Annotated in this window: 45 protein-coding genes and 2 pseudogenes (1 of these 47 only partly in view); 12 read left to right on the top strand and 35 right to left on the bottom strand. The window is 43.2% G+C overall.

The genetic code is table 11. The features are described 5' to 3' along the window. Positions 1 to 226: 226 nt before the first annotated feature. The gene (locus tag AC2TF5_RS13270; RefSeq protein ID WP_491302599.1) at positions 227 to 874 is read left to right on the top strand and encodes a TetR/AcrR family transcriptional regulator; all 648 of its coding nucleotides are present in this window, start codon (positions 227 to 229) and stop codon (positions 872 to 874) included. Positions 875 to 877: 3 nt separating this feature from the next. Beyond that, entirely contained in the window at positions 878 to 1,630 is a 753-nt protein-coding gene (locus AC2TF5_RS13265; RefSeq protein ID WP_491302598.1) for an alpha/beta fold hydrolase, read from the top strand. Positions 1,631 to 1,832: 202 nt separating this feature from the next. On the opposite strand, the gene AC2TF5_RS13260 is transcribed toward AC2TF5_RS13265, so the two are convergent. From AC2TF5_RS13260 to AC2TF5_RS13225, 8 genes are all read right to left on the bottom strand, one after another. After that, the gene (locus AC2TF5_RS13260) at positions 1,833 to 2,798 is read right to left on the bottom strand and encodes an ABC transporter ATP-binding protein (RefSeq protein ID WP_491302597.1); all 966 of its coding nucleotides are present in this window, start codon (positions 2,796 to 2,798) and stop codon (positions 1,833 to 1,835) included. Further along, positions 2,795 to 3,775, bottom strand: a complete 981-nt coding sequence (locus AC2TF5_RS13255) for an ABC transporter ATP-binding protein (RefSeq protein WP_491302596.1) — start codon at positions 3,773 to 3,775, stop codon at positions 2,795 to 2,797. The genes AC2TF5_RS13260 and AC2TF5_RS13255 overlap by 4 nt, the downstream gene beginning before the upstream one ends. A 7-nt stretch (positions 3,776 to 3,782) precedes the next feature. Further along, positions 3,783 to 4,715 carry an oligopeptide ABC transporter permease gene (gene opp4C, locus AC2TF5_RS13250; RefSeq protein ID WP_481856642.1) on the bottom strand — a complete coding sequence of 311 codons (933 nt, stop codon included), beginning with the start codon at positions 4,713 to 4,715 and terminating at the stop codon, positions 3,783 to 3,785. 17 nt (positions 4,716 to 4,732) lie between these two features. Next, positions 4,733 to 5,686 (bottom strand): ABC transporter permease, encoded by a 954-nt coding sequence (locus AC2TF5_RS13245; protein WP_208919777.1) that lies wholly within the window; start codon positions 5,684 to 5,686, stop codon positions 4,733 to 4,735. A gap of 95 nt (positions 5,687 to 5,781) precedes the next feature. Further along, positions 5,782 to 7,530 (bottom strand): ABC transporter substrate-binding protein, encoded by a 1,749-nt coding sequence (locus AC2TF5_RS13240; protein ID WP_491302595.1) that lies wholly within the window; start codon positions 7,528 to 7,530, stop codon positions 5,782 to 5,784. A 456-nt stretch (positions 7,531 to 7,986) separates the two neighbouring features. Beyond that, entirely contained in the window at positions 7,987 to 9,132 is a 1,146-nt protein-coding gene (gene nagA / locus AC2TF5_RS13235; protein ID WP_491302594.1) for an N-acetylglucosamine-6-phosphate deacetylase, read from the bottom strand. Next, entirely contained in the window at positions 9,129 to 9,917 is a 789-nt protein-coding gene (locus tag AC2TF5_RS13230; protein ID WP_491302593.1) for a DeoR/GlpR family DNA-binding transcription regulator, read from the bottom strand. The genes nagA and AC2TF5_RS13230 overlap by 4 nt, the downstream gene beginning before the upstream one ends. Positions 9,918 to 10,364: 447 nt before the next feature. Beyond that, positions 10,365 to 11,384: an AraC family transcriptional regulator gene (locus AC2TF5_RS13225; RefSeq protein ID WP_491302592.1), complete on the bottom strand. Its 1,020-nt coding sequence runs from the start codon at positions 11,382 to 11,384 to the stop codon at positions 10,365 to 10,367. Between the two features lie 137 nt (positions 11,385 to 11,521). On the opposite strand from AC2TF5_RS13225, the gene AC2TF5_RS13220 reads away from it, so the two are divergent. Both AC2TF5_RS13220 and AC2TF5_RS13215 read left to right on the top strand, forming a co-directional pair. Beyond that, positions 11,522 to 12,103, top strand: coding sequence for an NAD(P)H-dependent oxidoreductase (locus AC2TF5_RS13220; protein ID WP_491302591.1), 582 nt, complete (start codon positions 11,522 to 11,524; stop codon positions 12,101 to 12,103). A 100-nt stretch (positions 12,104 to 12,203) separates the two neighbouring features. Continuing rightward, positions 12,204 to 12,926 carry an SDR family NAD(P)-dependent oxidoreductase gene (locus tag AC2TF5_RS13215; RefSeq protein WP_491302590.1) on the top strand — a complete coding sequence of 241 codons (723 nt, stop codon included), beginning with the start codon at positions 12,204 to 12,206 and terminating at the stop codon, positions 12,924 to 12,926. A gap of 272 nt (positions 12,927 to 13,198) precedes the next feature. On the opposite strand, the gene AC2TF5_RS13210 is transcribed toward AC2TF5_RS13215, so the two are convergent. The 17 genes from AC2TF5_RS13210 to AC2TF5_RS13130 form a co-directional block, all read right to left on the bottom strand. After that, a complete protein-coding gene (locus AC2TF5_RS13210; protein WP_491302589.1) occupies positions 13,199 to 14,422 on the bottom strand; it encodes an MFS transporter in 1,224 nt (407 codons plus the stop codon). Between the two features lie 79 nt (positions 14,423 to 14,501). Next, a complete protein-coding gene (gene trxA / locus AC2TF5_RS13205) occupies positions 14,502 to 14,831 on the bottom strand; it encodes a thioredoxin (RefSeq protein WP_491302588.1) in 330 nt (109 codons plus the stop codon). Between the two features lie 140 nt (positions 14,832 to 14,971). Continuing rightward, positions 14,972 to 15,898, bottom strand: a complete 927-nt coding sequence (locus AC2TF5_RS13200; RefSeq protein WP_491302587.1) for an NAD(P)/FAD-dependent oxidoreductase — start codon at positions 15,896 to 15,898, stop codon at positions 14,972 to 14,974. Between the two features lie 127 nt (positions 15,899 to 16,025). Continuing rightward, on the bottom strand, positions 16,026 to 16,412 hold the full coding sequence (locus AC2TF5_RS13195) for an Rrf2 family transcriptional regulator (RefSeq protein ID WP_491302586.1): 387 nt from the start codon (positions 16,410 to 16,412) through the stop codon (positions 16,026 to 16,028). Positions 16,413 to 16,868: 456 nt separating this feature from the next. Beyond that, on the bottom strand, positions 16,869 to 18,725 hold the full coding sequence (locus AC2TF5_RS13190; RefSeq protein WP_491302585.1) for a M56 family metallopeptidase: 1,857 nt from the start codon (positions 18,723 to 18,725) through the stop codon (positions 16,869 to 16,871). Continuing rightward, positions 18,725 to 19,135 carry a BlaI/MecI/CopY family transcriptional regulator gene (locus tag AC2TF5_RS13185; RefSeq protein ID WP_044877005.1) on the bottom strand — a complete coding sequence of 137 codons (411 nt, stop codon included), beginning with the start codon at positions 19,133 to 19,135 and terminating at the stop codon, positions 18,725 to 18,727. The genes AC2TF5_RS13190 and AC2TF5_RS13185 overlap by 1 nt, the downstream gene beginning before the upstream one ends. A gap of 465 nt (positions 19,136 to 19,600) precedes the next feature. Then, positions 19,601 to 23,575: an InlB B-repeat-containing protein gene (locus tag AC2TF5_RS13180; protein ID WP_491302584.1), complete on the bottom strand. Its 3,975-nt coding sequence runs from the start codon at positions 23,573 to 23,575 to the stop codon at positions 19,601 to 19,603. Positions 23,576 to 23,720: 145 nt separating this feature from the next. Further along, a complete protein-coding gene (locus AC2TF5_RS13175; protein WP_491302583.1) occupies positions 23,721 to 24,683 on the bottom strand; it encodes a hypothetical protein in 963 nt (320 codons plus the stop codon). A 211-nt stretch (positions 24,684 to 24,894) separates the two neighbouring features. Continuing rightward, positions 24,895 to 26,223, bottom strand: a complete 1,329-nt coding sequence (locus AC2TF5_RS13170) for an alpha-L-fucosidase (RefSeq protein WP_491302582.1) — start codon at positions 26,221 to 26,223, stop codon at positions 24,895 to 24,897. A 16-nt stretch (positions 26,224 to 26,239) separates the two neighbouring features. Then, entirely contained in the window at positions 26,240 to 27,373 is a 1,134-nt protein-coding gene (locus tag AC2TF5_RS13165) for a glycoside hydrolase family 88 protein (RefSeq protein WP_491302581.1), read from the bottom strand. A 25-nt stretch (positions 27,374 to 27,398) separates the two neighbouring features. Beyond that, positions 27,399 to 29,552 carry an alginate lyase family protein gene (locus AC2TF5_RS13160; protein ID WP_491302580.1) on the bottom strand — a complete coding sequence of 718 codons (2,154 nt, stop codon included), beginning with the start codon at positions 29,550 to 29,552 and terminating at the stop codon, positions 27,399 to 27,401. Between the two features lie 18 nt (positions 29,553 to 29,570). After that, complete coding sequence (locus tag AC2TF5_RS13155; RefSeq protein WP_491302579.1) at positions 29,571 to 31,151, bottom strand: response regulator; 1,581 nt, start codon at positions 31,149 to 31,151, stop codon at positions 29,571 to 29,573. A gap of 28 nt (positions 31,152 to 31,179) precedes the next feature. Next, entirely contained in the window at positions 31,180 to 32,010 is an 831-nt protein-coding gene (locus tag AC2TF5_RS13150; RefSeq protein WP_491302578.1) for a carbohydrate ABC transporter permease, read from the bottom strand. Positions 32,011 to 32,022: 12 nt separating this feature from the next. Beyond that, entirely contained in the window at positions 32,023 to 32,946 is a 924-nt protein-coding gene (locus AC2TF5_RS13145) for a carbohydrate ABC transporter permease (RefSeq protein ID WP_491302577.1), read from the bottom strand. Positions 32,947 to 33,059: 113 nt separating this feature from the next. Beyond that, positions 33,060 to 34,826, bottom strand: a complete 1,767-nt coding sequence (locus tag AC2TF5_RS13140; RefSeq protein WP_491302576.1) for a sensor histidine kinase — start codon at positions 34,824 to 34,826, stop codon at positions 33,060 to 33,062. A gap of 108 nt (positions 34,827 to 34,934) precedes the next feature. Then, positions 34,935 to 36,323: an ABC transporter substrate-binding protein gene (locus AC2TF5_RS13135; protein WP_491302575.1), complete on the bottom strand. Its 1,389-nt coding sequence runs from the start codon at positions 36,321 to 36,323 to the stop codon at positions 34,935 to 34,937. Between the two features lie 356 nt (positions 36,324 to 36,679). After that, positions 36,680 to 37,195: a TetR/AcrR family transcriptional regulator gene (locus AC2TF5_RS13130; protein WP_491302574.1), complete on the bottom strand. Its 516-nt coding sequence runs from the start codon at positions 37,193 to 37,195 to the stop codon at positions 36,680 to 36,682. 114 nt (positions 37,196 to 37,309) lie between these two features. Here AC2TF5_RS13130 and AC2TF5_RS13125 point away from each other — a divergent pair, with 114 nt between their 5' ends. Further along, complete coding sequence (locus AC2TF5_RS13125) at positions 37,310 to 38,263, top strand: alpha/beta fold hydrolase (RefSeq protein WP_491302573.1); 954 nt, start codon at positions 37,310 to 37,312, stop codon at positions 38,261 to 38,263. A 105-nt stretch (positions 38,264 to 38,368) separates the two neighbouring features. Here AC2TF5_RS13125 and AC2TF5_RS13120 read toward each other — a convergent pair whose 3' ends face one another. Then, positions 38,369 to 39,451 (bottom strand): HAMP domain-containing sensor histidine kinase, encoded by a 1,083-nt coding sequence (locus AC2TF5_RS13120; RefSeq protein WP_491302572.1) that lies wholly within the window; start codon positions 39,449 to 39,451, stop codon positions 38,369 to 38,371. Then, a complete protein-coding gene (locus tag AC2TF5_RS13115) occupies positions 39,435 to 40,121 on the bottom strand; it encodes a response regulator transcription factor (protein WP_491302571.1) in 687 nt (228 codons plus the stop codon). The genes AC2TF5_RS13120 and AC2TF5_RS13115 overlap by 17 nt, the downstream gene beginning before the upstream one ends. A 150-nt stretch (positions 40,122 to 40,271) precedes the next feature. On the opposite strand from AC2TF5_RS13115, the gene AC2TF5_RS13110 reads away from it, so the two are divergent. Next, the gene (locus tag AC2TF5_RS13110) at positions 40,272 to 42,644 is read left to right on the top strand and encodes an ABC transporter ATP-binding protein/permease (RefSeq protein ID WP_491302570.1); all 2,373 of its coding nucleotides are present in this window, start codon (positions 40,272 to 40,274) and stop codon (positions 42,642 to 42,644) included. A gap of 107 nt (positions 42,645 to 42,751) precedes the next feature. Here AC2TF5_RS13110 and AC2TF5_RS13105 read toward each other — a convergent pair whose 3' ends face one another. Further along, entirely contained in the window at positions 42,752 to 43,270 is a 519-nt protein-coding gene (locus tag AC2TF5_RS13105) for a GrpB family protein (protein ID WP_491302569.1), read from the bottom strand. Between the two features lie 168 nt (positions 43,271 to 43,438). Between AC2TF5_RS13105 and AC2TF5_RS13100 the strand changes: the two genes are divergently transcribed. From AC2TF5_RS13100 to AC2TF5_RS13085, 4 genes are all read left to right on the top strand, one after another. Continuing rightward, on the top strand, positions 43,439 to 44,251 hold the full coding sequence (locus AC2TF5_RS13100) for a helix-turn-helix domain-containing protein (protein ID WP_491302568.1): 813 nt from the start codon (positions 43,439 to 43,441) through the stop codon (positions 44,249 to 44,251). Continuing rightward, positions 44,226 to 44,852, top strand: coding sequence for a GNAT family N-acetyltransferase (locus AC2TF5_RS13095; RefSeq protein WP_491302567.1), 627 nt, complete (start codon positions 44,226 to 44,228; stop codon positions 44,850 to 44,852). Before AC2TF5_RS13100 ends, AC2TF5_RS13095 begins: the two co-directional genes overlap by 26 nt. A gap of 67 nt (positions 44,853 to 44,919) precedes the next feature. Next, the gene (locus tag AC2TF5_RS13090) at positions 44,920 to 45,540 is read left to right on the top strand and encodes a DedA family protein (protein WP_491302566.1); all 621 of its coding nucleotides are present in this window, start codon (positions 44,920 to 44,922) and stop codon (positions 45,538 to 45,540) included. Further along, the gene (locus tag AC2TF5_RS13085; protein ID WP_491302565.1) at positions 45,537 to 46,616 is read left to right on the top strand and encodes a DUF418 domain-containing protein; all 1,080 of its coding nucleotides are present in this window, start codon (positions 45,537 to 45,539) and stop codon (positions 46,614 to 46,616) included. The genes AC2TF5_RS13090 and AC2TF5_RS13085 overlap by 4 nt, the downstream gene beginning before the upstream one ends. A gap of 100 nt (positions 46,617 to 46,716) precedes the next feature. Here the strand turns inward: AC2TF5_RS13085 and AC2TF5_RS13080 are convergent, their stop codons facing one another. From AC2TF5_RS13080 to AC2TF5_RS13070, 3 genes are all read right to left on the bottom strand, one after another. Then, entirely contained in the window at positions 46,717 to 47,310 is a 594-nt protein-coding gene (locus AC2TF5_RS13080) for a sugar O-acetyltransferase (RefSeq protein ID WP_491302564.1), read from the bottom strand. Positions 47,311 to 47,363: 53 nt separating this feature from the next. After that, positions 47,364 to 47,774, bottom strand: a complete 411-nt coding sequence (locus AC2TF5_RS13075) for a BlaI/MecI/CopY family transcriptional regulator (protein WP_491302563.1) — start codon at positions 47,772 to 47,774, stop codon at positions 47,364 to 47,366. 506 nt (positions 47,775 to 48,280) lie between these two features. Beyond that, positions 48,281 to 53,149, bottom strand: a complete 4,869-nt coding sequence (locus tag AC2TF5_RS13070; RefSeq protein WP_491302562.1) for a S8 family serine peptidase — start codon at positions 53,147 to 53,149, stop codon at positions 48,281 to 48,283. A gap of 411 nt (positions 53,150 to 53,560) precedes the next feature. Between AC2TF5_RS13070 and AC2TF5_RS13065 the strand changes: the two are divergent. Beyond that, positions 53,561 to 53,734, top strand: a pseudogene (locus tag AC2TF5_RS13065) (transposase); the annotation flags it as partial. A gap of 79 nt (positions 53,735 to 53,813) precedes the next feature. Here the strand turns inward: AC2TF5_RS13065 and AC2TF5_RS13060 are convergent. Next, complete coding sequence (locus AC2TF5_RS13060; protein ID WP_491302561.1) at positions 53,814 to 54,263, bottom strand: VOC family protein; 450 nt, start codon at positions 54,261 to 54,263, stop codon at positions 53,814 to 53,816. A gap of 122 nt (positions 54,264 to 54,385) precedes the next feature. Here AC2TF5_RS13060 and AC2TF5_RS13055 point away from each other — a divergent pair, with 122 nt between their 5' ends. Next, complete coding sequence (locus AC2TF5_RS13055) at positions 54,386 to 55,324, top strand: helix-turn-helix transcriptional regulator (protein WP_491302560.1); 939 nt, start codon at positions 54,386 to 54,388, stop codon at positions 55,322 to 55,324. A gap of 84 nt (positions 55,325 to 55,408) precedes the next feature. On the opposite strand, the pseudogene AC2TF5_RS13050 reads toward AC2TF5_RS13055, so the two are convergent. The 3 genes and pseudogenes from AC2TF5_RS13050 to AC2TF5_RS13040 form a co-directional block, all read right to left on the bottom strand. Then, positions 55,409 to 56,202, bottom strand: a pseudogene (locus AC2TF5_RS13050) (SDR family NAD(P)-dependent oxidoreductase). A 118-nt stretch (positions 56,203 to 56,320) separates the two neighbouring features. Continuing rightward, positions 56,321 to 57,166 carry an aldo/keto reductase gene (locus tag AC2TF5_RS13045; protein WP_491302559.1) on the bottom strand — a complete coding sequence of 282 codons (846 nt, stop codon included), beginning with the start codon at positions 57,164 to 57,166 and terminating at the stop codon, positions 56,321 to 56,323. Between the two features lie 102 nt (positions 57,167 to 57,268). Further along, a protein-coding gene (locus AC2TF5_RS13040) for an MFS transporter (RefSeq protein ID WP_491302558.1) crosses the window boundary here: on the bottom strand, positions 57,269 to 57,671 show its 3' portion. 812 nt of this gene lie beyond the right edge of the window; only the last 403 of its 1,215 coding nucleotides appear in the window; its start codon lies beyond the right edge, outside the window; the stop codon is at positions 57,269 to 57,271.

Genomic DNA, 57,671 nt, shown 5'->3' with positions numbered 1-57,671 from the left:
GAGGAAGCTGACGGATTCTTATCGGCTTTCTATAACAGTGAAAGTACATATTGAATCCTCCTTTCCGAAGCATAATAATATTATTCCATCAATTGTACATAAATTCCTCCCACTATAATTCACCGCATCACATTTGTCGTTATGAACTCGGATTAAAACATTTGACCACAGTGGTCAATTCATACTATATTAAATATGACCACTATGGTCAAAGAGGAGGGTTTTTATGAACAATGCTTTTTTTAATATGGATATGGATAAACAGCATAGGATAATTAATTCAGCGTTTCAGGAATTCTCAAACTACGGTTACAAGGATGCTTCTACGAATCGAATAGTAGCAAGGGCAGGAATATCAAAAGGCTCTCTTTTCTATTATTTTGAGAACAAACAAGACCTTTTAAATTTCTTATTCAAATACGCTATCGATTATTTAATAGAAAATTATGTTGCTAGGATAGATACTAATATTCCTGATTTTTTTGAAAGATATAAATTGCAAAGATCCATTAAGTATCAAATATTTTCCGAAAACCCTTTTATTTTTTCTTTTATTTCTTCTTATTATTATGTAAACAACCAAGAAATGAATCTTCCTTCTGAATTAATAGAAGAATTAAAAAAACTTGAAGATCAGATTAATAATAGATTATTTCAAAACATCGACACTTCGATTTTTAGAGAGGATATTGAAATTAATGAGTTGTTAAGGTACTTCAAATGGTTAATGTATGGATATGAAAAAGAACTAATTATTGAAGTAGGAGATAATAATATTTCGTCCATCGATTGGAGTTTTTATTTTGAAAGAGATTATTCTTCTTTAGAGAACCTAAGAAAAATGTTCTATAAAAAAGATTATGAGGAGGTGTAAAGGATGATATTTAGGGAAACAAGTAACCAAGACCTGGAAACTATTATTTTATTACATGGTGGAGGTTTATCCTATTGGTCATTACAGCAACAGATTAACCACTTGTCTCAAAAATTTCATGTTGTCACACCGATCATTGATGGCCATGGCGAGGATGGAAATACAACCTTTATTAGTATAGAAGACTCAGCAGATAAACTAATCGAATTTATTGATGATAATCATAATGGTAAAGTGTATGCAATTTATGGTCTCTCACTTGGTGCTCAAATCGCAATTGAAATTATTTCAAAAAGAAAAAATATAGTGAAATTCGTGATTATTGAAAGTGGTTTAGTAATTCCAATGAAAAATATTACTGCCATATCTTTGTTTATGCAAAAAGCTTTTTATAAATTAGTTAGTCAAAAATGGTTTGCAAAACTTCAGGCGAAAACATTAAATATTACAGAAAATATGTTTGAAAATTATTATAAAGATAGTCAAAATATTTCAAAACAATCATTAATTAATATTACATATAGTAATGGGAATTATTGTCCTAAGGAACATTTAAGGGACACAAATGCTAAAGCACTAATTATAGTAGGATCAAAAGAGATTAAAATCATGAAAAAGTCTGCACAAATCCTAAAAAAGACAATTCCTAATAGTAAACTATATATCGCAGAAGGAATGAATCATGGTGAAATTAGTTTAATTCACTATCAAAAACATCTTGAACTAATTGAATCCTTTTTTCGACAAATAGCGTAGAACTGACACTGCTCACAGAAACTCTCGCAATAACCGATAAAAGGGAGCTCCACAGCGTACAGCGTGTGAGCTCCCTTTTAATTACTGGCTGGTTACCTACTATATTGTTGCCTTATTGTACAATATTCTGCACAACTCTACACGTCCCCCCTTGCTGTTCCTTTTCATCACTAGAAATCGATTTTATATAGGTTTTAGCCCTTTAAACCAGGTGGCAGGCAACATAATGATCGTTGCCCATATTACGGAATTCGGGCACCTGCTCCTTACACTGTGCTACGGCATATGGACAGCGAGTATGGAATTTACATCCCGATGGCGGATTCGCCGGACTTGGAATATCGCCTTTGAGCACGATTCTCTCCCGCCTCAGCCTCGGTACCGGAATAGGTATTGCCGAGAGCAGCGCTTTAGTGTAGGGATGAAGCGGCTGGCTAAACAATTCGTCCCGTGAAGCCATTTCCATCATAGAACCGAGATACATCACTCCGATACGATTACACAAATGCTCGACAACGCTTAAATCATGGGAAATAAACAAATAGGTCAATTCCCGGGTATGCTGAAGCCTCTGGAACAAATTAATAATCTGGGACTGAATTGAGACATCTAGCGCGGAAACCGGCTCGTCGGCGATAATAAAATCAGGGTTGAGCACCAAAGCCCGGGCGATACCGATCCGCTGCCGTTGTCCTCCGGAGAACTCGTGAGGGAACCGGTTATAATGATAGGAAGAAAGACCGCACGCCTCCATCACATCAAGTACCCGGTCGCGAATCTCCTCCTGCGGCGCAAAACGGTGCTCCAGTAAAGATTCTCCTATCGCGTCTCCAATACGAATGCGAGGATTAAGCGAACTGTAAGGGTCCTGAAAAATAAGCTGCATCTTGGGCCTTAGCTTACGGACTTCCGGTTTGGGCAGCTCATGAAAGGGAATTCCCTTAAAGAGCACTTCCCCGCTGGTTTTCTCATGCAGCCGCAAAATCGTGCGCCCAACAGTGCTTTTTCCGCTGCCGGATTCGCCAACAAGTCCGAACGTTTCTCCCGATTGTATCGTCAAGCTGATATCGTCTACCGCTTTGACATATCCGACGGTACGATTTAGCAATCCCGCGGTGATCGGAAAATATTTTTTTAAATGGCGTACCTCAAGCAATGCTTCACTCATGCTTCCGCCTCCTCTTCATACAACCAACAGGCTGCTCGATGACCGGATTCTACTTCCTTTAGCTGTGGCTGCCGGGTTCGGCAGATAGGGATGCATTTTTCGCAGCGATCGTGGAAATAGCAGGATTCGGACAGTTCAAGCGGACTCGGGACTTGCCCCGGAATCGAGTATAACTGTTCCGTCCGCTGACCGATAACCGGCTTGGATTTAAGAAGTCCCCGTGTATAAGGATGTTTCGGCCGCTCAAAAAGCTCCTCGACGTCCCCTTCCTCGACGATTTTTCCGGCGTACATGACGATGACATAGTCCGCCATTTCCGCCACCACACCAAGGTCGTGGGTGATCAGTATGATCGACATGTCGGATTGCTCCTTTCTTTGCCGGAGCGTTTCCAGTACCTGGGCCTGGATTGTTACGTCCAGAGCGGTCGTCGGTTCGTCAGCAATAAGCAGCTTGGGCCCGCACGAGATCGCAATGGTAATCATGATTCGTTGTAGCATTCCTCCTGACAATTGATGTGGATAAGAAGCTGCGATTTGTTCAGCTCGGGGAATGCCTACCAACTCGATTAGTTCCAGTGCCCGGACATAGGCTTGTTTTTTGTTCAGTTTTTGGTGGAGCATAAGCGGCTCCATGATTTGCCTGCCGATGGTGATGACCGGATTAAGGGAGGACATCGGTTCCTGAAAGATAATCGAGATGTCGTTGCCGCGGATGCGCCGCATCTCTTCTTTGCTGATCTTCAAAAGATCTTTATCCCCGAACCGGATTTGACCGCTTACGACTTTCCCGTGAGGTCCTTCGACCAACCCCATGATCGACATCGCCGTTATGCTCTTACCGCATCCGGATTCGCCCACGATGCACACCGTCTCCCCTTCATGGATACGAAAGGTAATATCGTCTACCGCTTTTACCGTGCCTGTCCCCGATTCAAAATAGGTACTTAAGTTGTTGACCTCGATTAATGGATTCATCTTCCGTTCACCTGCTTGTATTCTGTTTTGGATCGAGAACGTCGCGCAACCCGTCGCCGAAAATATTGATGGCAATGACCGTCAAAAAGATGGCCAGTCCTGGAGGGATCCACAGCCAGGGACGCTTCTCGAAATCGATCACATTGTTGGCTGCATCAATCATATTTCCCCAAGTCGGAGTTGGAGGCATGACCCCCAGCCCAAAGAAGCTGAGCGCGGATTCCGACAAGATTGCCCCTCCAATGCTTAACGTGGCAATAACAATCAGAAGCGGGAATACATTGGGCAGCAAATGACGAAACAACTTCCGTCTATCGCTAAGGCCAAGCACGTCTGCAGCGTGTATATACTCCCTCTCCCTTAACGTTAGTATCTGGCTTCGGACAAGACGTGCAACGCCTGGCCAGCCGATTACACTAAGCATTAACATGACGAGATAGAGCCGGTAATCAGTCGGAACTTTCCAATCCGACATGAGCGCTCCCATAATAAAGAGGATGGGGAGTCCAGGGATCGTAAACAGCAAATCGGCGATTCGCATGATCATCTGATCCATGACCCCGCGGTAATAGCCCGAGATGACGCCGAGAACCGTTCCGATGGTCATCGACAGCGCCATGGATGCAAGACCTACCGTCAGCGAGATTCTGCCGGCTTGCAAAAGTCGGGTGAGTACGTCCCTGCCGAGCAAATCGGTTCCCAACCAATGCTTGGCGCTCGGGGGCTGGTGCATCATGGCAGGATTGATTTTGCCATCCGCATAAGGAGAGAACAATGGTCCGATAAAACAAATCAAAAACATAAACACCATAAAAGCGAAGCCGGCTACGGCCAGCTTGTTTTTGCCCAACTGGCGAGCCGATTGCCGCCATATCGAATCCGAAGCATCCGAAAGGCGGCTGGCTTTCCCCGCCTGGCCTGCCGTCGTAGGAATGGACACGTGAGTTCCTCCTTTCTTTAAAGCCTGACCCGAGGGTCGGAAGTATGATAGAGTATATCGGATATCAGCGTACCGACGACCGTCAATATGGCTAAAAACATCGTAAAGCCCATTAAGAGCGGGTAGTCCCGAACGGTAAATGATTGCATGTACAACTGCCCGATTCCCGGCCAGTTGAAAATTTTCTCAATAATAATGGAGCCCCCGAAAAGACCTGGCAATTCGAAGCCGATCAATGTAATCGCAGGAAGCATCGCGTTTTTTAAAGCGTGGCGGTAAAGGACCGTTCTTTCCTTCAATCCTTTGGCACGTGCGGTCCGCACGTAATCCTGCCGGATGACTTCCAGCATGTTGCTGCGGAAATAACGAGTCAGCGAACCTACGCCAAGCAGTATCATGACAGCAACCGGAAGCAGCATATGATGCAGCACCTCGACGATATAATCCCAGCCTTCGGCTCGGCTGCCTGTCGTAATCATTCCTCCGGGCGGGAGAATTTTCAAATCAACGGCAAACACTTTGATCAGGAACAAACCGATGAAGAACGAAGGAATGGACATCGCGGCGAATATTCCGACCATGATAAACGTATCCAACAGCGAATACTGCTTGTAGGCTGTAAGGACACCGACGATAACGGCAAAAAACCAGGTGAAGAATGTCGAGACTACCGCAAGCAAAAAGGAGTTCCATATATAATCCTGAAACAGATCGAGGACCGGACGCTGCTGAGCCAAGGAATAACCAAAATCTCCTTTGAAAATATTGGCCATCCAATTCACGTATCGTTCGAATATCGGCTTGTTCAGCCCGTGAATTTCTCTCAGCTCTGCCTTGCGCTCCTCGCTTAAGCTCAAATTGTTGTCAACGTAATCGCCGGGCGTTAACGAATACAGAAAAAAAATCAACAGAGACGCGCCAATCAAAATCAAGAGCATATACAAACATCTTCGGAGCAAATAGGTTCTCATGTTCTCTCCTTAATCAGGCATCTCCGGCCTAAAGAGTTCAGGCTGGAGATACCTTAGTTAATAGAGCGGGCCAAAGGCTCTCCGTCCTAAACAGCCTATTGAAGTTCCCAATCCGGCAAGCTATAAGCGATTCCGGCCAACGGGTTTAATTCGAAACCGTCAATACGGCCATTGATGGCGATAACCGATTTAGTGTAGTTGGTAAACATGATCGGCAGTTCATCGTTTAAAATTTTGAACATTTCATGGTAAATCTCTTTGCGCTCCTCAACGTTGCTTGTAGCCAATCCTTGTGCATAAAGCTCGTCGATTCGAGGATTGTCGTAGCCTTTCGTCTCCCCTTTAATAAATCGGCTTACCCCTTGCGAAGGGTCGCTGATAATGGTAGTAGAGAATGAGGCCATGTCGTAATCGCCACTGTCGACCTTGGTTACGAGTGTGTTGAAATCCGGGAATTGCTCAGGGATAAAATCGACGCCGATTTCTTTATAGTTCTCCTTAGCAACCGCTATAAAAATATCGGTGTTCGGGCTCTTCGATCCAAGGTAGTTGATTTGCAGTTTTTTTCCTCCCTTCTGACGAATGCCGTCAGCTCCGATTGTCCAGCCGGCCTCGTCTAACAGTTGATTTGCCTTTTCCGGATCGTACGGATACGGATTGATGTCTTCTTCCGTATAGGACCACAGAATTGGAGAGGAAGGAATGTTGGCGATCGTAGCTGCGCCTTGTCTGGAATCAACATAAATCAATTGGCGGTCGAGACCGTAAGTCAAGGCTTGGCGGACGCGCTTATCTTTTAGATGATCTTTCTCCAAATTGAATTGATTGTATCCGTAATTGCTCGCGGTACTTGGCACCAGGTTCAAGAACCCAAGATTTTTTAGTTTTTCGATATTATCCGTGGTGGCTGAGAAGCTGCCGTAGTCCACTTCCCCCGTTTCGATAAATTGCCATGTGTCCCCCTCGGTCGTCTTGTAAATGAAGTATTCCGTCTTTGGTTTTCCGAAAACATAGTGTTCGTTGGCAACAAAACGTATTTCTTGGCCTGGAATGAACTTTTCAAGCTTGTAGGGCCCGTTCGTGATCGGGTTGGCGTGCAGGTTTTTAATATAATCCAGATTGCCGAACTTATAATCCTTACCGTAGTAGGCTTTGGATAATATCTGGCCGCCCAGCACAGTCAGTGCGGTCGCATTCGTCTCTTCCAGCGTCACGGAAATCGTTCGCTCATCGATAACTCGAATACCTTCGATGGAATCCGCTTTTCCTTCCTTGTATGCTTGCCCGCCTTTGATATTGGTTTCCACGACACTGTTAATACCGTCGTATGCCGGATCATGAAGTAAGGTCCATGTAAATTTAACATCCTCTGTCGTCATAGGCGATCCATCACTATATTTCAGACCTTCGCGAAGATGAAATGTATAGGTCAGCTTATCTTCGGAAACTTCCCATTTCTCGGCGAGCCCAGGGACCGGCAATCCGTTCGTATCGACTCGGACAAGCGAGGTGTACAGTACGGAGTTTACGTTACCGTCATAGCCGACCTGTGTGAAATAGGGGGTAAACGCGCCGCTCGGGTTCGTCAGGGTGACAATGATCGCATCGTTACGCTGCTTTGCTCTATCCGGGATTTTGGACAAATCCGTCGCAGCTAAAGGCTCTTGAAGTAAATGAACTTCCGTCCCCTGCTCCGTTAACGATTCATTGGTGGCGTTGGACTGGGGAGAAGGAGACGAAGCCTCCGGCTGATTGTTGGTAGAACTTGACGAACAACCCGCCAGAATAATCGAAAACGTCAAGAACCACAACCATAACAAGCCTGTATACCATTGCTTTTTCATAATAACCACCTTTAATTTTTTTTTTATAAAACCTAACTTCAAAGTGACACATAATTCAAATGGGTTAAGTAGGAATTATTGCTGAACTGGTACACCGTTTTACCCTTCGTTATATATTCTGAATATCTCCCCCTATTGTGTGCGAAAACAAAAAAACGCAGGAAATAGCTGAAGCAGCTATCCTACGTCTCCAATGGTATGGTCGACTCTGTTTTCATTTTTCGAACTAATAATTTGATTAATCCTATAAGAATAGTAGTACTTATTGAAGCATACCATCAGACTATACAGAGTGTCAATATTTTCGACAGAACTTCAATAAGTCTTTTCTTACGACTTAATGCTTAGAAAGCTTGCTTTATTGTACATAGTATTGATGAGAATCGGTTGCTGTGTTTTCAAGGAAATAATCGATGTTCTGACCAGGCTCCGCGTTAATAGGAATATGCAAATGAATTAGACCAGTTGTCCCTCAATCATCGTCCATTGTACTTCATACTTCTCATTGAGGAGGACGAAATCCGCGTCGCAGCCGATTTCAATTTTCCCTTTGTTCGACATGCCTAGAATACGAGCAGGCGATGTCGAAGCCATCTGTACAGCATCTGTCAAGGATATTCCATTCTCTACGGTTAGTCGCAACGCTTCATTCATCGTCACCGTGCTTGATGCCAAAGTACCGTCCGCTAGCCTTGCAATTCCCTCGGATACGGTGACATTGTGGCCGCCAAACAGATATTCTCCATCGCCCATTCCCATCGCTTGAAGCGCGTCTGTAATTAGCACCATCCCTTCCGGCCCTTTAATACGATGCATCAGGCGGATGATTGCAGGATGAAGATGGACTTGGTCGACAATCGCTTGCAGACTTACATGCGGTTCCTCAAATGCGGCAACGATCAGACCGGGGTCTCGATGATGAATCGGTCTCATTCCGTTAAAGCAATGTGTCACATGACTCGCGCCTGCTCCAAATGCTTCCTTCGCTTCCTCATACGTGGCGTCAGAGTGCGCAACGGCAATGACAACCCCTTGATCCTTCAAGTAGGAGATCAGTTCTAATCCTCCAGGTAATTCCGGAGCAATCGTCACCATTTTAATGAGCGAACCGGCTTCCTGAAAAATAAGTTTCATTTCATTGAGATCAGGATGACGAAGATACTTCTCATTCTGCATCCCTTTACGCTTCGGATTCAAATAAGGTCCTTCCAAGTGAATACCGGCGATCTTCGCCCCTTGCTCACGACCAATCACCGACTTCACGCTGCGAATCATGTTCAGCAGATCATCCATCGTTGAACTTACGGATGTAGCTAAGAACGACGTGCATCCGGTTGCAGCACATGTATGGGATACCTCTTGAATACTAGCCTCCGTGCCATCCATCATATCGTAGCCATTGGCTCCGTGAATATGAACATCTATCATCCCAGGGATGAGCCACATCCCATTGCCATCTATCCGTTCGTACTCCTCGTCGAACTGCGGGGATTCTTGCGTCTCAATTCGCTCGATCTTCCCGTCTGTGACCCAGACTGTAGTGTAAGGTAGTATTTGATGTGGAAGCAATACGTTGACATGTTGAATGATTTTGTTATTCATCTCTGCTCAGCTCCGTCCTGAGGATTATTTGTTGTACATTCAATTAGCGTGATATTTTTCTGATCTAATATTTCTTTCATTTCGCTGGAAATAAACTGATCTGTCACGATGATATCCACGTAATCAAAATCCAACTTAAATCTTGACTTTGCCACGAATTTCGTATGATCCACAACAAGGATCACTTGATCCGATTGCTTGGCCATTTCCTTCTTCACTCGAACATCTTCTTCATAGGGATAATAGAGTCCGTCTGGCTGTATAGATGTTGCCCCAATATACGCCTTATCTGCTCGTATTTCACTAATCTTATCAATGACGGAAGGACCATATAAAAGGCGGTTCTGGGTATGCAGATAGCCCCCAAGTACATAAATGCTCAAATCATCTCGTTTGGAGAGAATACCTACATTATCAATCGAATGTGTAACGGCTGTAATCTGTTTCGCCTGAATATGTTCCGCGACAAATTGGACCGTTGTCGATACGTCCAAGAATACCGTCTCATGATCGTGAATCAGCTTGGCTCCAAGCTTACCAATATCGTTTTTGCTGGTGGACTCCTCAATTAGACGATCTTGATAGGAAGAGAGCTCCTTCCGAAGTTCTGGAAGAGCTACCCCTCCATGCGTCCGAACAACGACACCTTCTTGTACCAATTTGACAATATCTCTTCGCGCCGTATCTCTGGATACTTGAAAGATCGAGCAAATTTCCCCAACGCTCATCGATTGATGTTGTTTTAAGTAATCAAGAATTTTCAATAATCTATGTTCTTGAAACACTCTTAATGCCCTCCTTAGTTACGCATTCGAATTCATGATTTAAGTATATATAAGCAATTCTTGAAAATCAATAAGTATTTATAAGTAAATAATAAGGTCACCACACCGTAGTAAATCCATTTCGCTTCAAAATTAACGTTAGAAAGTGCGAATTGTTACAAAAACAAGATTACTTATAAACCAAGAATCTCCGTTTCAGAATAGCAAAAAAACTCATCTACAATTCATAATTGCAAATGAGTTCTCTTTCACTGATTGACATCTAGCTCTGTATTAAAGTATTGCTTGTTTTAATAAATTTCATTAAAGATCTGTTCATAATCACTCATATGCTTATCTTCCTAACACTAGGTAAATTTATGAGATTTCAGGCGAGCAGCGCTTGCTTAACATTCTTCACGGGTAGAATGAGTTAATATTATAGCCTTATATCTTTATTTCAAAAGATTAGGGAACTATCCTGTTATGCGCTTTTGTTCGATACTGTCCCGGAGATAAACCCGTCCACTTCTTAAAAGCGCTTTGAAATGCGCTAGGCTCGGAAAAATACAGCAAATAGGCAATATCGCCGATGGAATACTCTCTTTTTTGCAAATAAATCATAGCCAATTCCTTGCGTACCTTTACAGATAGCTCATTATAGGAAGTTTGCTCGGCCTTCAACTTATGTTGAAGTGTTCTTGTGCTTATTTTGAAATATTCCGCAGTTTGCTGTAAGGTCGGAAAAAAGGAAGGAACACATTCTTTCATCCACTGAACTACCCGGTCTGAAAACGTACTTGCCTGGGTCAGCTCATCCTTAGTTTCCCGTGCCATATTCTCGAATACTCCCAGCAATCTTGCATCAGCGTACAGAATCGGATATTTCAGCACTTCCTTACTCATACGCAGAACATTATCTTTCTCGCCAAAGCAGGGAACTTTCCCGAAAACCGCCATATAGGGCTGTGTATCCGCCGGTGCGCCATGTGTAAATCGAATTTCATGCAACGGGATGTGTTGATTGCTAAGCTTGTTGATCTTATGATACAGCGAACTTGCCATCTCCTCTACGACATGACGCGATGCTTGACCGGGATTCTGCAAAAAAAACCGGATAAGGACATCGTCCCCCTCCACTTCCCAATCCAGGTTGAATACGTTGCACAGAATCACATTGTATCTCTGATAAGCGGTAAGCGCATCAACAATGGCTTTAGAATGATGCATCACATAACCGAGAATACCCATATCGGCAAGGTCTATGATCTGTCCTTGGTGCAAGCCAAAATGATTGTCCTGCGTGTAATTCGCGGCGGTAATCATCAATCGCTCCAATTCCTCTTCGCTAATACGAGCCTCCGTATTCTGTAATAAACTACGGTCAAACGAAGCATACTCGAAATATTTCTCTATTTCATATCCTTTATGAACAATAGTCTTCATAATCGGATATACCATTGTGATGGGAACTCCCGGGTTCTTCAATATCCATTTCCCCTTTGCGTGAATAAGCAGGATACTTGCGCTTTTGATTATTCATTTATCTTTCTATTCGTTCTATGCTAATTACAGTTTTATACTAACTATTATATCGCAAACAATTGCAACAGGAGGAACTAGAGATGAAATCGAATATTCTCGTTATTAACGGACATCCCGACCCAGAGAGCTTCTGTTCGGCCTTGTCCAAAGCGTATATGAAGGGGGCTTCGGCCAACAAAGCCCAGGTTCGCTCTATTGATTTGAGCAAGATCCAATTTGATCCGAACCTAAAGTTTGGCTACCGTAAAAGAACAGAATTAGAGGAAGATCTGAGAGATGCTCAAGAGCTAATCCGCTGGGCGGATCACCTTGTATTTATTTATCCTACATGGTGGGGTGTAATGCCGGCCATCCTGAAAGGATTTATCGATCGGGTCTTTCTCCCCGGCTTTGCTTACAAATACCGGGAAAATTCTTCTGCAGTGGACAAGCTTTTATCCGGAAAGTCCTCGCGTTTGATCGTCACTGCCGATACTCCGTTCTGGTACAATAAGTTGGCATATAAGAATGCAGAATACAATGTGATGAAACGCAATATATTGAAATTTTGTGGAGTATCTCCTGTACGTGTTACTGAGATTGGTCCAATCCGAGGATCTTCGGATAAAGCGCGAGCTGAGTGGCTAGCCAAAGTGAATCAGCTTGGCGCGCAATTAGCTTGACCCTCTTCTGATTGGTCCCTACTCAATAAATCACTTTAGTTGTACTTATTTTTATAATAATTATAATTAAGAAGTATAGCTATTTAGAAGGAGTGATTGAATGAGTAAGAACTTTATTATATTTGGAGCAAGCCAAGGGCTAGGCGATGCATTTGTAAAAGGCTTACCCACTAAGGGAGATACAGTATGGATGGTATCACGCACACGACCAAGTAGTTTAGATATAAATGATGGCGTAAATCGTAAATGGCTCGCCATTGATTTATCTAGTCAACAACAAATTCCTTCTTTACAAGAAACTTTAAGAGACATTGCTATTGATGTTTTAATTTATAATGTCGGAGTATGGGAAAAGCGTGGTTTCGAAGATGACTATACGTTTGATAAGGATGAAGTTGGAGATATTTCGAACATAATTAATATTAATTTAACTTCCACTATTACATATATTCAGGCGCTTTTACTTAATTTAAGACAGGCGAATAACGGGAAAATTATTTTAATTGGTTCAACAGCAGGTTTAGATCATACGAATAATGCACAAGTTTCGTTTGTCACATCTAAATTTGGATTGCGTGGTATTACAAATGCTTTGCGTGAGCACGTGAGGAAAGATAAGATCTCTGTAACGTGTATTAATCCAGGAGAGCTTGCTGCTGAAGTCCCTTATGAAGAAGGTGTAGAAAAGGCAATTACGTTGTATGAAGGCACTCGTATTCCTGTTCAAGACATTGTAGCCATTGTCCAATGCGTTATTAATTTATCGCCTGTTTCATGTGTAAAGGAAATTAATATTCCTGCCATAACAGACTTAAATGCATGATTGTATAGCAAATGAATAGAGTTTTTCGGTATATAAAATATGATTCATTCGGTACTAAAAACAGCTCGCATTTTGATCAATCTTTTTTCAAAATGCGAGCTGTTTTCTATGCCTAGAATCAATGATTGTAGATATCTTTCAATCAATCTTTATTTCTTTTGTTCCTCCTTCCTACAAACGGTAATAATGGATGAGGATTCAAGATTATTGTGCTCGCTTAGCATAGTATCACCTACCATTAACAAATATAATGAAGTAACTATGACTCCTATTCATAATGGTGCTATAGATTTCTCCTGATCTGTAACAAGATTATCAACAACTGGTGATACACGTTTAACAAAGAATGTAGCCAGGAGTCCCAGCAGTAAACAGCCCGCCAAGATTGAGAACGTGAGGATATAATTACCCGTTTGGAGCATCTGAATGACTAGGATGGGTCCAATGGTAGCACCTAAATTCACTACAACCGTATAAATAGAAATCGCCGCACCTCTTGAGGCTCCCCCTAGTTCACCGACCAGTGAAACCAATGAAGGGATGGCGGTTGCAATGCCGGATACAAATACGACGCTCATCACAATTATAAACACCATGTTTGTTCCAAGTCCTATCAAAATCAATCCGCTCGCAGCTAGGATTATTGCGCTTCTAAGTACGGATATCATGCCAAATCTCCTAACCAGACTACTCGCAAAAAGAGACATTAACATCCCTATGATCCCTACTGAACGCACATATAATATCTGTTGTTTCGAGAAGCCGAAAAGAGAACTGCTTAAAAAGTCTCCCAATGCAGTGTACATGCCTACAAAAGAAAGCAGCATGACCAATGCGATTACATAGGCAAACCATAGCGATTTTTGTCCCAGCGTCTTTCTCATTTGTTTGAATGCTGCCGCAACACGAATTCCATTCGCCGGGAGGTTTGGTATAAAGAATATCATCAGTAGTATTAGTATAAGATAAATCGCTGCCAAAATGATGAACACATATTGCCAACCTAAATGAAAACTTACAAAGCTGCTGAACACCTGCCCGATAATCCCAGCCATAAGAAAGCTTGCACTCATACAGCTAACTGCAAAGACTCTTTTATTTTGCGGGAACAATTCCATCACATAGGGAAGGACTACGGGAGAGAAAGTAGCCGCAGTCAAGCCTTGTATTCCTCTGAAAAGAATAACTGAGGATAAACTGCTTTGAAACCCTAGAAAGATAGTAACAATCGTTAACGCAGCTAATCCCCAAAGCATGATTTTTTTTCGGCCAAAACGGTCTGATAATGGTCCAAATAATAAGCATCCAACAGCGAAACTTAACGTAAACAAACTACTAGTCCATACTGCTTGCCCTTCTGATACAGAAAACTCCTTTGAAAGTACCGAGATTAAGGGTATTGTAACATAGAAGCTGGACATAATTGCCAATCCCGCAAAAAACAATATCAATATAATGAAAGAATTAGGTTGTGCTGTTTTGTCTGACTTCTTCATTCATTTTATCTCCTCTTAAAATTTCACTACTCAACTTAACGAAAGCCGCCGATTGGGCCGGCGGCTTTCGTTGGGAGTTTTACGTTGTTAAATTATTTTTATCTGATATGAACTGTTTTAATGAATCAATATGAACAGCTCCAACAAATTTATCGATCGGCTCACCATTTTTAAATAGAATCGTTGTTGGAAGGCTCATAATTCCATAATGAGCGGCAGTACTTGGTTGTTCGTCTACATTGATTTTTAGTACCCTCACTTCTTTGCTATACTCCTGATCGAACCTCTCGAGTATAGGTGCAAAAGCGCGGCAAGGTCCGCACCAAGGCGCCCAAAAATTAACTAATGTAAAACCTTCTTTTTTCAAATCACTTTCAAATGTTGTATCCGTAGAGTGACAAATAGTCATGTGTATCTTCCTCCATTTTATAATTTTTCACACATTTTCTACCAAGGATGAATCGACTGGATCTCATCACCTCCTTAAACAACACGTTTGAAATCATGAGGCTTTCTCATGAAGATATTAAAGACTTTTTATATCCGTAATTAACCCGTAGGTGAACTCCCACGATTTGTAAAATCCTCCTCCGCCAAATCCATATTTACGCTCATAGCCGTTTGGCTGCCGTCCGCTGCAGCAAAAACCACTTGGGAAGGAGCCACATACGAAGTATCTCCGGCGATATATAAACCAGGTATTGCGGACCTCCCCTTTCCGTCTGTTTTAATCCCGCCCGAGGCCGTCATTCCACAGCCTAATCGTTCTGCGAACGGAACGCTTTGCACAAATTTAGGAGCCACGAAACCGCTAGCCCTCGGAATTTGAGTTCCGTCTGCAAAGCGAACATGTTCAAGCTGCCCATTCTGACCAATGAAAGCTGCAATAGGTTGCTCCATTACCACAATATCCTTTGATTGAAGCTGCTTTTTGTGCTCATCTGACAGAGACGCCTTGCCGTTCGTACAGACAACCAGATCCTTGCTCCAATTGAGAAGCAGTTTGGCCGTATGAAATAGGTTTGGATATTCGGATACAACAACAAGCGGTTGATCTTGAAGCTCCCAGCCGTCGCAATAGGGACAATTGAACAAGCTTTTCCCGTAAAGCGGATAAAAGCCTTCAATATCTGGATATATCTCCTTTACGCCTGTTGCCAAGATCAGTTTGCGCGCCTTAAGGTGAAGGCCAGCAGAATCAACTAACTCAAATCCGAATTGGGTAGTGTCAACAGAAACAACTTCGTTTTGAAGATGATCGACTAACGGATAACTTTTAACTTCCTCAAGAGCAATTCTGCGGAACTCGGCCGGCGTTACGCCGTCTCTCGTAATAAAGCCGTGAGACGCATGTGTAACAGCATTTCTGGGTCGATTGTTGTCAATGATAGCCACGCTTCTCCTAGCTCTTCCAAGGATGAGGGCAGCATTCAATCCAGCCGGTCCTCCACCAATAATGGCGCACTCGTAAATCATGATGCTCAACTCCCTTATATAGACTTTAAAGACTTATTATATCTATGATTAGATAAAAAATATTTTTATATGTATCAAACTGCTCTCCTCCTTTCAATATAAAATGGCTCAACCTTAAACCTGCGTTTTACTTTTGGACCAGATCCGTCAACTTCGTGTTTTTAAGATGGCTTTCCATTTTCTCTTCCGCTTCCTTCATTACAGCTTGAATCGAGCATTCGTCGCCGTGGAGAAAATCACATTCAAATAAGGATGCCGTTCCCTCAATAGCGTGGATAATATTCAAAAATCTAATATCGTCTTTCTTGCGAGATAAGCGATATCCTCCGTTGACTCCGGAAACAGACTCGATCATCCCTGCTTTCACGAGCCTTGTTAAAATTTTGGATAAATAGGTTGGTGAAACACCTTGTAATTCTGCTAACTGTTGAACACCAATCGGCTTAACCGGAGAAGCGTCAACGAGCGCGAGCATGGTGTGCAAAGCATAATTCGTTGCTTTTGTAAATCTCAAGGTATCACCCCATTCAAAGACTTGATGTATCTATAATATCCTCGAAATCATCAATGTGTCAAGTTGTAACTTTTCATAATTTTCGCAATATATGCGGTTCGATGCTCACACTCATTACCATCGCGTGTAGTGAGCCGCCGGAGGATTATAGCCGCTGGTCCGTTCCGTTGCTGCCAACCGCTTGAAGAAGCGCAAATTGACTGCGTCATGGCGGACATGGACCGATAACGGGGAACGGTGGGATAACCGCCGTTTTTCGCTTCCCCCTCGATTGGCGTTAGACTTCTTGGGCTGTTGACGTGCCTGACACACAAGCGCTCACGACAATGACGGTGATTTTTCGCACCGACAAAGTACGTGAGCGCTGACCATTTCGTTCCGCATTTTGGTTATCTATAACGCCTAATTCCACCCCCCGTTTGCCGCTTTAAGCCCAGACGTCAAGGACAGCACGTTTTAGTTGGCCAATGTAGGTCTTATTACCGTTTCTTCTACCAAGGTGCCCTTTTTGGTCGTGTGGTGATTGACGAAGCGGTAATTTTTAGATTGGTTATCCCACTTCACTTTTCTAAGTGTAGCCCCTTTGAAATTAGCGTCTTGATTCAAGACCGTTTTTGGCACTTGCGGTTCAATTTCGTTCGCGTCGTCAAATTCCATGACTATCTGGCTTACACGTAAATCAGTTTTGTTTTGCGAAAAGTCGTTACTTAGTTGAACGGTAAAGTTCTTTCCAGTCAATGCATACGTTACAAGATCGCTTAATTTAGCATTCTTGTCATCATAGTGTCGATACATGATCACTTCTTTGTCAAATGCGTAGGTTATGTTTGGATACAGCTTATTCAGCTCTTGAAGGGCCTTATCCTGATCCTTTTTACTGATTTTATCGAGTGGGAGCTTCTCGCTAACAGTTATATACTTAACGTCTTTAGTATCAAATAAAATTACAAATTTTCCGTCTACCGATTCAACTTCCGCAAACTCCGTGTCGACGGCATCATAACTGAACTCGCCAACATCCTGTAACTTGACCTCTTTCCCTGCTACTTGCTTTAACACTTTTTGCAGCTTTGCGGCTTCCGTTTGGTCGAGCTGAATCTTCTTCTCTGGTTGCTGCTGATCTTGCGTAGCCTCAGCAGCTTTTGAATCCTGCTCTGCTTGCACGGAAGCCTTTTGCGGTATGCTCGCGGCGTTGCTTTCCTTAGCGTTTACCAACGTCACGCTGCCAAGCGCGAGAATCATTCCCAACCCCAAAATGGACAGACCATAGGATTTTTTGTTGAATTGTTTAATCATTATAAGTCTCCTTTTCATTTCTTTATGTGTCGCGGACAAGCCGGCAATCCCCGGTTGATGATGGCTGCCTGAAAAATGCTCCAGCACATGAATAATTGTTTGTCCGTATGCCCTATTTTGCTGCGGGCTCATCCGGTCCAAGACGCATGCATCGCAGGCCATCTCCTGGTCCTGTCTTGCTTTATGTACGGCAAGCCATATCAATGGATTAAACCAGTGGAGAATAAGGATGATGTGTATCATCCAATTCACGGCCACATCCCGTCGCTGAATATGTGCGAACTCATGCGCCAGAATATATTGAAGCTGCTCCTTCCTCAACGTGACGAGCAGTCTTGGCGAAATGACGACCGCAGGTTCACGAAAACCGACTACGGCAGGTCCGGGAATCCGTTCCGATGCTACAAACCGTACTTTACTATTTATGCCCAATAGCTGCTTCGTCTCTTGAAACACTGCCGATAAAAGTGGCGTTTCGATGGATCGGCCTGCACGCAGGGCTTGTTTCAATCGAAGGTGGTCGTATACCGTTTTCGCAGCAAGAAACAATACCCCCAAAAGCCATACCAGCATCAGCCCATTGGTAAATCCCAGTTGCTTGATCTGATTCCACCAGAAGCCGCGCTCCTGCACGGTTCCCGATTCATGGGATGAAGCAGGCACTTCCGAAATTCCGCTTGTTTCCGGTTTTAAATAGCGCTCACCATGAACCGCCGTCTCGCTCGCTCTCCCCACTTCCTTCCAAACCGAAGGATCTTGGGTCTTCTGATGAATTCCGGGGGCTATGGCCTCCAGAGACAAAACATTGTACAGACTAAGCGAAGATTCCGGCGCCCAAGGAAGCAGCAGACGAATCGCCACAGGCAGCCAAATCAAATATTTCCATCTAGCTTCTAGCTTGTTTTTTAATAGAAACTGCAGGATCAGGACAAGTAGGACCAGTATGCCGGCCATAAATGATCCGCGGATCACCCAGCCAAAAAACGATAACAAGCTTGCATGTAATGTTGGACCCATCAGCTATCTCTCTTTTCCGGTCCGCCGTCTATGCAGTTTTCGTCAAATAAAGCCTTCAAATCCTCGATTTCCTGCGCATTCAGCTTTTTATCCTCTAAAAAATTGGCTAGCATTGGCTTTAATGCACCGCCATACAGCTTTTTCACAAAAGATGTGGTTTCAGACCGTAGATATTCCTGCTCGCTGATGATGGGGTAAAATAGCTGGGTACGTTTTGAACCCTTTTCCAGCTTTGCCCCCGCTGCTTCTTTCTGCACCAATCGATTCAGGAGTGTCCGCGTCGTGTTCGGGCTCCAACCCATTTTCTCTGCCATCTGCTTTACGACTTCGCTGGAAGGGCAATCCGGATTTACCCATAACACGCGCATAATTTCCAGCTCTGCATCCGTAACCGCTGGTATTTGGTTCATGCATGTAACCTCCAAGGTCAATTTATCAGACTACGTATGTAGTTACAAATCCATCCTACATTTGTAGTTTGGTAATGTCAACATATTGTTACATGCAAAAATCCTTAATGTTGCATGGATACTTTTGATATTACGTTCATTTTGTATAGCTCCTCCCATATGACTATTATTTACACTACGTTTGTAGTCTTTGTCTAATATACTACAGTTGTAGTTATATGATGTCAATACCTTTGTTACAAAATCGCTTCATCGTTTTGGCTAAGAGCAAACAACAACAAGAAGCGCATGGAATCGGACAAGGGGTAGCTCACTCTAGTTGCCAACGCAAAAACACCTCCAAGGTTATCTCCATATCTTACGACATGGTTCGATTCTCTTGAAGGTGTTTTGATTTGTCTCACGTTATGGGGTCAGTCCCCACCGACGGCAACCCTATTTCGAGAGCTTCTTTATCGCTGCCACCTACTCGGCTGAAGACTCATCCGTAGACGAAATCCACTTTGCATAAAGAACCGTATTGTCGGTGACCACGCGGGTTTCAAAGTTCCACGCTGTCGTATAGCTTTCGTCTGTATACCAGCCGCCGAATTTATATCCGTTCCTCGTCGGGTCCGTTGATGGTTTGGATACAAGACCGCCAACAGGTATAGCTTGATGCTGAATATAGCTTCCTCCCTGCCCTGTTTTAAACTCAACAGCCTTCAGGCCTTCATTCCCAATTTGATGCACACCGATGTCGAGCACATCATCAGGCCGAATGGCATTTCCAAAGAAGTCGCGTGTCAAAGGGAATATTTTGCTTAAGTCTCGCCGTCCTTCAAGCGTTTGATCTGCTCGAAATCCAGCACCTACCGCAATATTTGGGTCTACTGACTTGAGCTTGAAGCCTGCTAGCTTAGACACATCAAATTCTGAGCGGGCAATCGCTTTGCCGATCCCAGTATTTCTCGAGTTGAACAGAACTGTATTCTTATCCCCGTTCTTAACAATAGTTCCGTTGGTTGGAATGGCGTCTTTAGGAATGACGTCAATATCCATAGACTGTTCTATATTTGCCAGTATAGTTGTCGGGTCCGCATAAATGTTATGCGATCCATAAACGCCTGAAGCAAATTTGCTTCGATCGATCAGAGTTTGCGGATAAATGATATTGTAATCGAAGCTGCCATGCGTCATGACGCTCTTTGAACCTATGTCGAAGACACTAATCATATCCTTGCCATACAAAATATTGTTATAAAAGTGACTCCAGATCGGACCTGTGCTGCTTGTACCGAATATTCGCGTCGTGTTTGCACCAAGCTTGAATATATTGTTGTGAATAATCGGGTAATCTGTACTGTTCGAGCTGCCGCCAACCGCATAATAAAACAAATGCGAGTATGCCGCAGATCCTTCTTGGGGACTGCCATCATCAATACTAATGTTGTAACGCACAATGCTGTTCTTCGACCCTGGCATGAACAACATGAAGCCGCCATAATTGTTTCGGCTATAGTTATATTGATAAACTGCCCCGTCATTGAAACTGTCAATGTCAAATGCTTCGCCATCGGCGCAATTGTACGGGTTATCCACCACTTCGTTAAATTCCATCACGGAATCCTTGACGCCCATGAACCACAGAGCGGCATAATTGGCCACACTGATATATTTTCCAACCCCATCGGTGATGTTTGGACCTTCCCCGTTCGGCTTCGCGTCAGTTAAATACGTTTTTCCAAAACCCGTAATATAGTTGTATCGAGCTTCGCCCTCAAGAGCGTTGGAAAGAACCATCGCATCGCCAGAGCCATTAGCCATGTAATTGTTGAAGTAACGCACCTTCATAATGGCGGGATATCCGCTCTTGGTCCAACCGTCCGGGTGGAAACCTGTATTGCGAATTCCTTCGTTGTCGCAACGGATTGCGGTATTGCCCTCGGCCAGAATATCGTCGATATAGCCGTAAAATATAATGCCGCCGGCCACCTTAGCACCGCCATAGGACTGATGAAGGGCATTGACATCGTGTACATAAGAATTGGTCACGTATACATGACTTTTTTTGCTGGCCATAAAGTTTTCGGGAGTACGCTCCTCAAGCGTCTCAGCATAATTATTCATAATCATAATGCCGTTGCGCCCTATTTCCCATTGGGAACCAAGGTTTGTCACTTCAAGCCCGTCGATTTCCCAATTTTCCTCGTTCACGAGCTCAACAGCGCCGGAGGCTAAACGTCTTTCCACCGGATTGGTGTCAAAAATATAGTAGGGATCCTTGCTTATGGTACCGCCGCCATTAATGACAGGTCTCTTGTACTTTTGACCTCCGTCGTTATATTTGCCAAGCTTAATCACCTTGTCCTCCGTACCGGAGCCTCGCAGCTTCAGTTGACCGTTCCAAATCGATTCGGCATCCAGGAAGATTTGATCCCCAGGATAGAATCTAGTCTGATTTATTTTACCCAAAGATTTCCAGGCAGTCTCTGGCGTCAAGCCGTCATTGGCGTCATTCCCGGTTTGATTTGAAACATAATACGCTCTCGGTTCATGATTCACAATGTCGACCATGACGTCCAGGGTCTTCCCGCCTTTAAATTCAAGCTGGACTGCCGCTTGGCCTACAGGGAGCGAGCTTAAGAAGCCGTTCTTCAGCAGCATCATACTCGTGGTGTCTATCAGACAATAATCGACATCTTCGATAAGTCTCTGGCCATTGTACAGCACCCCTGTCAAATCGGTCAGGTCCGGCGTCACGCGCAGGGTGATATTTTCCTTGTTCTCAAGGTCAAATTCAACAGCAGCAGGCATTACTTTATATTCTTTACCAGCCAACTTGATCTGAGTGGAGATCGTAGCGGTTTTCAGAGTCGCCGACTGCGAAACGACAGAGACATCGTCAAAAAAGTAACGATTTTCGATATTTCCAGCGTTAGCGTTCCAGTTGGTCATCAGCACAAGGGCGCCGATGTTCTTGACGGCAGTAGTTTTAAACGCTGTTTGTCCGTCAATTTTAGCAGTCATACCGTCACTGTTGACGATCCACTCGAACTTATGCCATCCCGCGGAACGTTCAATTTTATTGCTGGTCGAACCGTCTGTAGGATTCCATGCGCTGCCCGCACGCCAAATATAATAACCTTGTCTGTTTGTATCGCTTAAATCCTGTACAACGCCTAGCGCATAATAATTACTGGTACTATTGTTATTAGCGGCATTTTGGACGCTGAACGCCAGTTTAATCAGTTGATCCATATCGCCATGATCATAGAACCAAGCCGTTACCGTTCCATGAACCGGATTGACCACTCTTGAATTCACCAGCGCTCTGGCAGGCCCTGTAGTACCGGACACAGCGGTAGCAGCATTACGCCCATAGTGCGGCCTCACAGCAGAATGACTATAGGAACCCGGAGCCCCTGCAGTAAATTTCTTGTCGCCCTCAAAATTATCCATGAAGAGGATGTCGCTGCCCTCATAATAAGAGACCGTCGCGTATACAGTGACCTGGTCGTCTTCTTCACCCGGATAATAGGAGGGCTTGACTTGAATATTCCCGTCTCGGTCCACATCAACCTTAGCCTTATCTTCATCGTTTAGACTAAAGGCGACATCATCAATAACGTAATCAAATCCGCCATCAACGAACAGCCTGTCGCTGGCTCCCTTGCTCAACACTGTTGAATCAAAGCTCAGCGCCAGATCATTACCGGAGAGTTGTTGCGCAATAGATAGACCGAAGCTTTTGGGATCGCTTAATGCGGAATCCGAGGTGTGCCGATTATCAGCCGTTACGCCCTTAACCTTGAATGTGTAATCACCCGGGCCATGTTGGCTGATCAGGCTGTCCCAATCATATTGGTTAGTCAAAGAGGCTTCCAAACCCAATGAAGTTGTGTTCTTAAATAATTCAACCACATAGCTGACAGCATCAGGCATCTCCTCCCAAATCGCCTTGCTGCCAGACCATGCAAGACCTGTCACCGCATTCAGTTCGCTGCCTATCGTTAGCTTCAATTCACGTCCAGCATTCCCAAAGCTCAATTCAAGCAAATAGCTTCCCGGCGACAAGCTATCCAAATAGTGATTTGAAATCAGAACAGTATTTTCGGACGTATTAACGGTGTAATTTTCGCTGCTGATAGACTCGCCGTTCAACTTTACCTCCGTAAAATCCTCTAGATTCGGCGACTCTTTCACAATCAGACCCTGTGCTGATCCATGACTATAGACAGCGCTTTCAGGATAACTGGAATAGTTCTCCTCGTTCTCATTAAGAACGATCCGTCCGCCTTCCCCCTCCCCACCTTCTGGCTTGTCCAAGCTAGCATCCAGAGTAAGCAGCCCCGCCTCCGAATTACCGGCTTGAACATTAGTTAGGGCCAAATTTGCTCCTATAAGTGAGAAGATTAGAACAAGTGATACAATCTTTTTGAACCGTCTAAAAAGATACATACTTTCCCTCCTCAAATTAGAATGCTTCCCCGAAACTTCATGAATTTAAGACCTAAGATTCGTAATATGCTTTTTCACCCCCCCTTTCAATCTTCTAAAGATTGCTGAATAGATGCTTCATTTTAGGCTGGTTGATAGATGAGGCTTAAAATCGGATAGAGTTAAATTTCTGCCGGTCGATGTGAATATTTGCGTTTTCAACGCGTTCTTTCACCATCAATTGAAGCTGATTCTCCGCATTTATTTGCAGCAATAATTGTTTAACCTCCGAATAAGGCTTATCACCCATTTCCTTTCTAGACATCAACAATACATCGACGAGCTCGCCTTTGTATTCAACTTTACTCAACTGCTCCCCCGCCTCCAGCTTGTTCAATTCATACCAAATATTAAGCGCTTCCATATCTCCCTTTGGAATATCATTCTCCGTCTGAGTCAACATTTCAGTGGAGCCTTCCTGCCGCAACATCATATATTTAAGTTCAATACCCAGCGTAAACATATCTTTGTTCTGTTCGTAAACAGGATATAACTCTTCATCCGTCACCCTCGTTGTATCCAAATACCACTTGACGAGCTCAGACCAGACATTGTTTCTGACATAGTTATAGTATTGATACTCATCAAAGGAAGACAAACCGTAAAACACCTCGCCATCCTTCAGCATGCGTTCACGCTCGGCATTCGTAATTTCCCGTTCATTCATGATGGAAGAAAAACGGATATCCTTGTCAATCAGCCCGTGTTCTACGGCAACGATAGCTTCCATTTTGGCTGTCTGCAGCTTTTCGAGCGCGCTGTTGCGGGCATATTCCAAGGGAGTTTGCCCGTCATATTTGCGATCCCAAGATTCAGAGTCGGCATCAGCTCCATATTTCTGAAAAAAAGTGTTGGCGGTTAATGCACGTTCATCATATAAAAATAGTAGAAACTCCTGTTCGGATACCCCAAATCCGTCAATGACAATCAAGTCACCCTCCTGAGGTGATCCGCTAACCGGCTTTATTAGTGAGGAAACTACGAAAATAAGGCTTACGGCAACGACTGCAACGAAAGAAACCAATGCAACTCTCTTAGTTTTGCTATGGATAAGCAAGCGTTCAGACAAAAAAATGCACCCCCCAGAAGGCTTAATGCAGGCGTTTTGTTTTAATACTATAATAGGGAATCGTTTCTTCTGGAGCGTGAACAAAATCTACTATTATGTGCAATTTTTGTACGAGAATATTTCACGGCACAGGTCAGCTGCGTACTCAAACAGACGAACGGCCCACCCGCCGTCTGGCAGATGAGCCGTAACAATTCCGAATATTCTCCTATCAGTCTAATTCCTCTGCCATCAGGGTCAGTTCGATTACCGTATCTATTTCATCAGGAAGCGGAAATGTATAGTGTTCAGGACGGGATAAGGAAAGAAACGCATCATCCGGATACAGCGCCGTGTTCCATGGACGCCCGATCAACACCTCAGAGCCGTCTGCCAGCAGGCGAGCTTTCTTGATCCGTCCGGCTAATCCTGGCAAATTGATCGCACCTACATTTTCTTCAAACAAATGGGCGTACAGCTTATCGCCTCTCCTTGTATAACGTCCCCACTCCGGCTTCTCTATCCCGGCTTCGCCGCATCCGTAGACACTGTCCGAGTTGCGCCGCATCCATGAACCGATTTCTTCCAGTATAGCTATCGACTTATCTGGAATTTCCCCTCTAGCATTTGGTCCCACATTCAATAGCAGATTGCCATTTTTACTGACACACTCAACCAGCTTGCGAATGATCATTCTTGCCGTTTTATATACCTGGTCGCTTGAGGAATAACTCCAATGATTATTTAACGTGATACATGCTTCCCATGGTATGGATTCACCTGCTTCATTCACAACCCCTTTGGGCGGAATGATCTGCTCCGGAGAAGCGAAATCCCCGGAGTAGAAGCTGGGATCATTGGAGTATATGCTTCCGCCTATCGAACCGCTGGCTTCCAATCGATTGTCCACGATAATCTCCGGCTGCAGTGAGCGAATCATCTCCATTAATTCATTAGCACGCCAAGCTTCCCCTTGCAAGTGTTCATAGGAGAAATCGAACCACATGATATCCAGCATGCCATAATCGGTGAGTAGCTCCCGAACTTGCCCGTGCATATAATCCAGGTAGCGGTCAAAGGTGGCCGGATCCCGCTCGAACTCGGAATTGTCGCGCATAGGATGATGGAGATCCCCATAAGCCGGATAATCAGGATGATACCAGTCAAGCAAAGAGTAGTATAATCCTACCTTCAATCCTTCGGCGCGAAAAGCATCCAGAAATTCTCGGACGAGATCCCGTTTTGCCTGCGTATTCGTCGACTTGTAATCGGTGAGCTGGCTGTCAAACAAACAAAAGCCGTCATGATGCTTCGCCGTCATCACCGCGTATTTCATGCCTGCCTGTTTGGCTATCCTCGCCCAAGCTCGCGGGTCATAAAGGACTGGGTTAAATTCATCAAAATAAACCTGATAATCTTCCAATGACATTTTTTCCTGGCTTCTTACCCATTCGTCTCTTGCCGGAATTGCATACAGTCCCCAATGAATGAACATCCCAAACCGGTCGTGTAAGAACCACTGGGTACGTTCCGTTCTTTCCTCAACAATACTCCTATTCATACGAGCACCCCTTCATTTATCTTTCATACCAGTATCCAGAAACTCCCCGTTCAAGACGCATCAAAGCCTCAAGGTAATAATAATCTCCCCATATTACGAAGTCGTCTGGCGAATGCCCATGACGTACGCTGTACGAGCCGTGCCGGAGAAACCCTTCCGCATCCGGATCGCCGATCGTCGAATACCGCTCCACCAGAGACTCCATAGATTGCTCCATCCACTGCTGGAAATAGTCCCGTTCCGGGTCGTTCGTTTCCAGATGACTCAGCAGCTCGTGCAGTCCCGCACAGACGATAGCGGAAGCGGAACTGTCACGCGGCGTATCGGTGTCGACTGGCGCATTCAGATCCCAATAGGCGACATGATCCTCAGGCAGATGCTCCAGGAAATAGCGAGCCAGCCGTTTGGATGTTTCCAAAAACAGCTTAATTCCGGTATAACGGTACGATAAAGCGAAGCCGTACACGCCCCATGCTTGTCCGCGAGTCCATGTCGATCCGTTGTGAAAGCCTTGATGAGTTGAACCGCCGACGGGTACCCCCGTCAACTGATCGAAGGAGAACGTATGATACGAGGAATCGTCGCCTCGGACCAGATACCTTCTGCTCTTCTCCGCATGAATCATGGCCTTCTCGCGATAGCAGTCGTCTCCTGTTACATCCGATGCCCAATAGAGCAGTGGAAGATTCAGCAGACAATCTATAATAATGCGGCCTCCTTCTACCTCATCGCCCTCCTTCCCCCAAGCCTGGACCAACTGCGACGGTTCGCGCCAACGCTCCATCAATTTATCCGCAGCGCTGAGGGTCAGCCTCTTTGCCTCTTCATCCTTCTCGAGAATCCATTGAGCCTTGGTAGACAGCGAAAATAGGAAGCCGATGTCATGATGATCTAAAGAAATATGCTGCTGCAAACGATGGCGGAAGCTTTCGATTTGTTTGATCGCAGCATTGCGAAAAACCTCGTCCTGCGTGTATTCATAGCAGAGCCAATTGATTCCCGTCCAAAATCCGTTCGTCCACTCATTGTTTGGATTCAAATTTTGAGTATAACCGCCGCCATTGATCCCGACATGGGAAAACTGATCTCCGAATCGAGCAATATTGGCTCTAGTTTTCTCAACTGCATCCTCAATCGCTTTATTCCACATCCGTTCTATCCCCTCTACTTATAATTTATTTGATAACTATAATTTCCGCTTGCACTTCTCCTTGGCGCCTACGAATCCATACAACTTCACCGTAGCATTGAACACCATCCACGATGTAGGCCTCGATATGCATGGAAGGCTTCTTGTGACAAATAACGATGATATGACGTTCTCCCGTCTGCAGGAATTCGATGGAAACCGCTTCGGCCACATGATCGGCAACGAGGTCTCCGTTGTAGGTTAATACCTTAACCCGGCGTGTTTCGATCGGCTCAAACAAATCCCCTGCCTTTTGGGGAACAAGCAGTTGAAACATCGATGCGAAGCCACTCGACTCCAAGCGATATTCTACATAGCGTTTCGATTCAGCCAAATTATACTCGTATGAGATTATCCCGTCCCTTAATTGGGCCTCTAGCTCTTTACCCCCACCCGTCACAGGGATAATACGAATATTCGCCTCGTCCTTCGAAACCGTTCTACATTCCTGCGTCTCCGGATTGAGAGAGACCTCTCCCGGAGAGAAGTGGAAATATTGGGAGAACGTATGAGCTTCGCGGCAATAAAAACTGTCGACCAGAATCCAGAAATGCGGCTTGAGGAATAAAATCCGCCGAACTGGACGAACAGGATCCTCCAGCTGTTCATAACCGTCATGACTGCCCTCCACATAGTCGAACTGCTCGTCTGTAATCCATACCGAATGTACAGGTCGGGCCATATTTGAGAACGTCCAACTGGCTGTGCATTCGGTGAAAGGAATATTGTCCACGATCGTTGTATTATGGCTCTCGCATGATTTCAATTGATTGCGAAGCGGATAGTAATCGCTGTAATTATATCTACCTGAATCGGTCAGCAAATCCCGACCATAGGCGTGTATATCGATGTGCAGAAGATCTGCGTGTCCATGACCGCCTCCCATCGGAGCGCAGTCGAAATACAAGTATAGATCCTGCTCCCCCCAGCCGGAACGCATAACGTAATTGCCGGATCGTTCGAACGGGTAAGAGCGATACGTTGGTTCCATTAGCTCGATTCGCCGATAACGTTCTGCCCCAGCGACACCAAACTGCATAAAAGTATCAAAATCAAACTGATCGAAGGCTCCGAACTTCAAAACCCCGTCACCCAGAAGAAATGCGGCCTTCGTCAGCATATCCCGAACATCATTGTCGTCGCTGTCCCCCTGCATCGGCTGGTGATGATTCGGTTTGGCCATATAGAGGCTGGCGTAGGCCATGCGACGAACCGTCCGGGTGAATATCGGATCAAGTTCGATTTCGTTACATCGAGCCAAGCCAAGTACCTCCATAAAGCTATGCAGCACTTCATGATGATACATGGGCGATTGCTCCCAGTGCATGCCATCTGGCGCTACTTGAATAAGCGCCATCTCCTTCATTCGGCTTAGACTGAGCTCCCGCCAATGAGCCGATTCCTTAAACATTGGGACAAACACAGCGAGTTCGAATAGGCCGTGATTCTCCAATACGCCCCAATTGCTGATGCGCCTCCAGCCGTCCATATGAGCAGTAATATAAGCTCCGTGCTGATGCAAGGAAGCAAGAAGCTTGGAGAATAAGCGCGGGGTAATATAGGAACTGTCCATTAAATATGAAATCGCTTTCATCCAATTTTCCAAGCGAATCCCCGCATCGATCGTTCGCCAGGTTGTCTGCATGGATTGCGGTGTAAGAGGATTCCGGTCAATCCAATCCTCCAGCTGTTCCGCGAACGTCCTTGCATATTTGTCATTCCCCGTGAACCAATAAGCTTGACTAAGAGCGATCCAGTAACGATGACGGTTCAGCATATATACCCACTCCGGATCGTGATCCGGAATGAACTCCCAGTCAATCTGATCCTTGAATCGAACAGGGACTTGAGTACGCTCCATATCCCAGGGATATCGGAACAGAAATGTCCGATCAACGATCTCATCCGCTATCCGAATCTCCCTCTCGATGTCATCCTTATAACGCTGCCGGACATCATTTAACGTTGAAAGCCTTTCTTCTAGGCTCAAAAACCAGACCGGTTTATTCTGCCAGAGAAAATATTCCCGGAGGGCCTCCTCCGCTTCAGAATAAGATTGATGTTCCACAAACTCTTTAATCTTTTCCAATCCTGAAAAATCCAGATTTAGCCAATCCCAATTCAAACGCGACAAATTCATTCAAGTTCCCTTCCCGTCTTAATGCCTATACTCGCTTGGAGTCACTCCGTTATACTTTTTAAACACCTTCGAGAAGTAAGTTCGATCCGAATAACCCAATTTCATGGAGATCACTTCGATCTTGCCCGCATCGTTCTTGATCATCTGCGCCGCCATATCCATCTTCAGACTATGTACATAATCCGTGAAATTCATGCCGCTTAATTTCTTAAAGTACCTGGAGAAGTAATTCGGATTCAGAAACAGGTGACTAGCCATCGTAACTGCTGTAATATTCTCCGATATGTGCTCTCTGACATAATCTTCAATAACTTTCAGCCTGGGTGTTTTCGAGAACATCATGACGGAATTTGCCGTCGGTCCCATGACATGCTCAATCCGCATATGGATCAGCTCCAGCGTCTCTTCGATTCTCCCAGCATGCAAGAAATAGTAATGAAAAGACTCGGATTCTCCCTGATAACCAAGCTCAAACTCAATCATACGAATCATTTGCGAGCATTCCGAACGCCCCCTGGAAGGAGATACCCGGCTTTCCTTCATTTCTGCTAGCGATTTATCGAATAAATCCAGTAGCAACTCCGGGTTCCCTTCTCTCGCAGCAGCCAAGAATGATGCTCTTACACCTGTCGTCATATGGGGTGTTCTCAGCCACTCGGCCGGCTTCCAATCCTGCATGACAGCTGAGGAGACCGAATCGTAATACAGGTCTGAATCATACTGCTTCAGGCGGGAATGAATCGAACCGATTGATTTAACGCCTTGGAACGGATTGCTGACGACAACCCGTATTCTAACCTTGACATACTGCTGAACCGCTCTATGAACTTGATCTATATATCTACCGAATCGTTCACACGCATTTACAGCAAGATTCTTCTCGTAATTATAGATCAGCAGAATCGTTCCTTCTTCGTCTTGAAACACTGACATTCCGTCAATACCCAAAGTCAAATTTTCCGCAATATTATAAAGAGCGAACCGGATCAGCGGAAGATCCCTGAAGCTGTAGCGCGCCGCGTATGAAGCGTAATCGAACATGCCATGTGCCATCAGAAAGTCGTTTTTTTTCCATACAACCCCTATTCTTAAGCCCAATTGCTTCACCGAATCCGAGTCGTCTCCGCACAAAATTTGCTTCATGAATGACTGTTTAAGCAAGTTCTTATGCCGTTGAATCTCTATCCGATCCGATAATTGCTCCAGGCGAGTGGTCATTTCGTCCAGATGCGACACCGCCTTGAGAACGCTTTCTTTCAATTTGCCAGAAGTGAGTTCATCCTTGATCAAATAATCGTCCGCGCTGATCTGTACCGCCTTGCGGGCGTAAGAGAAATCCTCGTGACAGGTGAGGAAGATAATCCGGACATCCGGATTGATTTTCTTCATCTCCATAGCCAGCTCAACCCCATCCATCTGCGGGAGACCTATATCTGTAATAACCAATTGCGGGTCCTTCTCTTTGAACAGACGCAATGCCTGAATACTAGAACTGGCAGAAGAGGTTATTCTCAGACCGAGCTCATCCCATGGCAGCAGTTGTTCCAAATAACTTAACATAGGAACGTCATCGTCAACCAGCATCATCCGATATATCATGCAGCTTCCCTCCACATCTGCTGTAAGTCTATCCTTTGACTCCTCCCATAGTAATTCCATTAATAACTTGTTTCTGAAGAAGCACGAAAACGATAAGAATAGGCAAAATCGTCGATAAGGCAGCCATCATTATTACCGCATAGCTTGTACCGTATTGTGAAGCAAACGACTGAATTCCAAGCGTAACGGTATACTTGCTTTTACTAATCAGGAAAATCAACGGGTTCTGGTAATCATTCCATGTCCAGAGAAACTTCAGAATGCCTACAGTAGCCAAAATAGGTTTGGCCATCGGCAGAATGATCTGCCAATAAATTCGCAAATGCCCGGAACCATCGATCTTCGCTGCTTCGATATACTCTGTATGAATATCTTTAATAAATTGACGTGCCAGAAACGTCAGCGGGATCGAACATGCTCCCATTAGGATCAGTGCGAAGTGCGAATCATAAAGTCCGAACCATTTTATAAGGATATATCTTGGAACTAAAGTCGATTCCTGCGGAATGAGAAAGAACGAGAGCACGAGTACGAATAGCCCATTTTTGAACGGGAAATTCAATTTGGCGAACGAATAGCCGGCCATCGATGAGAAGAGCAGTGTCAGTAATGTCATTAGGACCGCGAGTTTCAGCGAATTAAAATAGTACATGCCGAATGGCACATTGCCAAGCCATACGGTTTTGAAATTCTCGATCAGGTTCCACTTGGTCGGAATCCATTCAATTGGAAATTTCATTACATCAACTTCATATTTGGCAGCAGCCGATAACATCCAAACCAATGGAGAAATGAACAATAAGGAGAAAAAGCCGACTATGACGGTAGTTATCAATTTACCTAAACGTAATTTTTTCATCGGTTATCCCCCCTAGAACTCGTTCTTCTGCATACGTGATGTAATTATCGAAATAATAGCGATAATCATAAACAGCACCATAGACAATGCAGAAGCGTAACCCATGCGGAAATTTTGGAAGCCTTCCTCGTAGAGGTAATAAACCAATACGTTGGTCGAGTTATTCGGACCTCCGGAAGTCAGAAAAGCGATCAGATCGAACACCTTGAAGGAAGAAACTATGCCGGTGATACTTAAGAAAAATGTTGTCGGCCCAAGCAAAGGAACGGTTATCTTGAAAAATTTTTGTAAAGTCCCGGCGCCATCGATATCTGCCGCTTCGTACAACTCATCCGGAATGTTCGTTAATCCGGCCAGGTAAATGATCATATTGTAGCCAAGAACCTGCCACACCGCGATAATAATAATTGCCCAAAGAGCATAATTTGTGCTGCCCAGCCACCCCGGAGGCTCGCTCATCCCTAACGACATCAAGATGTTGTTGATTGCGCCTTGCGTAGGGTGGAATAATATGCTGAACACGGTTGCAACTGCTACGGTTGTAGCAATATACGGGATAAAGAAGACCACCTTGAACAGTTCCTTCAGATATACCCTCGAATTGATTACTGCGGCCAGAATCAATCCGAGCAGCATGCTTACCGGAACAAGAATGACTGAATAAAGCAGATTGTTCTTCAATGCTTTGAGAAATTTTGCATCAGAGAGAATCGCTTTGTAGTTATCGAGACCGATCCAATGAATCGCATCGAATCCCCCAACCAGGTTCCACTCTGTAAAGCTTAAATAAAGAGAAAATAATAACGAGAACACGCCGAACAACAGGATGCCCGTAATCTCTGGGACAACAAACAAAAATCCGACTAACGATTCCCTACGGGAGTTTGTCCAAAAAACCTTCCTACCTTTCTCTACATCTGTTTTCGTCGAAACCATTGCCATATCCCTCACCTCAATCTATATGTATCTATGAGAGTATGATAATGGATTACTAGAAAACCCGAGGAAACGATTTATACTAGTATGTGAAATATTGTTACCATGGACACTTACCGCTCATCGACAACAATATATTCGGCCTGCGCTCGTTGTCGGTTGCTCTCTTCCGGTTTGGGAATAAACATGATAAAAGTGGTTCCGTCATTCTCATTTCGCAACACATCTATCGTTGCATTAGGTCCGTAAGTTAAACGCAAGCGCCTGAGTGTGTTTAACAACCCGACTCTGCGATTTTCCTCTATATACTTTTCCTCCCGAAGTGTTGTCCTGAGCCGATCGATCTGTGCATCTCCCATGCCGATCCCGTTATCTTTCACCTGTATTATCACCCCTGACTCCGTCTCGCTGATTTGAACCTCAATCTCTGCATAATCGGGCGGATCTGCAAAACCGTGTACGATCGCATTCTCGACCAGAGGCTGCAGAACAAGGCGTGGAACTTCGAATGACTCCAGATTTTCCGGAAGATCTACGATCAGGTAAAGCCGTAAACGGCTTCTGACCTTCATGATATCAACATAATCCTGGAGCAGCTTACACTCCTGCCTTAGCGTACTCTTATCGTTCACACGCATATACGCTCTTAAAAGACTCATTAAAGCTTCGACCTGCCGGCCGCGGATGGAATCCCCAGCAAGCAGCAAATCGCACTTGATGGAATTCAAAGTGTTTATTAAGAAATGAGGCCGAATTTGGGAGAACAGAGCCTGCAGCTCAATAATCCGCTTCTCCTCCTGCTCCTGCTCGACGTCGAAGATCAACTGGTTGATCTGATCCAGCATATTGTTAAAGGCGTTACCCAGGACCCCGAATTCGTCAGAACCTGTTACAGGGAATCGCACGAGCCGATTCCCGTCTCCGAATTTCTCGGCAATCCTCTGCAGATTGAATAACGGTCGATGAATCCGTTTCGCCAAGACGATGGAAAGAGCGATAAAAATAAGGACCGATACGACGAGCACTAGCCCGTACAAAAAAAATATATTCGTTATCTCGTCCGTAATCTCCTTAGGTGAAAACCGATACACCACTTGCCAGCCCGTTCTTGAAACATTTGACTGCAATTCGATAACTTCAGGGGCGGATTCAAGCTCTGATTGCTGCGGGTATAAAAGAATCGGGTTCCCGTCTGCTTCATACAAGCCGATCTGCCCCGCTCCGATGCCTTCGAACAACTGATGAAAGTACCTGTGGGAAACCGATACATACAGCACCCCCAAGTAATCATTGCCATTATGTTCTTTGATCACCTTCACAAAAAGATAATTTGATTCATCAATATCGTATAATTCTCCTTGCCCAGCAGGTACGTTAAACCAATAAATTCGCTCCGGATTAGCTTCTTTCTTCCATCGTTCGGTAATCCATTCCGATGATATCGCCTCGATCCTGTTATTGGCATCGTAATCAGCACCGGCAGTTCCGATCTGGAACTGAGCTTTGTTCACATAGAATACAAGCGCTTTCAAACCAGAAGTCTTGGAAAAAGCCAGGTCCAGCATTTCGGAAATCCGTCCATATCTCTTATAATCTTCCGAAGAAGCAATCTGGTCCACATTCTTGAATGCATGCAAATCATCATACAGCGCGTTATATCTGAATAAGTTCGAGGCGTATATGATGTCCTCTACACTCTTTTCCATATCTCCGGCCATTACATTGACCACATTCTGACGCGAGTTTTGTACCTTGTCGATTACAACATCCTTAATCAGGAAGAAGGTCATGAATGAAACGATGGACAGCGGAAGCAGGATAAACATTAACAAAGTCAGCTGATTCCGCATATAGAACGACCGTTTAAAAAGTTTGTACATGCGCCTTTCGCCTCACTCCGATCTAAGTTCCGATTCAACCGAAAGCCTGAAAAGGCCGCCTTGGCGGCCGCCTTTTCAATATATCAATCTATCAACCGATCAATCTATTCATTTTTTCGATTGGCTGATGATTTTATTGGCATCTTCCATCATTTGCTTCTGTGCGGTTTCAAACGTGAGGTTGTCAAGCATAAAAGCGCTGAAACCGTCCTCGATAACCTTCTTCATCTGCCCTGCATAATCGGTTGTCCAGTTCGCGTCGTAAACCGTTTTCGCTCTACTGTCAAAGACTGTTGCTTTCAAGGATTCCTCCTCGATCAACGCAGCGTCCGGGCCCACCAGAGCTTGGATCACTTTGCTGGCATCCGTCTTCTTGTAGCCTGGGAAGTCTCGAATGACATCGGTCTGTAGAGCTACATATTCAATGAATTTAAAAGCTTCTTCTTTGTGCTTGGAAGAAATGCCCACGGATAGGTAGTCCCCGCCGATATAAGAAGATCCGATTTCCGCGCTGTCGGACGAACGAGGTAGAGGCGCAAAGACAGTCTGGAAATCATGAGGGTATTTCTCTTGATCCTTGATCATTCCGACAATAAATGTTGCTGTAGGCACCATAGCTGCTTTCCCGCTGAAAAATTCTGAAGCGTAATGAAGCTTGGCACCAACGATCTCAGAGAACGGCTTGACCGATTTGTCTTCCTTCTCCATAGCGCGGCGCAGCTCGAAAAATTGCTTGTAGGATTCGTCGTCGAAAATCGGCTGCTGATCTTGGGACAGATACGGATGCGGCTTTTCGGAGTATGCCGGGAAGCCCACGTACTCTCCCCAAGTATGGAAGTAAGCTCCGAATTGTTTATCTGCTCCTTCACCCTTATTCAATTTTTTCGCATAATCGCGGAAATCATCCCAGGTCCAGCCCCATTCCGGAACCGGAAGATTCGCTTCATCGAGCGCCTGTTTGTTGATAATAACCACCCAAGGGCTGGCCATATCCTGAAGACCGTAGACTTTACCCTGATAGACCGGATTGACGTAGAAGTCGTTAGCAGGATCGATGTTATTGTTCTTCAGATAATCGTCGATCGGAGCCAGGACACCTCGCGCTGCCCGCTCGATAATAAAGTCAACATGAGAGAATTGAATCACGTCAATAGGATCGTCTGCCGCGCTCATAATATCCAATTTCTTATAGAAGTCAGTGCTGTTTGCGTTATCTACAAGCTGTATCGGTTCTACATGGATATCAGGGTTCTCCTTCTCAAAGTTATCGACAATCTTCTGTATATCCTCAAATTGCGAACCATTGTACCAAGTGTAGTATTTGATCGTAACCTTATCCTGTTTCTTGTCTTCCTCTTTCGTCTGAGTTGCGGCCTGATTTCCATCCGTATTTCCTGCTGCCTGATCGTTCGCTGGCGTATTTCCCCCGCTTGAGCCGCATCCTGCAACCAATGCAAGCGTAAGGAAGCTGACCAATAACATTTTGAACCTTTTCATTTCGCATCCCCCTACCTATCATTATGACCTTCGATTTAGATATTAGTAGTAAAAGCGCTTCCATAGTGTGCAATATTTCGATATGTTCGTGCAATATTTCGATATTCTACGTATTTAGATCGCTATACAAGTATTCTCTGTTGCAAGCTTTTTTGAAAGGTAAAGCACTGGAGAAGTAAGCTACATCTTTAACAGAGCAATGACACAGTTATTTTGAATTTTAAAGAAAAAAGACGAAAGCAGTTTCCCGCTCCCGTCATGAAAAAAGAATTGTTGTTGTCTGCAATAGTTTCTTGTGTCAAAAACGATAGAGGTAGCATAACAGAGGTTTTTCATCATTCAATGCTCTAAATTTCTTATACTCTATTTTGTAAAAACTGTATACATATACTTACTAATTCAGCGGGAGATTCTTTTGCTCCATTCTCTATCCATGTGTACAGCATTGACCAAAATATGCCAGTAGTAAATGCATTTGCATAAATTGCAGTGATATGATTAAATTCTTTGTCAGTTAAATAATTTTGATTAAGCTTAGGAACATACCTTTGATATTGCTTAAAAATATATAACATTAGTTCGTTGTTATACATAAGTTTAAGAAATGTTAAATGATTACTCCAAAATAAAAAATGATTATGAATTAGCACTTCATATTTAGAAGAAAAATAATTTTCTTGAAAGGAGGAATACTCTAAGAATAACAAATTTATAGATTCTTTAAGTACTTCTTCTTTATTTTTAAAATATCTATAAAAGGTTTTTCTTCCTACGCTAGCTTCCTGCGTGATTTGGGTAACAGTGATTAGTGAAAAGTCATATTTTTCCATCACAGAAAATAGACCATTAATTATATCTTCTTTTTTTCCCATTTTCTCTCCTGACACACTTTCTACCAATGTGTTTCCATTGATTGCAAATCAATTAGTTCATATATAGACTCTACTTATATGACACATCTGTGTCAACGAAAGTAGGGAGATTAAATGTATAATTACAGCAAATGGTATCCCATAAATGGTGTTAACCAATATGTTCAAGTAGTAAGTACTAATTTGGATAATCCTATTTTAATATATTTACATGGCGGACCTGGTGATGCGGCACTACCTCTTGTTGAGCATTTTAATTCAGATTTATCCGAAAACTATACTTTAATCATTTGGGAGCAAAGGGGTGCTGGAAAATCATACTATAGGTTTAGAGAAGATGAACATATTACTATTAATGATTTTGTTCTTGACTTGAAGGTCTTAATTGAAAAACTCCTTGTTGAATTCAAAAAAGAGAAAATATGCTTAATGGGACATTCATGGGGAAGCATTATTGGAATGAAATTCATTATTTCGTATCCAGAATTGATACATTTTTATATTGGAGTTGGACAAGTTATTTGTTCGCAAAAAATGTTTAAAAAAAGTAAAGAATACATTGTAAGTCATATTGATAATCATCGTCTTAAAAACAGAATTTCTTCTCTAAACACAAAGTTTAATCAAGATAATTGGTATTCTGATTTAATGTTTTTTATGAGTCAACTAATCAAGCAAGGTGTTTCTCTTTATGGAAAAAGTACGTATTTATCATTATATCGCTATTTTATTTTTTCCAAAAACTATTCATTGATGGATTGTATAAAACGACTAAAAGGTTCTGAGCAGTCCATAGTTAAGCTATGGCACGAAGTATCAGAAATTGATTTTTCTGCTTATAAAAATTTTCAGGTTCCAATAGCTTTTATCGAAGGTGAGTATGATTATCATGCTTCCTCCGAAATAGTTTTTGATTTTTATCGAAGTATTACATCTCCTAAAGTCTATTTCAGTATAAAAGACACCGCCCATTTTCCCCAGTGGACAAGGTCTGACACCTTTAATTTGATTGTAAATTCTTTGAATAGTTCTATTTTTTCAAACAGTAATGAAATAAAGGAATTCTAGTACTATATGTTCAGTATTTAGAAGAATTTATACTGCAATAATCCTTTTCTAGAAAAGAAGATATATATGAAAGAAAAAAACAACCATTGACGACTATCCATGTCATCAATGGTTGTTTTTGAGAACTACCAATACAACGGTAAATATGCTGCCTTTACCCGATTGACTTTGAACGCCAACGTTACCACCGCAAAGTTCCACTATGCGTTTTACAAGTGGAAGTCCAAGTCCGTATCCTGTTTTGGAATGAGAAGTATCACCCTGATAAAATTTATCGAAAATATGAGCTTTAGTCTGATCGTCCATGCCAGATCCGTCATCCTGAATAACAAACCGAATCTCGTCATTTTCATATGCAAGGGTAATATCTATAAAGCCACCTTGATTGGTAAATTTAATGGCGTTATCTAAAAGATTAATCCATATCTGCTGTGTCAAATCTTCATTTCCGCTATAAATCACCTTATCTAAGTCCACATTTACGGTAATCTCTTTTGCAGACCATTTGGGCTCCATTAAAACGATTGACTTTCTAATTTGTTCATCCAGCCTGAACGGGGCTTTATCCGCAACAATTTCAAGGTTCTCGTATTTTGACAGAGTAAGAACATTGGTGGAAAGTGCAGCTAAACGCTCTGATTCCGTTATGATAATGTCAAGATACTCCCGTCGTTCTTCGTCCGAAAGATTATTTTCTTTGAGCAGTTTTGCAAAGCCACGTAAAGATACGATAGGTGTTTTAAATTCATGGGAAAAGTTGTTGACAAAATCGCTTCTCAGTGTTTCAATGCTCGAAAGTTCTTGTGTCATTTTATTAAAGCTCTGAGACAATTCTTCCAATTCTCCAATGCCTTTTAGGTCTACCTTAACGCTAAAGTCTCCTCCGGCCACCTTATGGGTGGCATCAATTACCTTGCGGATGGGATTCAGCGCTTTTTTGCTGAGAAAGGCCGTAAGTGCAGTTCCAAGCAAAATGCAGAGACCAAAGAGTATAAATAACGGGAATAGAGCTTTCCCAGTGGTCCCTCTCGAATCCAGTGCAGGATGACCAGAAAAAGAACTAACGCCCATATGCTGTAATAGGACGACACTTCCTCCAATCAGCACAAATGTTGACACCAATACACCGAACACAAACATCACCAATGTTATAGCAAGACTCAATCGCTTCTTAAAAAATTCTCTCATGTTTTTTCACCGCCTTATAGCCAAGACCCCGAACTGTAATAATATCAAACTCTGGCCAATCTCGAAATCTGTCCCGTAAGCGGTTTATATGAACATTAAGTGTGTGGTCATCGGTTTCGGATTCCATTCCCCAAATCTCATCCATAAGTTGAAGACGGGTAAAAATCATATTCGGATAAGAAAGCAGCTTAAATAATAGGTAAAACTCTTTTTGCGGCAGTGTAATAACCTTATCTTCACGGGATACGGTGAGCGCATCATAATCAAGTACAACCTTGTCGACTGTTAGCTTATGTTCACTGGCAATCTTTGCTCTGCGAAGAAGTGCCTTAATACGAAGTACCATCTCCTCCTCATCTACAGGTTTTGTCATATAATCATCCGTACCAACAAGAAAACCCTTCCTTTTGTCCTTTGGCTCCTGCTTAGCTGTAACCATCAAGATGGGCAGATTCTCCCATGAAAGCCGGAGTTGCCGTGTTAATTCATAGCCGTCCATATTCGGCATCATTAAATCAAGTACTACTAAATCAAAGCGCTGCTGTTCCATTAAATTAAGTGCGATAATGCCGTCCTCCGCCCAGCATGTTTCAAAACCGTTCTGTTTTAAAACGGCACACATTAACTTTCTGGTGTTAGTATCATCTTCTACGACTAATATTTTCAGCATATAAAGTGCCTCCATTTACCTTATTATTGCTAATTAATTTTACCTTCAAAAAGTAAACTGAAAATCAAGTGTATCGTTCCATCCAATTGATATTGAGTTTACTTTACACTGCTACCCTATTGGTGCAGACAAAAAAATGGAGGAATGTTTATGCTGAAACTCAAACTGGAGAAGATTAAAAAAACATATAATAGCGGCGAAGAAGTTACCGCCTTAAAAAGTATATCACTTGGATTTCGAGAAAATGAACTTGTTTCCATTCTCGGTCCGTCGGGCTGTGGTAAAACCACACTTCTTAATATTATTGGCGGTTTAGACCAGTATGATAGTGGCGATTTAATAATAAACGGTTTGTCCACAAAAGAATATAAGAACAGTGACTGGGATGCTTACCGTAACCGTTCTATAGGCTTTGTATTTCAAAGCTATAATCTAATCGGACATCAAACGGTATTGCAGAACGTTGAAATCGCTATGACTTTATCTGGCGTATCAACTTCCGAAAGAAAACAACGGGCGAAGCAGGCACTAATAGAAGTCGGGCTTGCAGACCATTTGAACAAGAAGCCGAATCAATTGTCTGGCGGTCAAATGCAGCGTGTTGCCATAGCAAGGGCGCTCGTGAACGACCCCGATATTATCCTTGCGGATGAGCCGACCGGAGCACTTGACAGTCATACCAGTATTCAAGTCATGGATATTTTAAAGGAAGTGGCCAAAACACGTCTTGTCATCATGGTAACCCATAACGGTGAACTGGCAGAGGAATATTCAGACAGAATTATCCGTTTTTTAGACGGTGAAGTTCAGTCGGACAGTAATCCAATAGTGGAAGCTGAAACAGGAAAAGCATCCGTACAAACACCCAAAGAACAGAAGTTTAAGAAAACCTCCATGTCACTGATAACAGCAACGGTGCTTTCCTTTAAAAATCTACTGACAAAACGAGGCAGAACGCTTATTACGGCATTTGCAGGAAGCATTGGCATTATCGGTGTTGCGCTTGTTTTGGCTCTTTCTAACGGACTGTCTACCTATATGAACAGTATGCAGTCCGATACACTGAGCAGCTTTCCCATCACCATCGGCACAGGCGAGCAAACCATAGATTTGACCGAACGTGGTCCTGGTGGTCTTGAAGGAAATAATGATGCTGCAGGATATACAGAATATCCGAATGAAAACGTTGTGTACTCCTATGACAGTGAGAAAAACAGTACAAAGCATAGCAATATCATTACCGAAGACTATCTTAATTATATCGAAAACCTTGAAACTGAATTACCTAATGCAGTCAACAACATTTCCTATATGCACGGAGTAAACATTAATTTGTTGGCAAAAGGACAAGACACAGCCGTAAAGTTTGAAACAACTTCAGCTCCAAGCGGTATGGGAATGATGATGGGTAGCAATAAGACCTACTTGCAGGAACTTCCTGAAAATAATGACTTTATTTTATCTCAATATGATTTAATTGGTGAAGGAAGCAGGTTGCCTACAGTAAAAAACGAAGTCGTTTTAGTTGTTGATAATTATAACCGCATTGACAAAGCATTTTTTGAAAAACTTGGTATTACTGAGAATACCGAAAATTATAAGCTGACCGATTTTATTGGTAAAACAATTTTAAAAGTAATACCGAATGATGATTTCTATACTAGGAATGGAGATTTATTCACTGCGGCTGCGCCTACAGATTATGAAAAGCTGTATGACAGTGATACTGGAACAAAACTCACGATTACCGGCATTCTGCGTTCCAAAGAGGATGTGTCAAGCAGCTATTTGTCACCGGGGATTGCATATACCACGGCTCTCACCGCAGATGTAGTTGAAGTTGCGCAAAAGAGCGAAATTGCAACCGCCCAAAAAGATTCGGATAAGGATGTTATGCTTGGCACTTCTTTAGACAATAAGGCGAAGGACAATGCATTGATAATGCTTGGAGCTGATTCCACTCCAACGGGTATCAATATTTATCCGAAAGATTACGAAAGCAAAGACAAAATAAAGGAATACCTTGATGAATACAATGATGGTAAATCAGACGATGATAAACTGATTTATTCTGATATGGCGGAAATGATTTCTTCCATAACAGGAACACTACTTAATACCGTAACTTATGTTTTGACCGGATTTGCTGCTATTTCTCTCTTGGTTTCCACAATTATGATCGGTATCATAACGTATGTTTCGGTAATTGAGCGCACCAAAGAAATCGGCATCCTTCGCAGTGTGGGTGCACGTAAAAAAGACATTTCAAGGGTATTTAATGCGGAAACGCTGATTATTGGATTCACGGCAGGAATGATTGGGGTAGGTCTTTCATATCTGCTTCAAATACCGATCAATAGCATTATATCTAATCTGACAGGAATTTCTGGAGTTGCAAGTCTTAACCCACTTCATGCAGCAGTGCTGGTTGCCGGAAGTATGATACTCACCTTAATTGCTGGATTTATTCCATCAAGAATGGCTTCAAAGAAAGATCCAGTTGTTGCACTTCGAAGCGAATAGCACTCTTTAAAGGCCGCCTACCTGGCACGAATAAAGGAGGACACATATTATGACAATATGTGTCCTCCTTTTATTCAATTAAAGCTCCCAAATAATGATGTTTGGTTTCAGCGAGTAGTCCAATGCCATTTGAGGGCTTCTTTTTCTATTTTTTTAACAAAATCATCTTTACCGTCACCATAGCCATCAATGTCAGTTGGATATTGGGCTGCAAGCTTACTTTTTAATTCTCCGTATTGCTTACATATTTCTGGACTTTGGCGAAGATAATCTCTGAATGATAGGTGCCTTTCGATTTCTTGGATATTATCATACTGGAATACATGAATTTGATGAGTGCGATTGTCTCCTCCCTTACGGAAGTACCTCCTTCCTTTAATTCCAAATTCGCCCATAACTTCATATCCGATATTTTCAAATTGCACAGAATAAGTATCTAACTCATTGATGTCGTTAACTACAAGCAGAATGTCAATGATCGGTTTTGCTTTTAAATTTGGAACAGAAGTACTCCCGACATGAAAACTGTTCACTAATTCATCTTGAAGAATCTCCTTTATTGCATGTTCTTCTTTTAGATACTCTTCTTTCCAACCAGGATTGTGTTCCACAACAGTAATATTCATAGGTTCACCTCTTTTCGCTTTTCACATTTTCACCTAGATGAGAGCATTACATCAATATACATAAGCTGGGAAACTGTGTCAACGAAATTGCATAAAACACTTGACCTTAGGTCTGACCTAAGGTATATCGTTAAGATATTCCAAGCCTTATTCTTAGGAGTGAACTTTATGAAGAGTGAAATTACGATTAGTGAATTAGCCAAGCTTATGAATGTTTCTGTTCATCAAATTCGTTATTTTGAAGAGAAAGGAGTTCTTACTCCCGCTTACACAGATAACAATCAGTATAGAATGTACGACATCGAACAAATATACCAACTTGCACATATTCTATTGCTTCGTAAGCTGGGAGTGTCTGTTCAGTCCATAAATGATTGTATGACCTCCTTTTCTGCGGATCAATATCGACAGCTTCTTCATCATTCCTTGCGGGAAGTGGATGCGGAGTTGTTCCGGCTCAAAGAGCTTCAGCATTTCATTAAAAAAGTTTTGCATGAACAGCAGAACTTTAATTCGCAGTCCAACCACTATCAAATAAAGCGGCGAGACACCACCTATTTTGAACATTGGATTGAAATGAATTCACACACTAAGCTTAATGCCAAACAGTTGGCTGAACAAGCGAAGCGTGTTCCGAACTTGTTCGAATCGGACATTCATTATATATATGATGGTTCGAGCACAATTACCTTATGTCTAGAAACTCAAGGGCCTGGCGATTTTTCTTTACCTGAAGGCAATTACCTTTCCATTCAGAGCCTAATTCATGAAGATGATGAGCTCGAACAAATGATTGAACAGTTGTACGACTATGCTGCTGCGCAATCATATACCATAGCTGGACCCCTTATCCTTATTGAAAGATCCTATTTATCGTTATTTAGCAAGAACGGGTTGCATTACGAGTTGCAATTGTTGATCGAATCGGCTACAAAATCCGAAAGGAGTAACAATCATGACTACAGCACCGATAACAATTGAACCTATGCAGGCCAAGTATAATCTACAGGTCGGACGCCTGCTTGTTCACGGGTTTCGCGGAAAATTTCAAAACTTAACTAACATGAATGATGACGACCTCGCTCTTTTTTTCGAAAAGCTGTTTGAACATTTCCCCACCGAACCGGCAAGTCAAAGAATGGTCGCCCTGCAAGATGGAGAAGTTATCGGGACGATATCTATCAAATGGAAGCCTGAATCTGACATTAAGCAAAAGCAAGAGCTTCCTTCGTGGAAGAGCTTCAATAGGTTGGGAAAATGGAACCTGTTAAAAATGCTGATCGGGTTATCTTTTTTAGATCATAAACCACAGGCTGGAGAATGTTATATTGCAGACATTGTTGTCCATCCGGACCATCGAAGCAAGGGGATTGGAAAGCTATTATTTCAGTGGACGCAGCATTTTGTGCAAACTGAGCCACACCTAGATGTGCTGAGCTTGCACGTCGTAGGTAGTAACCCACGTGCCAAGCATCTATACGAGCTTCTGTCATTCCAGACTCATTTACAAAAGAATAGCTTAGTGCGGCATTTGTTATTTAAAGAATTGAAGTGGGATTACATGGTTTTAAATTTGAAATAATCAGTAAAATTTTAAAGGAGCTATTTATGAACCCAATCGGGAAAGGAATTAAAAGGATGTGACATCGATGAATATTGAAGCGCTATTTGATCAATATGGATATGCAGTCCTGTTCATAGGATTACTGCTGGAGTTCATTGCTCTTCCCTTTCCAGGTGAAATAACAATGCTGTATGTGGGGTATCTGTCTTATCTGGGTGTGTTAAACGGATGGACGGCACTTTTTTTAGCGTTTACCGGAACGACATTAGGAATGACTGTGACATATGTTATCGGTCTGAAAGTGGGAATGCCTTTTATTCGGCGTTTTGGCAAATGGGTGTTTATTACACCAGGCAAATTCTATAAAACGAAAAAATGGTTTAACAGGCGCGGTCATTTTCTTGTATTCATCGGCTATTTTATTCCCGGTGTTCGTCATATAACCGGTTATTTAACAGGTATTTTGGGTTCTTCGTTTCGAACCTTTGCACTCTATGCTTATAGCGGCGCTTTGTTTTGGTGTATTAGCTTCATCGGGTTGGGAAACATGTTTGGCCCACAATGGGAAAATTTGCTGCACGCCATTGAGAGTTATTCTTGGAGCATCGCAATCATCTTGGTACTGCTTGGAGCTGTTGCCTGGCTAGTAAAACGAATGGTTCAATCATCGCGTCGAAAAACACTAAAAGGGAATGATGTGAAATGAGTCAATCGAAAGCGAGGATCACTGCCCTTGATTTTGCGAGAGCATTGGCGATCTTCGGAATGATTATCGTGAACTATAAGCTTGCAATGCAGGCAGAGAATAGCGGACCGGGATGGCTACAATCGATATCAGGTCTGTTTGAGGGCCGAGCATCTGCATTGTTTGTCGTACTGGCCGGCATCGGAGTAACCCTAATGACCTCAAAAGCCCGAAGCTCTATGAATGGAGAGCTTATTCGGCAAAACCGGTACAGCTTATACAAAAGAGCAGCTTTCCTGTTTATTGCCGGCGTGCTTTTATTGTTAATGGACTGGAGCGCAGACATTTTGCACTACTATGCGGTATTTATGCTTGTGGCTGCGGTATTGATCACCGTATCCAACAATAAAATACTCGGATTGTTCTCGTTTATCCTGGTAGCATCACAGTTGTTTTTAGTCATGTTCGATTATACCCAAGGGTGGAACTTGAGTTTTAAAGAATATACGGGTTTTTGGACAATAGAAGGGTTCATTCGTAATCTGTTATTTAACGGATTCCATCCGATCTTTCCTTGGCTGAGCTTCTTCCTCTTCGGTATGTGGGTTGGCAGAAAAGGCTGGCTGAGCAAGGAGCATCGATCGAAGTTGTTGATATATTCATTGTCAGGAACGGTTGTTTTTGAATCCCTTTCCTTCTTCTTGATCAAATGGACTTCCCCTGTACTGGGAAATGAAGCGGCATATTATTTGTTTGGAACGAAACCGATGCCGCCAACAATGCTGTATGTGCTCTCAGGAATTTGTTCGGCTATGGCCGTGATCGCGATTTGTCTTTATGTCGTCGATAAATTTGAGCAGTCCGTTCTTACGCAAGCACTGATCAATACCGGGCAGTTATCGTTATCTCATTATATAGGACATGTGGTGATCGGATTGGGGATGCTTCATATAACAGGCTATTTGGAAAATGGCAGCCTTGTTTTTGCAATAGCATACGGATGCTTATATTTTATAATGGCCATTATCTTTTCGCATATGTGGAGAAAATGGATGACGAGAGGGCCGATCGAGTTACTTATGAGAAAATTATGCTAACATGGAAGATGCAAAGCGTTCTGTAATATGACAAACAATAAAGAATCACAACCACGTCTCAATTCAAGTGGTTGTGATTCTTCTACAGTTCTTTTCAGTCTCACTTCAATGATGAACTTGCAAACTGTTTTTTATCCTCTTCAGTTATTGCTCGAATTACCCGGCATGGATTCCCGGCTGCAATGACATTGGCAGGTATATCTTTAGTGACCACACTGCCGGAGCCAATGATACTATTGTCACCGATCGTGACCCCCGGATTAATAATGGCTCCTCCACCAATCCAAACCCTGTTCCCGATATGAATAGGATACGCAAACTCCACTTCAGCGGCTCTCATCTCAGGGTCAATAGCATGTCCTGCTGTAAAAATACTTACATTAGGGCCAATAAAGACGTGATCGCCGATCGTGACTCTGTTACAATCCAGTACTGTGAAATTATAATTGGAATAAAATTGTTCACCAATTGAAATGTTGTATCCATAGTCACAACGGAATGGCGGCTCAATGAAAAAGTTTGTTCCCGTTTGCCCCAGTAATTGCTTTAACAGATTGTCCCGTTTCTCAATTTCACTTGGCCTCAACGCATTATAATCAAACAATATTTCCTTCGCACGCTGTCTTTCCCTCAGCAGTTCCTCTCCAAAAGCCTTGTATGGCAGGCCAGCTAACATTTTTTCTTTTTCTGTCATGTTAAACGACTCCTCTGGTTGATTTTTATCCAGTATTATTTATATTGGACTCATCAGGTATCTCTTTTTTCTGGTTCTCCGTCGCTCTGATTCTCGTCAAATAACGCCTTCAGATCCTCGATTTCCTGCGCATTCAGCTTTTTATCCTGCAAAAAGTTGGCCAGCATCGGTTTTAATGCTCCGCCATACAATTTTTTCATGAAAGATTTGGTTTCGGACCGCAAGTACTCCTGCTCACTGATAATCGGATAAAATAATTGGGTGCGCTTTGAACCCTTTTCCAGCTTCGCACCCGCCGCTTCCTTCTGCACCAGACGACTAAGGAGCGTCCGGGTCGTATTCGGGCTCCACCCCATTCGATCCGTCATTTGCTTTACGACCTCACTGGAAGGACAATCCGGATTTGCCCACAATACGCGCATAATTTCCAGCTCTGCAGCTGTAATGGGTGGTATTTGGTTCATACATGAAACCTCCAATGTCAATTCACTCAGCTACGTAGGTAGTTTTATCCATGCTATAATTGTAGTTTGATAATGTCAACATGTCTTGTGCAAAATATTATGGCAATCTAAGTTTTCCTCATTTTTGTTACATGCAAAAATGACCCGCAGCGCCTAAAGGAATCATGATTAACAAAAAGAACCCATACAATCCTATTTCCAGGATTGCATGGGCCTATCACGCAAGACCTATGATTGGCTAAGAATATAATTTTTTTACCGCTGTTTTCAGCATTTCAATTTTTTGTACCTTAGACATATCCGTTGTGGTTGAGATACTGTATTCGATTTTGTCGGTATGCCAAAAAACGAATTTTGGATAGATATGCGCCGGGAGGTCATCTTCAAAGAAACCTTTCTTCTTACTTCCCCCTGAGTCCAACGAGTTGTGGCTGGGGAGCTGTAAATAATAGAAAAGGAACTGCCAAGGGCGCAAGCACTCGGCAGTTCCTTTGTTTTTGTACGATTTATTTCGTGTATCCTTTGAAAATACGATATACCACTACGGCTGCTTCGGCACGAGTTGTATTCTCCTGTGCGGCGAAGCGGGTCTCGCCTCTACCTTGCATAATGCCAAGCGCAGCAACCTGGGCAACTGCAGCCTTGGCCCATTCCTGGATCTGTGCTTGGTCAGCATAGCCTGGAAGGGTTGCTTCCGCACCCTCAGTCACTTCCAAGTGCTTCAGCACTCTGGACAGAATGACTGCCATTTCGGCGCGAGTAATGCTCTGATCCGGAGCAAAGGTATGATCCGCATAACCATTGATCCATCCGGCAGATACTGCAGCCTGAACCGCGTCATAGTACCAGCTTCCGGACTGAACATCGCTGAACTGAGTCCCGCTATTCTCACCCTTGCCAAGCTCCAGCGTTCTTACTAATAAGGAGACGAATTCAGCGCGCGTCACCTGCTTACCAGGCGTGTACTGATTCGCACTCGTTCCCGTAACGATATCCTTGGAAGCGAGCACTTCAATTTCATTAACAGCCCATGGATAATTCGTCTTCGTGACGTCTGCAAAGGAGATATTCTTAGCGATGAACATATAGCGGCTGAAGCTGTTCAGATGGGCGACGACTTTGCCGCCAACCAGGCGAGCAGTACGTCCGCTCAGTTCTCCTTTATCCCCAATCTTGAACAGATTAATCTTCTCACTGTTGAAGTCGCCGATCTGGAGTGTCTCCAGCGGTATTGAAACTTCTACCGGCTTGCTGAAAGAGATATTTTCGATTATCTTTCCATCTTTATCAAGAACTGCAAAGTCATAATATACACCAAATGCCTTAATCGTCGAGCCTAATTGCAGACCCTTCAATAAAGCTTCCGTATCTTCCTTCGAGGCAACACTTCCTTGAACAAATGCAGCCTCTTGCGAGGTAATCGCCCCCGCCGGAATCGTTACTGTCAAACCGCCTTCAAGCTTCAGAACCGTTGGCTCTCCAGCCTTGATTGCTTCCTTGACAGTACCTTTTGCTGGAGGAGTGGTTGGAGCGGTTGGCGTTGTTGGAGCAGTTGGTGTTCCACCGCCGCCGCTACCGCCACCGGTGCCGCCTTCACCGCCAGGGTTTCCACCCGTACTTGATTCGGTTACGGTAACAGCAACAGTCGCCTTCAGACCTTCATACGTAACTTCAATGTCTGTGCTGCCTTTCTTCTTGCCTGACACAATACCTTTCTGCACAGTCGCGATCTCAGCGTTGCTTACTGTATACGCCGCCTTCTCAGTTACGTCGGTAACCGAACCGTCCGGCGCTTTATAAGAGACCGATACATTACCCGTAGTACCTGCCTTGATAGATAGAGATTGCGGCGATACAGACAATTCCGCCTGTTGAACTGGCTTAACTGTCAGCTCAATTGTATCGCTCACCTCAACCGGAATTTCTTTACCGTCCCGATCTAGCAGTTCCAGGTTCGCTATTTTGAACGAATACTGTCCTGCAGGCGCTCCGGCAAAATCGAATGAAGCTAACGAGCCTGTTCCTCTATATCCATCAACATCATTCAAACTGATCGAAAATTCATGTCTGCTTAATTCAGGATCATATTCATACACTGTATTTGTAACAGTTAGCGAAGCATCCGGATTAAGTTTAGCCTGATGCTCTTCCAGCTCCGTACTCGGTGTAACTTCCACATCTGTAAATGTATTGCTGTATAACAGATCAAATTTAGCAGAATAGACGGCATCGGTTACGTCGAATGCAACATTTAATGAGAATGGTTCATTCGGCTGAACCTGAACCGGACTAATTGCCGGAGCTACCATGTTAGTCAGTTTATAATCCACGATATGGGCCGGATCAATCAACCCGTTGCCTGCAATATCGTATACATAAACCTCAAAGGAATTGTCTCCTACAGAAATCGGTACCTGAATCGTAAAATGCCCCGAGTTATCGACTTCCCCATCAACTACTTGCCCTTTATTGCCATCATCGTACCAAGCAGCAACTCCGACCACATCATTCATTTCAAGACCAACAATGTCCTTAAGTTGGATTAACAAGTCATACGTAATTTGGCCGGAAATCGTTGCAGTCAGATTGCCTTTATCAACGACAATACCCGGATCGTCCAGCTTGGATACAGGAGCTTCCGTATCGATGATAAAAGGAGTAACTTGAGACTCGACAGGAGCAGGATCATCCAATAAGCTGCCTGCGAATGGTACTAATAAATACAAATCATCCGACGGATTCACTAATTGACCCGATGGCGCAGTGAAAGATCCGTTCCAATTTTTGATAGTATAAGTTCCAGGATCGATTCCATCCTGTTCAATGATAGTACCCAACCATTCGCCTTCTACCGAAAATACATCTAACGAGAAATATTCAATAAACTGGGTAATCGTAAATCTTATAGTGCTTGTATCGTAAAGCGAATCGCCATTTGGCGAGAATATATTCGGAGTCAGCTCCAAGTTAGTAACAACCTCAGCTACCGGAGCTTCACCGACATATACAGCAATCGGCAGTTGAATAACATGGCCGCCTGCTTCTGTCAGGATCAGTTCACCTTCATAACGCTGATCCGCTGCATTAGCCGGAACGGTAGCTGTAACTGTAAAGGACTCCTCGCCGCCTGCAGATACACCAACTACATTTTTCGATGTTGTTAATGTAATTGGAGAAGATCCATACCACTCAGTGCTAATCGAGTAGGACGAAGCCGCATTGGCAATATCCTTGACTACCACCTTACGATTGGTACTCTCGCCATAATTAATGTAACCGTAGGAGAGGCTACCTGTATGATAGAGAACTTCTACCCCATCCTTAACGGCAGTTGTCTTCCCCTCTACCCCAGCAACTGCTTTCGCATCCAACACTTTATTCAGATCAACTCTTCCGGCGCCTTGATCCATATGAGAGTATCGTTCATTGTTGCGGTCGGAGAGTTTAACAGCATTGTTCATGAGCAGTGACTTAATATCATACTGATCCAAATTAGGGTATTTCGCTTTCAGTAACGCTGCTGCCCCGGCAATATGTGGAGCTGCCATGCTTGTACCATTCTGTGCTTCATACCATCCTTCATATTCGGTCACACTGGAGCGAATGCCAATGCCTGGTGCAGAGATGTCCGGCTTAACCGCATAGGAAGGTTTGGATGGACCGCGTGAACTAAAACCTGCGATAATATCCTTTTCAATGGTTGTCGTGAAATTAACTTGTAAACTCGGATCCGCATCAAGTTTGGCCTTTATCTGATTGCCATATGTGCCCGAAAGAGCATATACCGGAATAGTAATATTGATATCGCCTAAGGTACCGCTCTCTAGAGCTTCTGGCGCATTGTTGTATACAACTGCTGCGGCGGCCCCTGCATTAATTGCATTCAGTGCTTTATCGGTGAAAGACAATTCACCACGTTTGATGAAGGCGATTTTCCCACTTAAGTCTTTTCCAACATAATTCTCAGGCTTGCCTAAGCCCACATCAACAAGCTGATATAAACCTGTAAGATTCTCAATACCTTGGGATTTATCAAAGGAATCCAACTTGAATTCTCCATCTGAGCCATCGATCTTCAGGATCGGAGTCACTATCGGAGGCTTCGATGCGCCTACGGAAATCACTAGTTCGGCCGTACCCGGATCGGTTACTGTAGCATCAGCCGGACCGCTGTTGCCATTCGATACGACAGTGATAACACGTGCAGCCATCGCATTGTTCACGGCTACTGCATCAGCGGATCTCTCATTATTAGTTTCCGAACCGAGCGACAGATTAATGACATCCATTCCATCCACTACAGCACGTTCAATACCCGCAATTACATTAGCCGTCGAACCGCTGCCATAAGGTCCAAGGACCTTGTATGCATGGATTTCAGCTTCTGGGACTACGCCTGTAATCCCTGGTTGTCCTTCCTTGCCTACGCCACGACCAGCAATAACCCCAGAGACATGGCTGCCGTGTGAAGTCCAGTATGGTCTACCCGTTACTGGATGCGTTTCAGGTAGACTTGGATCTAACGAATGTGCATCATCATAATCTTTTCTTGTCGTTTCATACGGATCATTATCATTATTAACGAAGTCATACCCTAGATTGTTAGGGTCTACTGTACCGACAAGATCAGGATGATCATGGGCAATACCGGTATCGATGACCCCGACCTTGATTCCGGCGCCTTTAACACCTTGGCTCCAGAATGCTTCACTGCCGATAAACGGCACGCTTCCTTCGGGAACAGCAGTGGAACCTCCAACCGGCTCCTCCAAAGCATATACTGTGTTGTTTGGATAAATCGCTTTAACACCAGGAATTTTCAGCAAATCTTCGACTTGATCCGCAGCAATCTCCAGCGAGAATCCATTGAATACTTCGGAATACTCACGATCAATGTCTACATTTAGTCGTTTATTCGCTGATTTCTTGAAATTGTCCTGCTCTGTCTTTACCTGTAATTTTTGAGATATGGCTGACCTACCCATCCGTAAGTTCTTATGACTCTCTTCAAAAACCTTCACCGGCTCGGATTGTAGTTCTACGATGACGGAAATGCGTTCTGTACTATCTGAGAGGGGAACATAGTTCTGTGGTTGAATCGCTGCCTTGTCGAGGGTGTCTATCTTATCAATTTGCAATCCATTGGCCTGCCGCTTCGCTGATTTCAATGTGTCCGTCTTCGACGGCTTCTCCAGCGTTACGTTCTGATCCAAGCTGCTCACATCAAGCGATATGGCCTTCGGATCTAACTTCGAAATGATCTTCTGGGCTCCGCCTGTCTCAGGCGAAATGCCTTCCTGCGCTCCTACTGCTGGCAATATTAGCGTGAAGGCTAATAAGAAGCTCAGTAAACTACCAACAACTCTCCTCTTCAAGCACTCTCATCTCCTTCAAAAAGTATATTGTATGCGCTAACAAAGTTGTGTTTTATAGTAACTTCTATATTTCCTACAATTTTCCTTCTATTATTACAACTATATTTATCGGGATAATAGACTAAAATCCGACGATTATCTTCTTTTCTAGCTAATAAACGAGTTTGTTTCTTGTCTAACTATGTAAATCGGGGCTTTACTGGACATATTCTGACAAAAAAGCCTAAATAAGGAGAGCCCTGCAAAACGAATACAGTACCTGTAAAATGGAGCCCGGTACCTTGTCGGTACTGGAAATCGCAGAAGATGAGCGGTCAAGAAGGATTTGAATACAACAAAGATGCGGATTTTGTGATATGCCCTGCAGGACAGCACAGCACTCGGAAAGCGATGCAAGGAAGTAAGCAAAGCGAAAGACCAATCATAGAACACAAGAACGCAGAGATGAAGAGGTTCCACGGGATGGCAATAGCCAAATACCGAGGTCTATTTCGCATGCGAATACAGGCGTACCTCACCGCCTTTGTTGTAAATGTGAAACGAATGGTGAAGCTAGCAGAGCAAAAGCAGCCCGCCCTCGGATGAGGAACGAGCTGCTTTTTTTAGTCTTCACGAGTACATTTTCAATTTGAAGCTCACTTCGAAGTATGGAATACACATTTATTTATTGTAATCTATCATCAAACATTAATTGTATTTGAATACCGAACGGGTCTTCAATAATACCGTATGCTTTACTGAACACATTATTAGATAAAGGAACAATGATTTTCACTCTATCATCTGTAATTAAGCTATTATAAAAATGTTCAATTTCCTCTAAGTCAGCACTTTGAATACATAATGAAGTGTTATTGCCAACTGTATATTCTTCACTGGTATCCATTGTATCTTCCGCTATCATTACCTTTGTTCTTCCGATGGATAAGACGGAGTGAGAAATATAATTCTTTTTTTCATCCGTAAGCTGTATGGAGCTGTCACGTTTGGCCATGTCTTGATAGGTAACAAGTAACAATTCCTCTGCGTTAAAATGATTTTTGTAAAAATGTATAGCTTCTTGTGCGTTTCCGTTCATGGATAAGAAAATAGCTACTTCTAGTGTTGTACTCATGGTATCAATCTCCTTTTATATAATGATTTCAGGTAGTATCTTATACATTTGATATATGACCTTGAACTCATCATAATATATAAAGGTATCAAAATATGAAACCTTTAATGAGGAGATTTAATATGAATAAATCAGAAAGATTAAATGACATGATAAGATACTTAAACAGTCGAGAGTTCTTTAATTTAAATGACCTAATGAATAAATACAATATTTCAAAAAGTACAGCTCTACGTGATATTAGTTCATTAGAACAATTAGGTATGCCTATTTTTTCGGAACATGGCAGACATGGACGATATGGCATCTTAAAAAATAGATTGCTATCCCCCATAAATTTTACAATTGATGAAGTGTATGCTCTGTACTTTGCCATGTTGACGTTAGAATCTTATCAATCAACACCATTTCATTTAAGTGTTACTAAGCTAAATGAAAAATTTGAAAACTGTCTTTCTAAAAAACAAATAGAGCAGATTCACAACATGAAAAAAGTCCTACAGTTTGAAATATATCAGCATCATAATGTCAGTCGTTTTTTAGATAAAATTCTAAAAAGCATTCTTAATGAGAGCAACTGTAAGATACAATATGTAAAAAATAATCAGACAAAAAGTTACCATGTTCAATTTTTCAAAATTTCCGCTAAGTTTGGTCAATGGTATGCTACTGGAATAGAGTTAAAAACGAATAAATATAGAGTTTTCAGATGCGATAGAATAACCTTTATTGAAGAAGGGGAAATCAAATCTCACTTTTCTATAGATGAACTCGTTAGTCGTTCATTAGAAATGTATCAATCTGAGAAGAGTATTCACTTTGAAGTAGAGATTTTTGAACAAGCAAAGGATCTTTTTTATAAAGAACATTATCCTTCTATGACAATAGAAATCGGGAATAAAACAGTCATTAAAGGATTTTTTAATCAAGGGGAAGAGGAGTTTATAGCTAATTATTTTATGAGATATGGTAATTATGTTATATCAGTGAAGCCTGAATCACTAAAACAAATTATCCAAGATAAAGTAGAGAATCTCTTAAATCACTATCGAAAAATATAACTATACTATATATCCATATAATTAAAAAACCGCGTATCTACGCGGTTCCAATGAATATCTTATTTATTCAAGCTGCTTTCTTCCTTAGAACACGCTTCGTACCAAGCCCCCATCAATTCGGAGTGCTGAACCGTTAATGGCCGAGGACTTGGAGCTGCTCAGATACGTAACTAAATCCGCAATCTCCTCCGGTTGAATCAGTCTCTGAATAATAGACGTCGGCCGGTTTTCCTTCATAAACCGCTGCTCGGCTTCTTCGATGGTAAACTTCTCATCCGGGTACAAGGTATTCAGCATCGTCTCAACACCTTCGGTAAGGGTTGATCCAGGCATGACGGTATTCACCGTTACGCGTGTGCCTGTTGTCAGCTCAGCCAAACTCCGGGAAAGGGACAGCTGCATCGTCTTGGTTGCACTGTAATGTGCCATCTCTTGCGAAGGCATAATGGCTGCTTCACTCGCGATAAAGATGATTCTGCCTTCATTGCGATTGATCATGTTTTTCAGATAGTGCCGTGTTAACCGAACACCGCTCATAATATTTGTCTCAAAGAACTTGAACCAATCCGCATCCGATATATCGAAGAATTCAGCAGGTTCAAAGATCCCTAAATTGTTAACCAGAATATCAACAACCGGAGCAGCTTCCCTGACCTGATGGCAACCCTCCTCCGTGCCAAGATCTGCTACGACAAAACGCAACTCGGCATCTGGATACTTCGAGTGAATGTCATGTATTGTTTGTTTCACTTTATCCTCGTGTCTTCCATTAATAATGACCGATGCCCCTCTGATGCAAGAGACATTGCTATCGCTTTGCCGATGCCGGACGTTGAGCCTGTTACCAATGTTACTTTGCCCTGTAGATCCAAATTCATAATGCTCTCTCCTTCCATCTATGTAGGAATGGGCTCTCTTTGTTCCGGTAGAGCTACTGGAAGTAAGGAGAGCCACAATATTCATTACACTTATATTGTTGCCGTAAACGTGGATTTCTTAGAAATCAAAATTGTCCGGATCTGGACCCACTCTGTGATCCTGATTCAAGCTGTTGATGCGCTTCATATCTTCACCAGACAATTCAAAATCAAAGATAGCTGCATTCTCCATAATTCGGTGTTCCTTGGTTGATTTTGGAATCGTTACAACGCCGTTCTGTAAATCCCAGCGCAGAATAATCTGGGCAATGGATTTATGATGTTTCTCCGCGATGTTCCGAAGCTCCTCTTGATCGAGCAGTTGACCCTGCATTAAGGGTGACCAGGCTTCAAGCTGAATTCCGTTCGACTGACAGAACGACTGCAGTTCTGTTTGCGTTAGTCGCGGGTGATATTCAACCTGATTCACCATCGGCTTGATTTCGGTTTCCTTCATTAATTGTTCAAGGTGATGAATCTGGAAATTACTCACGCCAATGGCTTTCACGCGTCCTTGCTTGTAAAGCGTCTCTAACGCTTTCCATGCTTCTATATATTTCCCTTCAACCGGCCAGTGTATGAGGTATAAATCCAAATACTCTAGACCCAGCTTCTGAAGACTTTCTTCGTAAGCTTTCATTGTCGATTCATAACCCAGATCAGCATTCCACACTTTGGATGTGACAAATAGATCTTCTCTATTTAAACCTGCAGCTACCAGGCCCTCACGAATTCCTTGCCCGACACCTTCTTCATTACCGTATATTGCGGCTGTGTCTACGCTCCGATACCCATGCTGGATTGCCGTACGTACGGCACTTACCAGTTCCGGTCCTTCTTCTACTTTAAATACGCCAAGTCCAAACCAAGGCATATTGACTCCATTATATAAAGTGGTTGTATCTTGTAAGTGTTTTGCTGTCATGTTGATAAACCTCCGATAATTTTTTGTAAAAATGTTAATTCCCCAATAATATCCCCGACCGAACGCTTAAGACACCACCTCCCTTCATGTAAAATAACGATTTTAAGCTGCTTGCTCCTGCTGTTTCTGCTGCTCCCGCTGATCCTTCCGTTCCAGCTTCAAGCTCCAACCCGTGAGTACGATAGCACCTAGTACCATCAATGCTCCAATCCATGCCGTATGAATCATGCCCATCGAATTCGTGATCAAACCGCCAAGGAAAGCACCGATGGCAATACCGGCATTGAACGCGGCAATATTGATCGCTGAAGCAATATCCACGGCGCTTGGGACAAACCGCTCAGCCAGCATAACGACATATACCTGCAATCCCGGCACATTCATGAAAGCGAGAAAACCCATTAGGATTATCGTGATTAAACCGGCCACTTTAAACGGTGCCGTAAACGTAAGAATGAACAGCACCAGCGCTTGGGCAATAAACATATAGAGCAGAGCTTTGAGC

The sequence above is a fragment of the Paenibacillus sp. JNUCC 34 genome, assembly GCF_058269055.1.
Note: the sequence above shows the minus strand (reverse complement) of the source record. Positions and strands in the feature narration are given on the sequence as shown.

Bases quoted from the DNA above. Each gene is read 5' to 3' on its own strand.
- AC2TF5_RS13220 (WP_491302591.1), top strand. From the start codon at position 11,522: ATGAAATCGAATATTCTCGTTATTAACGGACATCCCGACCCAGAGAGC.
- AC2TF5_RS13100 (WP_491302568.1), top strand. From the start codon at position 43,439: ATGAAGAGTGAAATTACGATTAGTGAATTAGCCAAGCTTATGAATGTT.
- AC2TF5_RS13190 (WP_491302585.1), bottom strand. From the start codon at position 18,725: ATGGGTCCAACATTACATGCAAGCTTGTTATCGTTTTTTGGCTGGGTG.
- AC2TF5_RS13045 (WP_491302559.1), bottom strand. From the start codon at position 57,166: ATGACAGCAAAACACTTACAAGATACAACCACTTTATATAATGGAGTC.
- AC2TF5_RS13140 (WP_491302576.1), bottom strand. From the start codon at position 34,826: ATGTACAAACTTTTTAAACGGTCGTTCTATATGCGGAATCAGCTGACT.
- AC2TF5_RS13130 (WP_491302574.1), bottom strand. From the start codon at position 37,195: ATGGGAAAAAAAGAAGATATAATTAATGGTCTATTTTCTGTGATGGAA.
- AC2TF5_RS13215 (WP_491302590.1), top strand. From the start codon at position 12,204: ATGAGTAAGAACTTTATTATATTTGGAGCAAGCCAAGGGCTAGGCGAT.
- AC2TF5_RS13155 (WP_491302579.1), bottom strand. From the start codon at position 31,151: ATGATATATCGGATGATGCTGGTTGACGATGACGTTCCTATGTTAAGT.
- AC2TF5_RS13120 (WP_491302572.1), bottom strand. From the start codon at position 39,451: ATGAGAGAATTTTTTAAGAAGCGATTGAGTCTTGCTATAACATTGGTG.
- AC2TF5_RS13270 (WP_491302599.1), top strand. From the start codon at position 227: ATGAACAATGCTTTTTTTAATATGGATATGGATAAACAGCATAGGATA.
- trxA (WP_491302588.1), bottom strand. From the start codon at position 14,831: ATGACTATTTGTCACTCTACGGATACAACATTTGAAAGTGATTTGAAA.
- AC2TF5_RS13245 (WP_208919777.1), bottom strand. From the start codon at position 5,686: ATGAGAACCTATTTGCTCCGAAGATGTTTGTATATGCTCTTGATTTTG.
- AC2TF5_RS13095 (WP_491302567.1), top strand. From the start codon at position 44,226: ATGACTACAGCACCGATAACAATTGAACCTATGCAGGCCAAGTATAAT.
- AC2TF5_RS13160 (WP_491302580.1), bottom strand. From the start codon at position 29,552: ATGAATTTGTCGCGTTTGAATTGGGATTGGCTAAATCTGGATTTTTCA.
- AC2TF5_RS13115 (WP_491302571.1), bottom strand. From the start codon at position 40,121: ATGCTGAAAATATTAGTCGTAGAAGATGATACTAACACCAGAAAGTTA.
- AC2TF5_RS13185 (WP_044877005.1), bottom strand. From the start codon at position 19,135: ATGAACCAAATACCAGCGGTTACGGATGCAGAGCTGGAAATTATGCGC.
- AC2TF5_RS13055 (WP_491302560.1), top strand. From the start codon at position 54,386: ATGAATAAATCAGAAAGATTAAATGACATGATAAGATACTTAAACAGT.
- AC2TF5_RS13125 (WP_491302573.1), top strand. From the start codon at position 37,310: ATGTATAATTACAGCAAATGGTATCCCATAAATGGTGTTAACCAATAT.
- AC2TF5_RS13170 (WP_491302582.1), bottom strand. From the start codon at position 26,223: ATGAATAGGAGTATTGTTGAGGAAAGAACGGAACGTACCCAGTGGTTC.
- AC2TF5_RS13165 (WP_491302581.1), bottom strand. From the start codon at position 27,373: ATGTGGAATAAAGCGATTGAGGATGCAGTTGAGAAAACTAGAGCCAAT.
- AC2TF5_RS13265 (WP_491302598.1), top strand. From the start codon at position 878: ATGATATTTAGGGAAACAAGTAACCAAGACCTGGAAACTATTATTTTA.
- AC2TF5_RS13200 (WP_491302587.1), bottom strand. From the start codon at position 15,898: ATGATTTACGAGTGCGCCATTATTGGTGGAGGACCGGCTGGATTGAAT.
- AC2TF5_RS13080 (WP_491302564.1), bottom strand. From the start codon at position 47,310: ATGACAGAAAAAGAAAAAATGTTAGCTGGCCTGCCATACAAGGCTTTT.
- AC2TF5_RS13090 (WP_491302566.1), top strand. From the start codon at position 44,920: ATGAATATTGAAGCGCTATTTGATCAATATGGATATGCAGTCCTGTTC.
- AC2TF5_RS13150 (WP_491302578.1), bottom strand. From the start codon at position 32,010: ATGAAAAAATTACGTTTAGGTAAATTGATAACTACCGTCATAGTCGGC.
- AC2TF5_RS13255 (WP_491302596.1), bottom strand. From the start codon at position 3,775: ATGAATCCATTAATCGAGGTCAACAACTTAAGTACCTATTTTGAATCG.
- nagA (WP_491302594.1), bottom strand. From the start codon at position 9,132: ATGAATAACAAAATCATTCAACATGTCAACGTATTGCTTCCACATCAA.
- AC2TF5_RS13210 (WP_491302589.1), bottom strand. From the start codon at position 14,422: ATGAAGAAGTCAGACAAAACAGCACAACCTAATTCTTTCATTATATTG.
- AC2TF5_RS13085 (WP_491302565.1), top strand. From the start codon at position 45,537: ATGAGTCAATCGAAAGCGAGGATCACTGCCCTTGATTTTGCGAGAGCA.
- AC2TF5_RS13135 (WP_491302575.1), bottom strand. From the start codon at position 36,323: ATGAAAAGGTTCAAAATGTTATTGGTCAGCTTCCTTACGCTTGCATTG.
- AC2TF5_RS13240 (WP_491302595.1), bottom strand. From the start codon at position 7,530: ATGAAAAAGCAATGGTATACAGGCTTGTTATGGTTGTGGTTCTTGACG.
- AC2TF5_RS13145 (WP_491302577.1), bottom strand. From the start codon at position 32,946: ATGGTTTCGACGAAAACAGATGTAGAGAAAGGTAGGAAGGTTTTTTGG.
- AC2TF5_RS13180 (WP_491302584.1), bottom strand. From the start codon at position 23,575: ATGTATCTTTTTAGACGGTTCAAAAAGATTGTATCACTTGTTCTAATC.
- AC2TF5_RS13075 (WP_491302563.1), bottom strand. From the start codon at position 47,774: ATGAACCAAATACCACCCATTACAGCTGCAGAGCTGGAAATTATGCGC.
- AC2TF5_RS13105 (WP_491302569.1), bottom strand. From the start codon at position 43,270: ATGAATATTACTGTTGTGGAACACAATCCTGGTTGGAAAGAAGAGTAT.
- AC2TF5_RS13060 (WP_491302561.1), bottom strand. From the start codon at position 54,263: ATGAGTACAACACTAGAAGTAGCTATTTTCTTATCCATGAACGGAAAC.
- AC2TF5_RS13110 (WP_491302570.1), top strand. From the start codon at position 40,272: ATGCTGAAACTCAAACTGGAGAAGATTAAAAAAACATATAATAGCGGC.
- AC2TF5_RS13260 (WP_491302597.1), bottom strand. From the start codon at position 2,798: ATGAGTGAAGCATTGCTTGAGGTACGCCATTTAAAAAAATATTTTCCG.